The organism is Exiguobacterium sp. s59 (assembly GCF_018617475.1).
Lineage (GTDB): Bacteria > Bacillota > Bacilli > Exiguobacteriales > Exiguobacteriaceae > Exiguobacterium > Exiguobacterium aestuarii.
On sequence record NZ_JACSKG010000005.1, the window covers coordinates 286,849 to 329,945 of the forward strand.

General features: G+C 47.2%; 44 protein-coding genes (1 of these 44 running past the window's edge). 10 read left to right on the plus strand and 34 right to left on the minus strand.

What is annotated here, in order from left to right; translation table 11 throughout:
- Nucleotides 1-55: the end of a hypothetical protein gene (locus KNO91_RS11895; protein ID WP_214818144.1), read on the plus strand. Its footprint begins 104 nt before the window's first position; only the last 55 of its 159 coding nucleotides appear in the window; its start codon lies off the left edge, out of view; it ends in the stop codon at nucleotides 53-55.
- Nucleotides 56-63: 8 nt separating this feature from the next.
- On the opposite strand, the gene KNO91_RS11900 is transcribed toward KNO91_RS11895, so the two are convergent.
- The 24 genes from KNO91_RS11900 to KNO91_RS12015 all read right to left on the minus strand — a co-directional run bounded on the left by KNO91_RS11900 (nucleotide 64) and on the right by KNO91_RS12015 (nucleotide 22,572).
- Complete coding sequence (locus KNO91_RS11900; protein WP_214795809.1) at nucleotides 64-978, minus strand: hypothetical protein; 915 nt, start codon at nucleotides 976-978, stop codon at nucleotides 64-66.
- 21 nt (nucleotides 979-999) lie between these two features.
- Nucleotides 1,000-2,451, minus strand: coding sequence for an MBOAT family O-acyltransferase (locus tag KNO91_RS11905; RefSeq protein ID WP_214795807.1), 1,452 nt, complete (start codon nucleotides 2,449-2,451; stop codon nucleotides 1,000-1,002).
- A gap of 49 nt (nucleotides 2,452-2,500) precedes the next feature.
- The gene (locus KNO91_RS11910) at nucleotides 2,501-3,907 is read right to left on the minus strand and encodes an AMP-binding protein (RefSeq protein ID WP_214818148.1); all 1,407 of its coding nucleotides are present in this window, start codon (nucleotides 3,905-3,907) and stop codon (nucleotides 2,501-2,503) included.
- Entirely contained in the window at nucleotides 3,904-4,149 is a 246-nt protein-coding gene (locus KNO91_RS11915) for an acyl carrier protein (protein WP_214795803.1), read from the minus strand. Before KNO91_RS11915 ends, KNO91_RS11910 begins: the two co-directional genes overlap by 4 nt.
- A gap of 171 nt (nucleotides 4,150-4,320) precedes the next feature.
- Nucleotides 4,321-4,875, minus strand: coding sequence for a GNAT family N-acetyltransferase (locus KNO91_RS11920; protein ID WP_214818150.1), 555 nt, complete (start codon nucleotides 4,873-4,875; stop codon nucleotides 4,321-4,323).
- 84 nt (nucleotides 4,876-4,959) lie between these two features.
- The gene (locus KNO91_RS11925) at nucleotides 4,960-5,721 is read right to left on the minus strand and encodes a hypothetical protein (protein ID WP_214818152.1); all 762 of its coding nucleotides are present in this window, start codon (nucleotides 5,719-5,721) and stop codon (nucleotides 4,960-4,962) included.
- 73 nt (nucleotides 5,722-5,794) lie between these two features.
- Nucleotides 5,795-6,274 carry a 23S rRNA (pseudouridine(1915)-N(3))-methyltransferase RlmH gene (rlmH, locus tag KNO91_RS11930; protein WP_015880244.1) on the minus strand — a complete coding sequence of 160 codons (480 nt, stop codon included), beginning with the start codon at nucleotides 6,272-6,274 and terminating at the stop codon, nucleotides 5,795-5,797.
- Nucleotides 6,275-6,357: 83 nt separating this feature from the next.
- On the minus strand, nucleotides 6,358-6,519 hold the full coding sequence (locus KNO91_RS11935; RefSeq protein WP_214696548.1) for a CxxH/CxxC protein: 162 nt from the start codon (nucleotides 6,517-6,519) through the stop codon (nucleotides 6,358-6,360).
- A 37-nt stretch (nucleotides 6,520-6,556) separates the two neighbouring features.
- Nucleotides 6,557-7,816: a S1C family serine protease gene (locus KNO91_RS11940; RefSeq protein WP_214818153.1), complete on the minus strand. Its 1,260-nt coding sequence runs from the start codon at nucleotides 7,814-7,816 to the stop codon at nucleotides 6,557-6,559.
- Between the two features lie 51 nt (nucleotides 7,817-7,867).
- Nucleotides 7,868-8,659, minus strand: coding sequence for an MBL fold metallo-hydrolase (locus KNO91_RS11945; protein ID WP_214818155.1), 792 nt, complete (start codon nucleotides 8,657-8,659; stop codon nucleotides 7,868-7,870).
- A 13-nt stretch (nucleotides 8,660-8,672) separates the two neighbouring features.
- A complete protein-coding gene (locus KNO91_RS11950) occupies nucleotides 8,673-9,497 on the minus strand; it encodes a two-component system regulatory protein YycI (protein ID WP_214818157.1) in 825 nt (274 codons plus the stop codon).
- Nucleotides 9,484-10,866, minus strand: coding sequence for a two-component system activity regulator YycH (gene yycH / locus KNO91_RS11955; protein ID WP_214818159.1), 1,383 nt, complete (start codon nucleotides 10,864-10,866; stop codon nucleotides 9,484-9,486). Before yycH ends, KNO91_RS11950 begins: the two co-directional genes overlap by 14 nt.
- Nucleotides 10,866-12,707 carry a cell wall metabolism sensor histidine kinase WalK gene (gene walK, locus KNO91_RS11960; RefSeq protein ID WP_074034022.1) on the minus strand — a complete coding sequence of 614 codons (1,842 nt, stop codon included), beginning with the start codon at nucleotides 12,705-12,707 and terminating at the stop codon, nucleotides 10,866-10,868. Before walK ends, yycH begins: the two co-directional genes overlap by 1 nt.
- A 3-nt stretch (nucleotides 12,708-12,710) precedes the next feature.
- Nucleotides 12,711-13,421: a response regulator YycF gene (yycF, locus tag KNO91_RS11965; RefSeq protein WP_214696534.1), complete on the minus strand. Its 711-nt coding sequence runs from the start codon at nucleotides 13,419-13,421 to the stop codon at nucleotides 12,711-12,713.
- 121 nt (nucleotides 13,422-13,542) lie between these two features.
- Nucleotides 13,543-14,832, minus strand: coding sequence for an adenylosuccinate synthase (locus KNO91_RS11970; protein ID WP_214789946.1), 1,290 nt, complete (start codon nucleotides 14,830-14,832; stop codon nucleotides 13,543-13,545).
- 158 nt (nucleotides 14,833-14,990) lie between these two features.
- A complete protein-coding gene (dnaB, locus tag KNO91_RS11975) occupies nucleotides 14,991-16,343 on the minus strand; it encodes a replicative DNA helicase (protein WP_015880235.1) in 1,353 nt (450 codons plus the stop codon).
- A 17-nt stretch (nucleotides 16,344-16,360) separates the two neighbouring features.
- Nucleotides 16,361-16,804 carry a 50S ribosomal protein L9 gene (gene rplI, locus KNO91_RS11980; protein ID WP_214696532.1) on the minus strand — a complete coding sequence of 148 codons (444 nt, stop codon included), beginning with the start codon at nucleotides 16,802-16,804 and terminating at the stop codon, nucleotides 16,361-16,363.
- Entirely contained in the window at nucleotides 16,801-18,792 is a 1,992-nt protein-coding gene (locus KNO91_RS11985; RefSeq protein WP_214789944.1) for a DHH family phosphoesterase, read from the minus strand. The genes rplI and KNO91_RS11985 overlap by 4 nt, the downstream gene beginning before the upstream one ends.
- A gap of 151 nt (nucleotides 18,793-18,943) precedes the next feature.
- On the minus strand, nucleotides 18,944-19,174 hold the full coding sequence (rpsR, locus tag KNO91_RS11990; RefSeq protein ID WP_015880232.1) for a 30S ribosomal protein S18: 231 nt from the start codon (nucleotides 19,172-19,174) through the stop codon (nucleotides 18,944-18,946).
- Between the two features lie 43 nt (nucleotides 19,175-19,217).
- Complete coding sequence (ssb, locus tag KNO91_RS11995; protein ID WP_015880231.1) at nucleotides 19,218-19,727, minus strand: single-stranded DNA-binding protein; 510 nt, start codon at nucleotides 19,725-19,727, stop codon at nucleotides 19,218-19,220.
- Nucleotides 19,728-19,764: 37 nt separating this feature from the next.
- Nucleotides 19,765-20,052: a 30S ribosomal protein S6 gene (rpsF, locus tag KNO91_RS12000; protein WP_074034039.1), complete on the minus strand. Its 288-nt coding sequence runs from the start codon at nucleotides 20,050-20,052 to the stop codon at nucleotides 19,765-19,767.
- A 131-nt stretch (nucleotides 20,053-20,183) separates the two neighbouring features.
- The gene (ychF, locus tag KNO91_RS12005; RefSeq protein WP_214818161.1) at nucleotides 20,184-21,284 is read right to left on the minus strand and encodes a redox-regulated ATPase YchF; all 1,101 of its coding nucleotides are present in this window, start codon (nucleotides 21,282-21,284) and stop codon (nucleotides 20,184-20,186) included.
- Nucleotides 21,285-21,437: 153 nt separating this feature from the next.
- Nucleotides 21,438-21,641 carry a DUF951 domain-containing protein gene (locus KNO91_RS12010; RefSeq protein WP_214696523.1) on the minus strand — a complete coding sequence of 68 codons (204 nt, stop codon included), beginning with the start codon at nucleotides 21,639-21,641 and terminating at the stop codon, nucleotides 21,438-21,440.
- Nucleotides 21,631-22,572, minus strand: a complete 942-nt coding sequence (locus KNO91_RS12015; protein WP_214818163.1) for a mechanosensitive ion channel family protein — start codon at nucleotides 22,570-22,572, stop codon at nucleotides 21,631-21,633. The genes KNO91_RS12010 and KNO91_RS12015 overlap by 11 nt, the downstream gene beginning before the upstream one ends.
- A gap of 170 nt (nucleotides 22,573-22,742) precedes the next feature.
- Here KNO91_RS12015 and yyaC point away from each other — a divergent pair, with 170 nt between their 5' ends.
- On the plus strand, nucleotides 22,743-23,369 hold the full coding sequence (gene yyaC / locus KNO91_RS12020) for a spore protease YyaC (protein WP_214795779.1): 627 nt from the start codon (nucleotides 22,743-22,745) through the stop codon (nucleotides 23,367-23,369).
- Here yyaC and KNO91_RS12025 read toward each other — a convergent pair.
- The 5 genes from KNO91_RS12025 to mnmE form a co-directional block, all read right to left on the minus strand.
- Nucleotides 23,342-24,124 carry a ParB/RepB/Spo0J family partition protein gene (locus KNO91_RS12025; RefSeq protein WP_074034048.1) on the minus strand — a complete coding sequence of 261 codons (783 nt, stop codon included), beginning with the start codon at nucleotides 24,122-24,124 and terminating at the stop codon, nucleotides 23,342-23,344. The two genes, yyaC and KNO91_RS12025, sit on opposite strands and share 28 nt — an antisense overlap.
- A 36-nt stretch (nucleotides 24,125-24,160) precedes the next feature.
- On the minus strand, nucleotides 24,161-25,045 hold the full coding sequence (gene noc, locus KNO91_RS12030) for a nucleoid occlusion protein (protein WP_074034050.1): 885 nt from the start codon (nucleotides 25,043-25,045) through the stop codon (nucleotides 24,161-24,163).
- Between the two features lie 80 nt (nucleotides 25,046-25,125).
- A complete protein-coding gene (gene rsmG, locus KNO91_RS12035) occupies nucleotides 25,126-25,842 on the minus strand; it encodes a 16S rRNA (guanine(527)-N(7))-methyltransferase RsmG (protein ID WP_214795777.1) in 717 nt (238 codons plus the stop codon).
- 4 nt (nucleotides 25,843-25,846) lie between these two features.
- Nucleotides 25,847-27,733, minus strand: a complete 1,887-nt coding sequence (gene mnmG / locus KNO91_RS12040; protein ID WP_214818165.1) for a tRNA uridine-5-carboxymethylaminomethyl(34) synthesis enzyme MnmG — start codon at nucleotides 27,731-27,733, stop codon at nucleotides 25,847-25,849.
- A gap of 15 nt (nucleotides 27,734-27,748) precedes the next feature.
- Nucleotides 27,749-29,128: a tRNA uridine-5-carboxymethylaminomethyl(34) synthesis GTPase MnmE gene (gene mnmE, locus KNO91_RS12045; RefSeq protein WP_214789931.1), complete on the minus strand. Its 1,380-nt coding sequence runs from the start codon at nucleotides 29,126-29,128 to the stop codon at nucleotides 27,749-27,751.
- 171 nt (nucleotides 29,129-29,299) lie between these two features.
- Here mnmE and KNO91_RS12050 point away from each other — a divergent pair, with 171 nt between their 5' ends.
- Entirely contained in the window at nucleotides 29,300-30,052 is a 753-nt protein-coding gene (locus KNO91_RS12050) for a nucleotidyltransferase domain-containing protein (protein ID WP_214818167.1), read from the plus strand.
- Nucleotides 30,053-30,069: 17 nt separating this feature from the next.
- Here KNO91_RS12050 and KNO91_RS12055 read toward each other — a convergent pair whose 3' ends face one another.
- From KNO91_RS12055 to KNO91_RS12075, 5 genes are all read right to left on the minus strand, one after another.
- Nucleotides 30,070-30,615, minus strand: a complete 546-nt coding sequence (locus KNO91_RS12055; protein ID WP_214818168.1) for an HdeD family acid-resistance protein — start codon at nucleotides 30,613-30,615, stop codon at nucleotides 30,070-30,072.
- 101 nt (nucleotides 30,616-30,716) lie between these two features.
- Entirely contained in the window at nucleotides 30,717-31,577 is an 861-nt protein-coding gene (gene yidC, locus KNO91_RS12060; RefSeq protein ID WP_214696490.1) for a membrane protein insertase YidC, read from the minus strand.
- Between the two features lie 105 nt (nucleotides 31,578-31,682).
- Complete coding sequence (gene rnpA, locus KNO91_RS12065) at nucleotides 31,683-32,027, minus strand: ribonuclease P protein component (protein WP_214700767.1); 345 nt, start codon at nucleotides 32,025-32,027, stop codon at nucleotides 31,683-31,685.
- A 154-nt stretch (nucleotides 32,028-32,181) separates the two neighbouring features.
- Nucleotides 32,182-32,316, minus strand: a complete 135-nt coding sequence (gene rpmH, locus KNO91_RS12070; protein WP_015880216.1) for a 50S ribosomal protein L34 — start codon at nucleotides 32,314-32,316, stop codon at nucleotides 32,182-32,184.
- Nucleotides 32,317-32,594: 278 nt separating this feature from the next.
- Nucleotides 32,595-32,774: a hypothetical protein gene (locus KNO91_RS12075; protein WP_214818170.1), complete on the minus strand. Its 180-nt coding sequence runs from the start codon at nucleotides 32,772-32,774 to the stop codon at nucleotides 32,595-32,597.
- Nucleotides 32,775-33,080: 306 nt separating this feature from the next.
- On the opposite strand from KNO91_RS12075, the gene dnaA reads away from it, so the two are divergent.
- From dnaA to KNO91_RS12110, 7 genes are all read left to right on the plus strand, one after another.
- Nucleotides 33,081-34,460: a chromosomal replication initiator protein DnaA gene (gene dnaA / locus KNO91_RS12080; protein WP_214789923.1), complete on the plus strand. Its 1,380-nt coding sequence runs from the start codon at nucleotides 33,081-33,083 to the stop codon at nucleotides 34,458-34,460.
- A 197-nt stretch (nucleotides 34,461-34,657) separates the two neighbouring features.
- Nucleotides 34,658-35,797 carry a DNA polymerase III subunit beta gene (dnaN, locus tag KNO91_RS12085; RefSeq protein ID WP_026824743.1) on the plus strand — a complete coding sequence of 380 codons (1,140 nt, stop codon included), beginning with the start codon at nucleotides 34,658-34,660 and terminating at the stop codon, nucleotides 35,795-35,797.
- 125 nt (nucleotides 35,798-35,922) lie between these two features.
- Entirely contained in the window at nucleotides 35,923-36,138 is a 216-nt protein-coding gene (yaaA, locus tag KNO91_RS12090) for a S4 domain-containing protein YaaA (protein WP_015880213.1), read from the plus strand.
- Between the two features lies 1 nt (nucleotide 36,139).
- On the plus strand, nucleotides 36,140-37,258 hold the full coding sequence (gene recF, locus KNO91_RS12095; RefSeq protein ID WP_074034078.1) for a DNA replication/repair protein RecF: 1,119 nt from the start codon (nucleotides 36,140-36,142) through the stop codon (nucleotides 37,256-37,258).
- A 49-nt stretch (nucleotides 37,259-37,307) separates the two neighbouring features.
- Nucleotides 37,308-39,236 (plus strand): DNA topoisomerase (ATP-hydrolyzing) subunit B, encoded by a 1,929-nt coding sequence (gyrB, locus tag KNO91_RS12100; protein ID WP_214789921.1) that lies wholly within the window; start codon nucleotides 37,308-37,310, stop codon nucleotides 39,234-39,236.
- Nucleotides 39,237-39,258: 22 nt separating this feature from the next.
- Entirely contained in the window at nucleotides 39,259-41,829 is a 2,571-nt protein-coding gene (gene gyrA, locus KNO91_RS12105) for a DNA gyrase subunit A (protein ID WP_214795769.1), read from the plus strand.
- Nucleotides 41,830-41,886: 57 nt separating this feature from the next.
- Nucleotides 41,887-42,876, plus strand: a complete 990-nt coding sequence (locus tag KNO91_RS12110; protein ID WP_214795767.1) for an HD-GYP domain-containing protein — start codon at nucleotides 41,887-41,889, stop codon at nucleotides 42,874-42,876.
- The last annotated feature ends 221 nt before the right edge of the window (nucleotides 42,877-43,097 follow it).

Consider the following 43,097-nt stretch of genomic DNA (forward strand, 5'->3'; position numbering starts at 1 on the left):
GTTTCTGTCGATGCTAGTGATATTATGGACGTTCGCGGGTATCCTTTTTGATTGAATACGAAATCATTTTTCTTGAACATATCCCAATCGCTTCAAATCTTCATAAACGAGCGAAGACAACAGCGTCCGCCCATCACCGTTCAAATGGTCCGGGTTATGGAAGAACGACTGCTCATGAATGAATCGTTCATCCCCCATATAATTGAGGAACGGAACATCTAAATCAAGCTTCTTTAGGTGCTGAAACACGAGACGTTCCATGACTTCTTCATCAAAATACGTATGATATGACGCATGTACCGGCTCCATCGCCAAGACAACGCGATATCCTTTTTGCTCACAATAGTCGATGATGTCTTTTAAATGCGTCATGTTCTTTTCAATCTCATGATTGTTCACAGCATTCTCATATTGGGCAGCCACTTCCTCATACTTACGCTCGGAATAGTTCAGTCCGCCATTCTCCCATGGCTTGTGCGCATCAAATCGAAAATCGCGGATTTCCCGGGAAATAGCGGCATAAGCACTGCCACTATTCAGTGCAGGGAACTCTTCATGCGTATAATATTGAAACAGGCTGACCGGCTCGATGTCTTCACGGTCCAAAACACGATAATAATTTGCCTTCCGACCGACATCTGAGTTGCTGAATGTGATTTGAGATAGGGACACAATCACGACCCCACCTGGTTTCAAGTGTTTATCGTATTCTTTTAACATCTTCAAGTCATATTCAATCGGTTGACTCGGTAACGCCAAGTCGAGATGCGACAATCCGGTCGGTTTAAAATAATACCCATACATCGCATGAGACGTACCCAAATTGATGATATCGACAGGATGAGGGTCTTCTTTAAACGCTAGGACGGCCCGATTGTTATTGTACTCCCACGAGTCTTTCACGAACTCGTTGACGGGAATAAAGATGGCGATAATCACGAGTAACACAACGACGATTTTAATTCCTAAACGCTTCATGCTAATTCCTTTCCTTGCATCTTAAAACCCACCGTATACAAATCCTTGCCCCGACACGCCAAACAAGAAGGCCGAGACAATCAAGAACAAGTTGATGGCCACGCTCGTCACGGCAGACTGACGTGCCATCCAATCCCAAGCCGAACCTTTCGTCCGTTCAATATGTTGGAACAAGTGAACGACGACAAAGACGACGAGGAAGATAATCAAATCGAGTAACGAGAACATTTGAATCGCCTGCATCATGCCTGACAGTGCCCATGAAGTAGGCGTCACGTACAATTTGGCATGCGAGAACGCCTCTGCCATCGAATGCGATTGAAAGAAGACGCGAGAGAAGCAGACGAGCTGGAACGTGATGGCGATTTTCCACCACCGATGCAGTGTCGGCACGCGGTCAAACCCAACCAACGATGCCATTTTTTCACGCTGCTGTTTCGTATGGTCTCCGAACACACGATAGATCCCATGAATGAGTCCCCATAAGACAAAGTTCCATGCAGCACCGTGCCAAATGCCACTCACTAAAAACGTCGCAAGGATGGCACCGTAAATCTGTTCGCGCTTCTTCTTCCCTTTCGCGAGCGGCATGAAAATATAATCCCGTAACCACATCGAGAGTGTGATGTGCCAACGATTCCAGAAGTCGGCAATCGATACAGCGAAGTGTGGCTGCTTGAAGTTTTCTGATAACCGAATCCCGAGCAATCTTGCACAACCGATGGCGATATCACTGCACGCCGAGAAGTCGGCGAATAATTGAATCGAGAACAGCATCGTCGCGAGGACGATCTCTGAACCGGTCGGGTCCGGGCTATTGAACACACTTGCGACAATCGGAGCCAATCGGTCAGCAATCAACGTCTTCTTGAAGAATCCCCAAATGATACGCTGAATCCCATAGCTGATATTGTCGTAATCGAGATGTTGTTCCGTCTTCAGTTGCGGAAGCAGCTTTTTCGCCCGCTCAATCGGCCCCGCCACGAGTTGCGGGAAGAAGGCGAAATAGACCGAGAAATAGCCGTAATGACGCTCTGCTTTTTGCTTCCCTCGCGAGACGTCCACGACATAACTGATGGCTTGGAACGTATAGAACGAGATGGCCAACGGCAAGACGATTTCTTTGTACGGCACATCATAATCAAATCCGCTCCATGCGGCGAACGAACGGAGCGAATCATTGACGAAATTAAAATATTTGAACCATCCGAGGAAGAAGACGAGAACCGAGACACCGACCCACATGAGCCGCTTCTTCTGTTCTTTCTTTTCTTGCTTCTCAATCAGAATCCCAATCACATAAGTGAAGGCGGTACTGATCAACAGAAGCGGAATGAATTGGACGCTCAACGTGGCGTAAAAGACATAGCTCGCCAAGAGGAGGAGCATCCATCGGAAACGATGTGGGACCACGTAGTACGTTCCGACAATGATTGTTAAAAATAAGAGAAATTCAACCGAAATAAAAGTCATATTTACCACCTGATGTTATGAAACTTGACGATGTACCGATTCCTGACAATCAGGTGGTCACAAGTTCTCGCTTCGGCAATGCGGCATAACGAATCTTTCCGAACGAATTGCGTGGAATCTCGTCAATCTGCATTACCCGAACACCTTTCACCTTGATTTGATCTTTGATGATTTTTTTAATTTGCGCCACGTCATCCTGTAACGTATACACGTATAGTTGGTCGTCTTCGCCAGCGCAAACGCAGTCGTGTCCTTGCTCTCGAAGGAGAGCCTCGACTTCGTCTAAGCTGATTCGACTCCCATATAGTTTAATCATGCGCTTGATTCGGCCGACGATGAAGTAGTATCCATCCTCATCGCGATATGCCATGTCACCCGTACGCAAGACACCTTGATGGTCGTCACCTTTCTCAAGATCGGCCAACGAGGTCGCGTATCCGAACGACACGTTGTCGCCTTGATACACCAATTCGCCCGTCACGTTCGCATCTTTGATGTCGTTTCCGGCCTCGTCTCGTAATGAGAGCGCCCCACCTGGGATGGCGATGCCGATACTCCCCGCTTTTTCCGCATGCATCCGATCCGGCAAATACGACATCCGGGCCGTTGCTTCCGTCTGACCGTACATGATGAAAAATTGTATCCCTTTTTCTTCACACACCGTCACGAAGTGCTGTGCGAGCTTCGAATCTAACTTCCCACCAGCTTGCGTCAACTTCTTCAAACTAGGAAGTTCATACGTCTCAAAATTCAACCGTTTCAACATCTCATAATGAAACGGGACCCCACCGAACGTCGTCGCCTGCTCGGTACGACATAACTCCCAAAACTCTTTTTGAACGAGCGAGCGGTCTGTCAGAATAATGGTCGCCCCTTTCAACAGATGACTGTTAATGATGGAGAGCCCATATGAATAGTTCATCGGAAGGGTCGTGATCGGTTTATCCGTTTGATCGATGTCGAGATAGTCGATGATCGATGTGGCGTTCGCTGATAGATTCTTATACGTGAGGCGGACAAATTTCGGACTTCCGGTACTCCCTGAAGTCGTCAACAGAAGGGCCAATTCATCATGAAGTTCATGGTGAACTGGTGCTCCTGTTTCAAACAAGGCGTAGCCGCCGTAACCGTAGTAAGCATTCAACGAGTTCGCCAAATCGTCCCTCGTCTCAGGAGCCCATACGTGCGTTGGTTCATACCGATCCATCAACTTCTGCAATTGCTCAGTCGGGATGTCCGCGTCCAACAAGACAGGTACGACGCGTCCCCGAATGAAACCGATATACCCGAAGAGCGACTCGATTCGGTTGGCACAAAGACAGAAGACGAGCGACCGTTCGCCGACTTCCTGACAAATCGAGTCCCCAACCTCTAACATCTCACCGTATGTGTAAGAACGGTCCGCATAGACCGCCTCACGATCCGTGTACTGCTCGAGTGTTTGAAAAAGTGTCATGATTTAATGTCCACACCGAGGCGCTGCAGCAACGCGATGCCAGACTGATACGAATGGAACTCCGTCATTTCATCCGAGTCGATATAGACGTCAAACGCATCCTCGATTTCTGCGATGAGCGTCATGTGTCCAATCGAATCCCATTCCGTCGATTCTCCGAGCTTCATGTCCTCGAGAACCACATCGTCCTCTAATTCCAATCCGTTTTTAAATGCCATGTTATATGCTTCAAGCGTGCTCATTGTATTCATCCTTTCACGTTCACTCCAACGGTTCGATTTCATCTATTATTATTGACTGATAATGATAATCATTTGCCTTGTGATTCTATCACAATTTTTTGAAATCGGTCAATTCTTCATAGGAGAAAAAACTTGGAGTTGAGCGATTTATGAATGAAAAAGACCACATCGTTACGATGTGGTCTCAGGAGACGATAAGACATATTCAAGTTGCAGATCGAGTGGTTCTGCTTTATAGATTTCTGGCACGATCTCTTTGGCTAATGTGCATCCCATCGCTTCATAGAAATGATACGTATCCACGGCCGGGTTCGCCCCGATGTAGAGTTTCTTCGCACCTCGATCGACCGCTGCCTGACAGACCTGTTCAAATAACACTTTACCAATCCCCTGTCCACGATTAGGACGACTCACATGAATAAATCCCAAATTCAAATACTGGGCTTCCGTTCCGAGCGGTTGTCCGTTCAGTCCAGCAAATCCAAGTAGCGTCTCGCCTTTCTGGATTGCCACAACAACGCCGCCACGGTCGATGTAGTAATTGAGAATATCAATGATCTGTTGTTTTTTCGCATCGTCCCATTCATCGATGTAATGCTCATCTTTTTGATAAAGTTGACCGCTCGGATCTACCGCATAGATGCGATGGGTTTCCTGAAAACGTTCAAAGGTTGCTAAAAAATCGGGAGCGATTTGATGTGTTAGAAGACTGATGGTTTGGTTCATATTTGGCTGCAGCTCCATTTCCTTGATTGAGAATATTACAGTCCGATGCCAAATAAATCGTTTTTATGAATCCTATCGTCCAATCTAGTTTTTATTTAGATTCATCTCATCTATAAGTGCATTGAGGCTCTTCCAAGATAACAAGGTGTAAGGTGGTTCCGTATCACTCGTTACAGGAAAACCTTCAGCAATGAGACTAGCCCGTTTGACGAATGGATCCCTTTTGCCAGACTGATACACGGCAATTTTTCGAGGCATGTCCTCATCGTCATCATAAGGTTCTGTCTTTAATCTCAATGTACTGATTTCATCTAATGAAGGAATTTCTTTTCCCTGCCAATCGTATATCTCAAAAAGTGGGTACCGATCACGTGTCCATTGCTCAATAATATCAATCACTTTTAACAGGATATATTCGGAAGAGTCCATTTGAAAACTGACAATGTCTCCTGATTTAAACGTCGTATTCGCTACAAAGCGCTTAGGAATCTTTTTAGCAAGTGGCTGAGGCTGATTCAATTGATGTTTTAACTTAAGAAGAACGGCCTCTCTTTTCTTCTTTAACTTTAAATCATCGTTCCAATTTTCTAGCTCGATTCCACTGTCAATAATCTCTACAGCATTTTGTTTTACGTGATCTTGTAATCGTCCTAGTTTCCATTGAATAAGTGCAAAGGAAAGCCAAAAAAGTATCATTTCCTCGTCATCTAATTCATCGATATGTTCTTGAATGACCCGTTCACTCGCTTGTTCATTCGAATAGCCGTCCCCTAGTAAATCTTTATAGCTAAACCGAATATCTTCGGCAAGATCATTCGATAAAATCGCCACTCCCCAAACACCCATATGATTCAACTCCTAAAAAAAGTCATCTAGAACAAGTATAAAACAATGTTCTACATGACTCTTTGAAAAATATTTATTTATGATACGGTTCATTCCGATTGATCCGATATGCTCGATAAATCTGTTCACATAATACGAGCTTCATAAGTTGATGCGGGAACGTCATCTTCGAGAACGAAATCGTATCGTCCGCTCGTTTCATCACATCGTCCGACAGACCGAGCGAACCCCCGATGACGAAAGCAATTTTACTCTTTCCATACGTTGCGAGTTGATCGAGTTCACGAGCGAACTCTTCACTCGTCCGCTGCTTCCCTTTGATCGCCAAGGCGATGACGTGCGTGTCCGGGGATATCTTCGCCAAAATTCGCTCGCCTTCCTTTTGTTTTACTAGTAACATATCTGCCTCACTTAAATGCTCGGGTGCTTTTTCGTCTGAGACCTCGATTTCCTGCACTTTTGCGTAGGCAGAGAGCCGTTTTGTATACTCGGCAATTCCTTGCTTTAAATATTTTTCTTTTAGTTTGCCGACCGTGATAATTGAAATATTCATCCAATTCTTCCTTTTTCCACAGTTTTTTTGGAGTTATCCATAGGGTTATCCACAGAGTTATCCACAAATCCACATGTTGATAATTAGTTTTTGCTTGACACAACATATGTCGCATCGGCTTCACAGAACTCACATGTCACTTGTTCACTTGTGGATAATTCCTCTAACAACGGGTACTCACCTGTTTCATCCACAATGATGTCTAAAGCGATTTCAACATGTTCCTTGCATACTTTTTTTTCCACAGTTTTTCCTCCTTAAAAAAGAAGCGTTGCCGCTTCTTTAAGTTGCTTCAGTTAAAGTCGCCTCGGTTTCTCTCGTTTCCCCGCGACGTAAATACTCAATCGTAATCGTATCACCGACCGTCGCATCTCGATAGAGCGCATCGCGTAAATCGACGTATCGTTTAATCTCCCGATCTCCGATTTGCGTGATGATATCACCGACGCGGAGTCCCGCCTCTTCAGCCGGACTACCTGGTGTCACCTCTTCGACGAAGACACCATCTTCTTGATCGAATGAGATGCCGTATTCTTCCCGGACGTTACCGGGTACGGCAATGACTTCTTGAATCGTGACCCCGAGCTGGGCCCGTGTCACTTTGCCGTCACGCTCTAACATGTCAATGACCGGTAGCGCCACGTTCACCGGAATCGAGAAGCCGACCCCTTCCACGCTCGCTTCGGCGATTTTCATCGAATTGATTCCGACGAGCTCCCCACGAACATTGATGAGGGCACCGCCCGAATTTCCTGGGTTGATCGCTGCGTCGGTCTGGATGACTTCTGCGTTGTAATCCATCAAGCCGTCGCTATTCGTATCGACCGGCACCGTCCGCTCGACACCACTGACGATACCACGGGTGACCGAGTTTGAGAAGACACCGAGCGGATTTCCGATGGCCATGACGGTCTCACCGGCCTGTAGCACGGTAGAATCGCCAAGCACGATCGGTTTCGCATCGATATTGTCCGGCAACTCGACTTCCGCGACCGCCAAATCGTTGAGCGGGTCCTCGCCTAAAATGGTCGCTGACGCAATCTGACCGTCGGAGAAGGCGATATTGATTTCATCCGCCTCTTCGATGACGTGGAAGTTCGTGACGATATACGCCGTGTTCCCTTCGACTTTATAAATGACGCCAGAGCCTGCGCCCGCCTCCCACTGCGAGTCTGAGGTGAAGGCACGCTGGATGTTCGTAATGCTGACGACGGACGTCTTCGCCCCGAGGACAGCGGTCGTGACGTCAGATTCGGTGACGGTCACGGCTTGCTCGGTCCGGGTCAGTTCATTCGTCACAAAACGAGAGGTCGGCGAATCCCAGAGCATTACTGTGACAAAAAACAAAGCCGCTCCTAAGAATCCGCCAACCCCTCCGAGTAACAACGGTTTTATATTCGGTCTCGGCTTGTGGCGTACGTGCTCTTCTTGCTTCGGACGCCATTCACTCCGAGACGGATACGTCGGTTTTTCTTCTTTTGCTTCGTGTGCTTCAGGTTCGACGTCTTGAGGTTCATACTCATGGTGTCTCTCTTCGTTCACGACGCGTCCCCCCTTCAAGACAGTGTGATAACTGTCTTTTCCCAAGTTTCCTTATAAAGAAACGAGCGAAGTGGGGATTGTCGGGTCCGTATCGCACAATTTGATGCGACCTAAGTCGACGTCCCGCATGCCGAGTGTTTGCGAGACGCTCATTTGCGCGAGCTCCTTCATATTGTTGTCCTTGCTTAAGTGCGCCAAATAGATCCGTTTCGTCCGGTCACCGATGACCTCGCTCATCGCAATCGCCGCATCCTCATTCGAGACGTGCCCATAATCGCCAAGGATTCGTCGTTTGACGCTCCACGGATAACGCCCCATTTGGAGCATCGAGACGTCATGGTTCGACTCGAAGATGAAGTCATCGGCCCCACGGATGACCCCTTTCATGCGGTCCGAGACGTAACCAGTGTCCGTGATGTGGGCTAAGCGTTTCCCATCGTGGGCAAACTGATAAAACATCGGGTCTGCTGCATCGTGACTCACGTTGAACGTCTCGATTTCAATATCACCGAACTGCTTCACGTCCCCTACCTCGATATGAAACTTCAAAGCCGGGTCAATCTTTCCGATGAGTGATTCCATCGCTTCCCACGTCTTCGCATTCGCATAAATCGGTAAGTTATACTTTCGTGCTAATATCCCTACACCTTTAATATGGTCGGAGTGCTCATGGGTGACGAGCAGTGCATCGATCCCATCAAACGACCGACCGATGGCTTCGATGCGTTGTTGCATCGCTTTCCCGGTCAATCCGGCATCGACGAGCAGCTTCGTCCGTTCCGTCTCGATATAGAGGGCGTTCCCAGTCGATCCGCTCGCTAACACACTATACTGTAAACTCACACCATCACTCCTTTCATTCTTTCGTTTCGAACTCGACGCGCTCTACCGTCCCATCGATGGCATTGACGAAATACACATGATCGTCGATCGCGATCGACCAGAGCGGTGGCATGATAATCAAACCGCCAGAGCTGTCGAGTGGTAAGCTATAAAACCCTGTGTTGATGGCCCGCATCTCTTGGTTCGGTTGGAAATACTTCCGTGACGCGAGTTGAGAGATGGCTTCACTGGCCGTTAACACGAGATCGTCCTGCGGTTTTGATGAGATGTCTTTCAAGTGACGTTGTTTATAATCCGTCACTTCATATTCCTCATTCAATTGAATCAAGATGAGGGATGGTCCGATATACATCTCCGAATCTCCCTCGACTTCGGGTGCCGAGAAAATCTTATTGTCTTCAAACGTTTGGACGAAGGCGATTTGTCTCGTCTTTTCATCATATCGCCAGTATGCATACTCTTCTCCGAACGGGACATATTCTGCCACGAACGTCGAAGCGGTCGTTCTCAAATCTTTTGCATCGAGCGGCACCGGCTGCTTCAGTTCGACTTCGAGTTGCATATTGTCGAGCGTCGTCGCCAGTTGGGCATCACGATTTTTCGTGATCATCGCGGCCGACATCTCTTCAGACGCCCCCGTCAAATATCCGATATCCCGACCCATTCGTGGCAATTTTGCCGGGTCGACATTTCGTTGATCTAAAATTTGTGCAATCGACGTATTGTCATTCGTCACGACTTCAGTCGCCCATGTTTCGGTCACCAATTGGAACAACAGATAGATGTTCAGGGCGAGGAAGGCGAAGATTAAAATCGTTTTCGCTTTACTCCAATCCACGATACATCATCCTTTCTGTCCAATCTTCTGACTGATTGTATGGGACCCAACGTCCGGCTTCACGTACGAACCAATTCGGTGAGAACGTCACATATCGGCTCGTATCTTCGTTATATTCAATCTCATAACCGATTCGAATCTCGGTCACGTTCTCAAACCGTCCAGAATTGATAAGTGTACCGAGTACTTCTTCCGCGTCAGCCAGTTGCGTCGTACCGACCGTAATCAAACGGTCAATCTCTAAGTGGTGACGGGTGATCGATCGGACTTGTGCCCCGTCGTTTTCCACACGCAATGTGGATAAGTCGATGGCGTCATTGTTTATAAACGCCTCACGTTGGCTAAAGACCGGGAATCCTTTCACATGAAAACGGAATACGGTCGTTTCAAATCCTTTGTTCGCCGGTGTGATCGCATCGAAACGAAGCGAGAGTCCTTGATTCTCAGAAGACTCGTCGACCCATCCACCATGGAAATTCACGAATTCGACAATCGAATCCAACCCGAGTGCCGTTTCACGCTCGGTGTCGTTCCGAGACAAGTTCCGATAGCGACTCGCGTTCAGCTTCGCGTCATATTCTGCTACGCTGACACCGTTCGTCAATGCACCGACCGAACTTGCCGGATCGACTTCTTGGACGTTCGGGTCGCCTGGGAAGAACGTGTCCCGCATCCAGTCGAGACGCGCATCGATTTGAATCGACGATACGTCATACGCGAACAACTCATTCATCTCCGGTCCGACGACCGGGATGTAGTTCACGCGTTCATCCGTATACGTCACCCGTTTCATCGTGCGACCCGAGTTTTTCAAGAACAGACTGTTCACGTCGCCGTTTCCAACCTTCGTCAACTTCCCTTCCCAAATCGATTGGTCACTCATGATCGTCCGGATAGTAAACGCATTGTCGTCCATGTAGATGAGCACACGCTGCGGAATCTTCCCAGACAGACTGTACGTGCCCGGCAACATGTAGCTGAGCGTATCCGCATAGTAAGCTTCCGGTAAAATCAACTCGAGCCCTTCGTTGATATCTGTGTAAAAGCTCGGGATATTCTTCGCGGCGAGCGGTTTGAACTCACTCGCTTCAAACGTATCCCGAATGACCCGCATCAACTGCTTCGGGGTGTTCTTCGAAGCGAAGACGGCGTTGTTGTCATGAACGACCGCCTGCACCGGAATGACGACTTGATTCGCCCGGCGTTGTAATGATTCGTCCACCGTCGTCAGCTGTGTCTCCGATTGGACTGACTGATAGGTGGGATGATAATCCCACAAAATGATGGTTTGAACAATCGACGTGACGATTAACGTGAGCAAAAGCAACGACTTCCACAGTTCTGGCTTTGCAATCGTAAACCGTTTCATCAATCATTCACCTCCACAATCGTATCGAACGGAATCGTGAAGTAAATCGTCGTGCCGCGGCCAAATTCACTCTCTGCCCAGATGTCCCCACCGTGAGCGGATACGACTTCTTTGGCAATCGATAGACCGAGTCCGGTTCCACCGATATTACGCGCCCGCGCCTTATCGACACGATAGAAGCGTTCGAAAATTTTCTTCAAGTTCGACTTCGGAATCCCGACCCCTTCATCTTTGATGCCGATGACGAGGCGTTTCGCCCGAAGCATCGTCCGGAACGTGATCGTACCGCCCTCCGGCGAGAACTTGATGGCATTCGTGATGATGTTATCAATCACTTGTGTCATCTTATCCTGGTCGGCATGCACATACACGCGGCGTTTCATCAGTTTCCGGCGGAATTGAATTGCGTCACCTTTCGTCATCTCGTGACGGTCGATGATGTCATTAAAGAACTGCACAAAGTCGAACTTCACTTTCTGCATCTTATATTCTTTACTGTCCATCTTCGAGAGTTGCAACAAGTCGTTGACGAGGCGAATCATCCGCTCCGTCTCGTTTTGTGTCGTCTCTAAGAAGCGTGGGGCCAACTCATCGTCCTGATAGGCACCTTCCGCAAGGACCTCCAAGTAACTACGCATCGTCGTGAGTGGTGTCCGCAACTCGTGACTGACGTTTGCGACGAACTCACGGCGATCTTGTTCGACTTGCTCTTGTTCGGTGACGTCGTGCAAGACGACGATGAGACCTGTGATCGGCCCGCTATGTTTTTGAATCGGTGAGAAATAGGCTCGGACGAGGAACAGTTCCTCATCCGTACTGAGGTCAATCAGTTTCGCCGGCATCGTCCCATCCTCCGGGATGACAATCTCTTCTTCGAACGCGAGGAGGCTTTGTAAATTCATTCCCATCGCCTCTTCTTCGTCGACCCCGATCATATCGCGTGCCTGGTCGTTCATTAAAATGACCCGTAACGAACGGTCGGTCGCGACCACACCGTCCGACATGTTCTCGAGGACACTCGTCAATCGGCGACGCTCGGCTTCCGTCGTTGCGTTCGCCTCCATCAACTCGTCTGTCAATTCGTTGAACGCATATGCGAGTTGACCGACCTCGTCATCCGAGTACACTTTAACTTTCCGCGAGAAGTTCCCTTTTCGCATCTCGACGGCTTGCCGACGCATATCGGCAATCGGTCGTGTGATCGTTCGAGATAACAGGATACCGAGGAAGGACGTGATGATCAGTGCGATGACCGTTCCGGTTGCGAGGATGCGGATGACTTGTTCCATCTGGTTATAGATGGATTGCATCGATGCCTCGATATAGATCATGCCGATTGTGGTCCCGTCTACTTCCGATTTGACTGGAACGGCGACGACACGCATCCGATCATTCGAATCTTCATAGACGAGCGTCTCTTGTGCGCCGCCTGTCGCGAATGATTTTTGAATAAACGTACTCGCCGTCCGTTGTCCGACGAGACTTTGATTGTTCTGGTTCGAGGTCGCCCGTACGACACTGTTCGTGTCGATGATTTGGACTTCTCGAATGTCGTCAGCTAGCGTCGTGCTCTCGGTAAAGTCAGACAGCAGCTGATCCAGTAACTGGTTCAACTGCTGGTCCGTGGTCGAGTCACTCTCGTTCGCGGCGATCCCCTCACTGACGTTATAGCTCAGTAGGTTCGCCCGGTCGACGAGTGACTGCGAGAAGTTGTTGATGTATTGCCGTTCCAAAGAACGCACAAAGTACACGCCGATGACTTGCATCGCAACGAGAATGAGCAGCGCATAGATGACGACGAGCTTCCACTGGATTGATTTAAAGAAGTTCGTCCGTTTCATCGTTTAATCTTCTTCTCCTGCCTTCAAATAATACCCGACTCCGCGACGTGTGATGATATACGTCGGTGTCGATGGGTTGTCTTCTACTTTTTCGCGAAGACGGCGTACGGTGACATCCACGGTACGAACGTCCCCGAAGTAATCATAGCCCCATACGGTTTGGAGCAAATGCTCACGCGTCATCACTTGACCGATATTTTGCGCGAGGTAATGAATCAATTCGAACTCGCGATGCGTCAGCTCGATCTTCTCTTCCCGTTTCGTCACCATGTACGAGTCCGGGTGAATCGTCAAGTCGCCGATCACGATATCGTTCGCGTTCGCACCTTTTGCTTCAGGCGCCGGCGCTGTCGCATGACGTCGCATGTTCGCTTTGACGCGAGCCAACAACTCACGTGAGCTGAACGGTTTCGTGACGTAATCATCCGCACCAAGCTCTAGCCCGAGCACTTTATCGATTTCTGAGTCTTTTGCCGTCAACATGATGATTGGCATGTCATACTTCTTGCGTACCTCACGGCATACTTCCATACCGTCTTTGAGCGGAAGCATGATATCGAGTAAGATGAGATCCGGTTGAATCTCTTCCACTTTCACGAGCGCTTCTTCGCCGTCATAGGCGACATGCACCTGATAACCTTCTTTTTCAAGTTTAAACTTCAATATATCTGCGATTGGTTGTTCGTCATCTACCACTAAAATCGTACGATCCATTCAGTGAGTCCTCCTCTTATCATTAAACGTACATGCCTACATTGTAACTCTTTTTATACAGCTTAGAAAGCGTGGTCCATTTCCGTGGAAATGAAAAAGAGAGCCGCAATGGCTCCCTTTCTTATGCTTCGTAAATGTCACGCAAGATGACCGTCTGCTCACGAGCCGGTCCGACCGAGAAGGTCAATAACTCAATACCCGTCAATTCTTCGATGCGACGCACGTAACGCTTCGCATTCTCTGGAAGATCGTCGAAGTTACGGACGCCCGTAATATCTTCTGTCCAGCCAGGAAGTTCTTCGTACACTGGTACACACTTCTCAAGGACACGGAAGTTCGGTGGGTATTCGTCAAGATGCTTTCCTTCGTACTCATACGATGTACAAATCTTGAGCGTCTCAAGACCTGTCAATACATCGATTGAGTTGAGGCAAAGATCTGTGATCCCGCTGACACGACGTGAGTGACGGACGACGACCGAGTCGAACCAGCCGACACGACGTGGACGGCCTGTTGTCGTTCCGTATTCTTTCCCGACTTCACGGATTGTATGACCAATCTCATCATCGAGTTGTGTCGGGAACGGACCGTCACCGACGCGTGACGTGTATGCCTTACAGACGCCGACAACGTGATGAATTTTCGATGGGCCGATTCCGGCACCACTTGATACACCACCAGACGCTGCGTTCGACGATGTGACGAACGGGTACGTTCCGTGGTCGATATCGAGAAGGACACCTTGTGCTCCCTCAAAGAGAACCTTCTTCTCTTCGTCGAGCGCATCGTTCAAGACGACAGATGTATCACACACGTATTTCGCGAACTGTTGGCCATACGCGTAGTACTCTTCAAAGATATCATCAAATTCGACTGGGTCGACCTCATACATTTTCACGAACATGCGGTTTTTCAATTCGAGAACGGTCTTTAATTTCTCCGCAAACACTTCTTTGTCGAGAAGGTCCGCGATACGAATCCCGATGCGTGCCGCTTTGTCCATGTATGCTGGACCGATTCCTTTAAGTGTCGTCCCGACTTTCGCATCACCTTTTGCATCTTCCTCTAAACGGTCTTGAAGTTGGTGATACGGCAAGATGATATGCGCCCGGTTCGAGATACGGAGGTTGTCCGTGCTCACACCGCGTTCATGTAAGTAAGCAAGTTCCGTCACGAGTGATTTCGGGTTGACGACCATTCCGTTCCCGATGACACACGTCTTATCCGAATAGAAGATACCCGACGGAATGAGGTGAAGTTTATATTTCGTATCATTGAAGACGATCGTGTGACCAGCGTTGTCTCCCCCTTGATAACGCGCGACGACTTCGGCTTGTTTCGATAAGAAATCGGTGATTTTCCCTTTCCCTTCATCGCCCCACTGCGTTCCCACTACGACTACTGATGACATAATGAATCCTCCTTATTAATCAACGTTCTGTTCAAACCATCCGTAAGTGTACACTTGAAAAGCAAGAAAGTCAATCCAATACCGAACGTTTTATACAACATGTAACTATTCGTTCGTTATTTTACGACTTACCTATACAAAAAAAGACACCACCGACGTTACATCGGTGGCGCGAAGGCTTGTGTCTCCATATTGACGAACTTGTTGTACTCTTTCCGGAAGGAGAGCTTGACCGTACCGGTCGGACCGTTACGTTGTTTCGCAATAATGATTTCAATCGTATTGGCGTCTTCACTCTCTTTATCGTAATAGTCATCACGATAGAGGAAGGCAACGATATCGGCATCCTGCTCAATCGCTCCTGATTCACGGATATCCGACATCATCGGGCGCTTGTCTTGACGGCTCTCTACTCCACGTGAGAGCTGCGACAAGGCGATGACCGGCACTTGCAGTTCCCGTGCAATCGCTTTGAGCGTACGCGAGATTTCGGAAACTTCCTGTTGGCGGTTCTCGCCCGGCTTCCCGTTCCCGACGATGAGCTGCAAGTAGTCAATCATGATCATCCCGAGACCATGTTCTTGCTTCAAGCGACGACATTTCGCCCGAATCTCGTTGACACGAAGACCTGGCGTATCGTCGATATAGATGCCCGCTTGGGAGAGCGATGACATCGCAAGTGACAAGCGACCCCAGTCTTCCGCTTCAAGACGACCGGTCCGGAGGCGTTGGGCATCGATATTCCCTTCCGCACACAACATACGCATGACGAGCTGTTCCGCACCCATCTCTAAACTGAAGATGGCGACGTTCTCGCCCGTACGGACAGCAACGTTTTGCGAGATGTTCAAGGCGAATGCGGTCTTCCCGACAGATGGACGAGCGGCCACGATAATCAAATCGTTTCGTTGGAAACCGGCCGTCATCTTATCCAAATCGGTAAACCCTGTCGCAATACCGGTGATTTCACCGCTCGACTGATGCAGCTTTTCAATCGTCGAATAGGCATCCGATAGGACGGAACCAATCGGATGGAAACTCGATTGCCCCTTACGTTGCGATACTTTTAAAATGTTCCGTTCTGCATCTGAGAGGACAGAATCGACCTCATCTTGGCGCTCATAACCATCTGAAACGATATTTGTCGCCGTTCGAATCAGGCGACGAAGTGCTGCTTTTTGGTCGACGACATTCAAATAATAGCCGATGTTCCCGATGGCCGGGACCGATTCCGCGACCTCGGCCAAATAGTTGAGGCCGCCGATTTCGTCTAAAATGCCCTGCGCCTGAAGCTCTGAACTGAGCGTGACCAAGTCGACAAGTTCACCCCGGTCATTGATCTTTAACATCGCTTCAAAGATGCGTTGGTGGCTGACGCGATAAAAGTCGTCCGGGTCGACCCGCTCTGAGGCCGTGATCAGCCGGTCCGAATCGAGGATGATCGCCCCTAAGACGGCTTGCTCCGCTTCCACGCTATGTGGTGGTGTATTGACTTGAATCGCATCACTCATCCGTCTCTACCTCACCTTCAGGCTTCTTGTACATGTACGTTCAACGTCGCGACGACGTCATGGTGCAACTTCACTGGCACTTTTGTGAAACCGAGCGCCTTGATCGGGTGCTCGAGCTCGATTTTACGCTTATCGATTTTGTAGCCCATCGATTTGAGGGCATCTGCGATTTGTTTGCTCGTGACCGATCCGAACACGCGTCCACCTTCACCGGCTTTCGTCGTAACGGCAATCGTCTCTTTTTCAAGTTTCGCTTTGAGTTGTTGCGCTTCTTTCAACTCTTCTTCTGCCGCTTCTTCGGCACGACGCTCTTTCGCTGCGAACGCTTTTAAGTTTCCAGGTGTCGCTTCAACCGCCAAGTTTTTCTTGAACAAGACGTTTTTCGCGTAAGCATCGGCTACGTTCTTCACTTCTCCAGCTTTCCCTTGCCCTTTTACATCTACTTTCAAAATGACTTTCATTCTAATTCCTCTCCTTCAGTATCATCTGTCAAATAATGATCAATCGCCTCTTTTAACAAGACGTTTGCTTGTTCGCGACTCATCTCGAGTTGTGTCGCCGCATTCGTCAAATGTCCGCCCCCATCAAGCATTTCCATGATGACTTGGACGTTGACGTCACCAAGCGACCTAGCGCTGATGCCCGTTCGCCCATCTGGTAAAATCGCGATGACGAACGAGGCTTTGACACCTTCCATATTGAGCAATTGGTCTGCCGACTGGGCAATCAATACTTGATGATGAGCCTCGTCGTCAGAAGCGACCGCAATCGCCATACCATCTGCGTAAATCTCGGTGTTTTTCAAAATCTGTGACTGCTCGATATAGGCATCGAGGTCTTGACGCATGAAGTGCTGCACGAGCACCGTGTCAGCTCCCTGAATGCGTAAGTAGGACGCCGCATCGAACGTACGTGAACCTGTGCGGAGCGTAAAGCCTTTCGTATCGACCATGATTCCTGCAAGAAGTGACGTCGCCTCGAGAATCGAGAGCTTGCGACTTCCCGCCTGATACTCGATCAACTCCGTGACGAGCTCACATGTCGATGAGGCGTAAGGCTCCATGTACACCAGGACCGGGTCCTCGATGAATTCTTCCCCGCGACGATGGTGGTCGATTACGACGACGCGCTCCGCCCGATACAAGATATCCTTTGAAATGACGAGTGAAGGACGATGCGTGTCGACGACGACAAGGAGTGTCTGTTCGTCGATGAGCGGCTGTGCTTCATATTCGGTCAAGAACTGACTATATAAGGAGTCATCGTTCTCCACTTCTTGAACGAGCCGTTGAATACCGATGCTCGTCTCACCTGACGGCATCACTACGTACGCCTCACGTCCGACAAACTCAGCCAATTTCATGATCCCGATGGAAGCTCCGAGCGAGTCCATATCTGGATTTTTATGTCCCATGATGAGGACGCGGCTCGACTCCCGAATCAAATCACGCATCGAGTTCGAGATGACACGTGCCCGGACGCGCGTCCGTTTCTCCGTCGGATTTGTCTTTCCTCCAAAGAAGCGGACTTTTCCGTTATGACGTTTGACGACGGCCTGGTCACCACCGCGACCTAGTCCGAGATCGAGGCTCGATTGCGATAAATTACCGAGCTCCGTCAATGTCGTCTCTCCACATCCAATTCCAATCGATAACGTCAACGGAATTTTTTGTTCCTTCGTCGCATCGCGCACTTCATCCAAAATCGAAAAACGATTGTTTTCAAGTTCGGATAACGTCCGCTCGTTCATGACGAGGAAAAAGCGGTCTGCTGCCGTACGGCGCATGTAGACATGATGTCGCTGCGCCCATTGGTTGAGAAGCACCGTCACACGACGATTCACGTCACTGCGCACTTGCTCATCCACCGCAGTCGACATCTCGTCATAGTTATCTAAATACAAAATACCAATGACCGTTTGTGTTTGAACATACTTTTGCTCAATCTCCGCTTCTTCGGTCATGTCAAACAAATAGAGTGTTTGATGTGTTTGATTGTAATAGACACGGTAGACGCGGTCACCCACTTCAATCGTGGCTTCATCCTCTTCTTCTTCAATCAATTCATCGAATGCGGAATGGAGCGCATCGAGCGGTACACCAATCGCCATATCGAGTTCGAAGATCAATCGCGATTGTTCGTTAAACCAACTGATGCGTCGGTCTTGATCAAAGACTAAAATCCCGATCGGCATCGTCGTCAACGCTTCTTTCCCGACCTCCTCGATTTGATGAGAGAGTGAGAGGACATACTGTTCCCAATTTTTACGTTCCCGTCGCATCGTCACTTGCTGATAGATATAAAAGATCAGCGTGCCCATAAACAGGGTGATTGCTGCCACAATGCTGTAGAACGCCAATCCAAACGAGACAAAAAATCCAATCACATATGGAATCATGTGCCGCGCGTATTGGTTCTTCACGGATGTTATTGCTTCACCACTGTGCATGTATGCCTCCTAAAATGAGTAATGTTCACCCATGGAATCGTAAAGGTTTCTGCTCTATCATACCATATTCGTCGGTTTCACTTACACACTTACAAACGAGGTAAAATACAAAAAAACGACTTATCCAAAAGGATAAGCCGTTCGTCAAACATTACTCTGCAACGTATGGAAGCAAAGCCATTTGACGTGAGCGCTTGATAGCGACAGTAAGTGGACGTTGGTATTTCGCTGAAGTACCAGTCACACGACGTGGAAGAATTTTACCACGCTCCGAAACGAAGCGTTTGAGCAATTCTACGTCTTTATAATCGATATGAGTGATGTTGTTCGACGTAAAGAAACATACTTTACGACGACGACGACCTCCTGGACGACGTGCCATGTGAAGACCTCCTTTATAAGTTAGTTTTGGTTGTCAATGATGATTAGAATGGCAGATCATCATCTGACAAGTCGATTTTGCCGCCACCCGAGAACGGATCTGCGTCAAAACCTTTATTCGAATTCGAGGACTGAGATGAAGTCGAAGCAGCTCCTGCGCCCCATCCTGATCCACTTGATTCACCACCACCGAAGACATCTCCAGATGGTGCTTGCTCACGTTGCCCTGAGGCTCCGCGTGGTTCAAGGAAGCGTACGCTGTCGGCGACTACTTCTGCCCGGTAACGACGTTGGCCATCTTGTCCTTCGTAACTACTGATTTGAAGGCGACCGTCAACGCCGGCCATGCTGCCCTTTTTCAAGTATTGTGCTACGTTCTCTGCTTGTTTGCGCCAAACGACGCAATCAATAAAGTCCGTCTCGCGCTTCCCATCTTGTCCAGCGAATGGACGATCGCAAGCGAGAGTAAGGCGTGTTACGGCGATTCCGCTCTGCGTATAACGCATTTCCGGATCGCGAGTCAATCGACCAACTAACACAACTCGGTTAATCATCTCCAAGCTCCCCTTTCACGATACGAGACGTTAAGGATTAACGCTCGTCTTTTGTTGTCATTTGACGGACAACGTCGTCAGAGATCTTCATGAGACGCTCTGTTTCTTGGATCGCTTTAGGTTCAGCAACGATGTTAAGAAGAACGTAGTGTCCTTCGCGCATCTTGTTGATTTCATAAGCGAAACGACGTTTACCCATGTCTGTTGTTTTTTCAACAGTACCACCGTTTTCAGTGATGACGTTGTTGAAGCGCTCGATTAAAGCTTTCTTCGCTTCCTCATCAACTGATGGACGGATAATGTAAAGAAGTTCGTATTTACGCATTATCTTTCACCTCCTCTTGGACTAACGGCTCCTACCGGTTTGTAGGAGCAAGGAGCAAACAATTGTTTTACTCACGTCATAATATACTATCAAACTTCCTTGGTTTTTACAACACGTTTCCGTAAATCAACTTATACGTTGAATCGGAATGTGACAACGTCGCCATCTTGGAAAACATATTCTTTACCTTCCGAACGAAGTTTCCCTTGTTCTTTCACCGTCGCCATGTTGCCAGCTGCAGAAAGATCTTCATACGCCACGACTTCGGCACGAATGAAGCCACGTTCGAAGTCAGAGTGAATGACACCGGCACATTGTGGTGCTTTCATTCCTTGTTTGAACGTCCAAGCGCGAACTTCTTTCTCACCTGCCGTGAAGTACGTCGCAAGACCAAGTGTCGAATACGCCGCACGAATCAATTGATCGAGCCCTGACTCTTCAATACCGAGATCTTGTAAGAATTCGAGACGTTCTTCCGGTTCGAGCTCTGAAATTTCTTCTTCGATACGCGCACAGATGACGATGACTTTCGCACCTTCTGTTGCCGCATGGTCACGAACTGCTTGAACGTATTCATTTGAGTCCGCGTCTGCCACTTCGTCTTCACTCACGTTCGCCACATAGAGCATTGGCTTCATCGTCAACAATTGGAAGTGTTTCACGATTGCTAACTGGTCATCCGTGAGTTCTGCGACACGGGCAGGACGTTCTGCTTCTAAGACAGCTTGCACGATTTCGAGTGCCTCAAGTTCTTGCGCGGCACCTTTATCTTTTGATTTGACCATTTTTTGAACACGTGTGATACGTTTTTCAACTAACTCTAGGTCAGCTAAAATCAATTCAAGGTTGATCGTCGTGATGTCGTCAATCGGTGAGACGCGTCCCGCGACGTGCGTGATGTTCTCATCTTCAAAACAACGAACGACTTGGCAAATCGCATCGACTTCGCGAATGTTCGCCAAGAATTTGTTTCCGAGCCCTTCACCTTTTGATGCTCCTTTAACGATTCCAGCGATATCTGTAAATTCGAACGCTGTCGGCACCGTCTTTTTCGGTTTGACGAGTTCCGTCAAACGATCAAGGCGCGCATCTGGTACTTCTACGACTCCGACGTTCGGGTCGATTGTCGCGAACGGATAGTTAGCCGCTTCGACTCCTGCTTGTGTAATCGCATTAAACAAAGTCGATTTCCCGACGTTTGGTAATCCAACAATTCCTGCTGTTAATCCCACTAGTAGTTCCTCCTCATCCGGTGTTTCCCGGGAAATGTTAAACCGTCTGTGGAGTGGGTACCTTCAGTACACCACACCGTCACATCCTTCACAATTATAGTTAGTCCACGATTAAACCGCAACTCACGTTCATAACCTAAAGAAAAACGCCGCTTATTCTGCGGCGTTCCCTTGCTCAAGCACTTTCTTGAATCTCTTATCAAAGTCTCGGCGTTGCATGAGTACACTTGCTCCGCAGCCTTGACACTTGATGCGAATGTCCATCCCTACACGTGTGATTTGCCAGCGATTCGTCTTGCAGGCATGTGGCTTTTTCATTTCCACAACATCGTTCAACGCATAAGTTTTACTGTGCATTTTCTGCTTCTCCTCCTTTAGGAGTTGGGTTCGGCGGTAACATGACCGTCCGTGGGTACGGAATTTCAATGCCTCGTTGGTCGAATCCTGCCTTCAATTCTTTATGCAAAATCCGTCCAGCTGCGAAGTGTTGAGTCGGTGGTACTTCTGCCATCAAGCGATAGACGACTTCTGAGGCTCCAAGTGATTGTACACCGGCGAGTGTGATCGGTTCGATGAAGAGGTCGTGATATTTCGCCTCAACTTCTTTTGCGATCTCTTTAATCGCCGACTCGACACGCTCCATATCCTCTTCATAGGCAACACCGACATCGACAACCGCGACGCTATTTTCAAGCGAGTAGTTCGTCACTTGCATGATCTGCCCGTTCGGAATGATAGAAACTTGTCCGTTCAACCCTTTTAGTTTCGTCGTTCGAATGCCGACCTCGATGACGACTCCTTCGACCTGTTGATTCAAACTGACATAATCCCCATTTTTATATTGGTTTTCAAAGATGATGAATGCGCCCGTAATGACGTCCTTCACCAAACTTTGTGCACCAAATGAAATCGCAAGACCTGCGACCCCGGCCGATGCGATCAAACCGGCGATATTTACGCCGAACTGTCCGAGCACCGTCAGGACCATGATCAACCCAATCACGTAACGAATCGTGTTTTGTGCGAGTTTTAATAATGTTTCATTTTGACGTTGAGCGACAATGTCATGCTCTTTTATTTTCCGAAGCGTAAACACGCGTTCGACCATCGTCGTCAAGATTCTTGTCGCAATGTATAAACCAAGAATGATGAGCGCTACCCCAGCGAGCTTAATCCCCAAGCCAATCCACATGTCTGTATCTTTAAAGTACTCCACGAATTGGTTCACGCTATCCATCGTTTCGTCTGCCACCGTGCTTAAATCTTTTTCTGTATTTTGCGAAGCCATCTTTTCACCTCAAAGTCGTAGATTCTAAATCATCAAAACATATTTCACGACTTTTCTCAAACGCCGCATTCGGAAGTTTAGAAGTTTTCCACTTTTGGGAATGGGTTAATACGAGATCAATCCCCTAACTGCAACTAGGAATAGGCAGCTCAGAAGAGAGGATGAGATTCATGCCGTTTCGCCTAAAACCTCATAAACCATACTCTTTCTTCATTGAACACACTGAGCGGAGTGGATCCAGATTACTTGCGGACCAGCTTCATGAACAGTTGGTCAATGAAACCCATCGCCCCATCGTCCTTGTTTGCATCGGTTCAGATCGTTCGACCGGTGATTCACTTGGTCCACTCGTCGGAACGTTTTTAGAAGAACGTCGCATTCGTAATTTACACGTATACGGTACATTGACGAAACCCGTACACGCACTAAATTTAGTAGAAACGTTACATGAGATTCAAACGCGCTTCCACCAACCACTCATCATCGCCATCGATGCCTGCCTCGGACGACTGTCGAGTGTCGGCTACATTTTCTTCTCCGAAGGACCTCTTGCCCCAGGTGCAGGTGTCCAAAAAGAACTCCCTGCAGTCGGCGCTTATAATATCAAAGCCGTCGTGAATGTCAGTGGGTTCATGGAAATGATGATTCTACAAAACACACGTCTCCATCTCGTATACGAACTCGCACGCTTCATCACGGAAGGTTTTGTCGATTTTGATTCACGCATTGGACGTCTTCATCAGGAAGAAGCCGCGATTACAAGGCTTCGTCAGTCACGGGACGAGTCAAAGTCTTGAGGAGACAACAGCGTAAGTAGTTGTTCTAAATCGTCTTGTGAAAAGTACTTTAATTCTAAGACCCCGCCCTTTCGGCGAGGACGAATCGACACATCCATTTGAAGACGCTCTGCAAGCACCGCTTCGACCGCTTCGATATCTGCGTTCGATTGCTTCAGCGTCTTTTTTGCTGTGCGCTCTTTTTGTAAGTAACGTTCGAGCCGACGTACCGTCCAGTGCTCAGCAATCACCCGTTTTGCAATCTGTTCCATCGCCTGTTCCGATTTCATGCCTGTAATCGCCCGTGCATGACCCATCGTCAAATCCCCGACCATGACCGCGTGCTGGACCGCGCTCGGTAAACGAAGCAAGCGCAAGCTGTTCGTCACATGACTTCTGCTTTTTCCGACCCGATCTGCCAGTTGCTGTTGCGTCAGTCCGAGCGTCTGCATCAATTGCTCGTAGGCGACTGCTTCTTCGATGGCGTTCAAGTCGGCCCGCTGAATGTTTTCAATCAATGCCAACTCCATGACGCGATCCGAGTCCGCCGTGACGACTAAAGCGGGAATATCTTCTTTACCGGCGAGTTTTGCCGCTTGGAATCGTCTTTCACCGGCGATGATCTCATAGTACCCGGTCGCTTTTCGAACAACGATCGGCTGCAACACACCATACCGTTCAATCGACTGACGCAATTCTTCTAGCTTTTCCACCTCAAATTGTTTACGTGGTTGGTTCGGGTTTGGGCGAATGAATTTTAAAGCTAATCGTTCCATCTACAAACCTCCTTCATCGTATGAAAAAGCACGGACTCATTTTTGAGGCCGCGCTTTCGGGATGCGAATTCGAATTTCAACAAATTCCTCTTCGTCTACTTCTTCAGTTTGGACATCAATCCCTGTTTTCCCAATCAAATCGATCGAGTCACGAATCGTATTGATGGCGATTCGTGTATCACGCGCAAAACTTTTCGTTCGACGACGTTGCTTTTTCGGCTTCCGTTTTTCTTCTTCGATTGGTGTTGTCAAAAAGGCGACTCGTTCCTCAGTCTCTTTGACGTTGTAATCTTGTTCCAACACTTCCACGAGCACTTGGAGCTGTAACCCCTCTTCTTTTAATGGCAAGAGTGCACGGGCGTGTCGCTCGTTGATGCGACGATCGCGAAGCGACTGCTTCACGTCCTCAGGCAACTTCAACAGTCGCAACTTGTTCGCAATTGTAGACTGGCTCTTCCCTAAACTCTTCGCTAACGCATCTTGCGTCAATCCGTTCAAGGCGAGCAACCGGTCATACGCCTCCGCCTCTTCAATCGGACTCAACTGCTCACGTTGTAAGTTTTCAATCAATGCGAGCGCAGCCGTCGTATCATCATCCATATCGCGAACAATTGCCGGAATCGCCGACCAGCCAAGCGATTTCACGGCTCGGAAACGGCGCTCCCCTGCGATGATTTCATAGCAGTCCCCGTCTGCCTTTCGAACCACGATCGGTTGAAGCAGTCCATGTTCCGAAATCGTCGTTGCTAACTCTTCAATTTTTGCCGGTTCGAATACTTTACGCGGTTGATATCGGTTCGGACGCAATCGTGACAACGAGAGCTCCTGCACCGTGTCGTCCGCTCGAACTTCCGCAATCTGCGTCACGGCAACTTCATCTTTTCGATTCACACCGAACAATTTCGCAAATCTATTCTTCAACGTCGGGCACCCCTTTTATGTAAAAAAATAAGCAGACTCCACCACTGGAATCTGCTTTTGTTTCACGTGAAACGACATCATCAGATAAGTGGCTCTTTCGCCGGCGTCCCCGCTTTACGCGGATATTTCCCGGGCGTTTTTCGTAGTTTATCTACAACTACGATATTACGCTCACTCATCTCTCCTGGCAATAGGAACTGGTGTGTCGCTTTTTCTTTCCCACCTAGAACAGCCAACGCATTTTTAGCGTCTTTCATCTCATCAGAAACTTTAGCCGCCTTAAGCGCGACAAAGCTTCCACCCACTTTCGTGAGCGGCAGGCAATACTCAGCCAACACTGTCATGCGGGCAACGGCTCGCGCTGTAACGACATCAAACTGTTCGCGGAATTTTTTATTTTTCCCAAACTCTTCGGCACGACCATGATGGAAAGCGACACCTTCAAGTCCGAGGGCAAGAGCCAACTCATTCAAGAACGTGATGCGCTTATTCAATGAATCAATGATCGTGACATGTAAGTGAGGGAATAAAATCTTAAGGGGAAGACTCGGGAATCCAGCTCCCGCCCCTACATCACATACCGTTTCGACTTGCGTGAAGTCGAAGTGAAACGCTGCGCTGAGCGAATCGTAAAAGTGTTTCAAATACACTTCTTCCTGGTCCGTGATGGCCGTCAAATTCATTTTTTCATTCCATTCAACGAGCATCTCGAAGTAGCGCTTGAACTGAGCGAGTTGTGTCTCGTTCAGTTCAAATCCTTTAGCCCGTAACGCTTCAATAAATTGAGATTCGTTCATCGTTTCACTCCACCGTCGCATATTGTCCTTGTTCGATATAGACGAGCAAGATTGACACGTCTGCAGGGTTTACGCCCGAGATCCGTGACGCTTGTCCGATCGAAAGTGGACGAACTTGTTTTAATTTTTGTTTCGCTTCTGTCGCAAGACCGCCGATTGCATCGTAATCCAAGTTTTCTGGGATTCGTTTTGCTTCCATGCGACGCATTTTCTCGACTTGTTCGAGTTGTTTTGAGATATAGCCTTCGTACTTCACTTGAATCTCAACTTGCTCTTTTACTTCGAACGACAGCTCGTCCATGGATGGGACGACCGTCATGAGCGCCTCATACGTCACTTCTGGACGTTTCAACAAGATGTTGGCATGCGTCGCTTCTTTCAACGGATGTGCACCGACCGATTCAAGCATCGCGTTCACTTCAGGTGTCGGTTTGACGACAAGTGAGGCGAGTCGCTTTACTTCTTTTTCAATCGCTTCACGCTTCTCATTGAGATGTGCATGGCGTTCCTCTGAAAGTAAGCCGATCTCGTGTCCGATGTCACTGAGGCGTAAGTCCGCGTTGTCGTGACGTAACAAGAGGCGATACTCGGCACGTGATGTGAGGAGACGATATGGTTCGTTCGTTCCTTTCGTCACCAGATCATCGATCAAGACACCGATATATGCTTGGGAACGATCAAGGATGACAGGATCTTTACCGAGCACTTTGCATGCAGCGTTGATCCCTGCCATGATTCCTTGTCCTGCCGCTTCTTCGTAGCCACTCGTTCCGTTGATTTGTCCCGCTGTAAAGAGTCCAGGGACTGCTTTTGTTTCGAGAGTCGGCCAAAGTTGCGTCGGTACGACCGCATCGTACTCAATCGCATAACCTGGACGCATCATTTCTGAATTTTCAAGACCCGGGATCGTCCGAAGCATCTGATGTTGAACGTCTTCTGGCATACTCGTCGAGAAACCTTGAACGTATACTTCTTCCGTATCGCGACCTTCTGGTTCTAAGAAGATTTGGTGACGTGGTTTGTCATTGAAACGGACGACTTTATCTTCAATCGATGGACAGTAACGTGGTCCTGTTCCTTTGATTGCACCCGAATACATCGGTGAACGGTGTAAGTTCTCATCAATCAATTGATGCGTACGTTCACTCGTATACGTAAGCCAGCATGGGATTTGTTCAATTGGATTCAAGTCAGTCGACGTGTACGAGAAGAATGATGGGTTTTCATCTCCCGGCTGAATCTCTGTCTTCGAGTAATCAATCGTTTTCCCATCGATTCGTGGTGGCGTCCCTGTTTTGAATCGAACCAAATCGAGGCCGAGTTCTTCTAAATGTTTTGAAAGCTCGACTGATGGCATTTGGTTGTTTGGACCACTTTCGTATGCCAATTCACCGATGATAATTTGACCACGCATGAACGTTCCTGTCGTGACGATGACTGCTTTCGCGCGATATTCTGAACCTGTGTTCGTTACCACGCCACGCACTTCTCCGTCTTCGATGAGCAATCGTTCAACAAGTGCCTGACGGAGCAATAGATTCGGCTCGTCTTCTAGCACTTTCTTCATATGATTTTGATATTGGAATTTGTCCGCCTGTGCACGTAGCGCACGTACCGCTGGACCTTTCGACGTGTTGAGCATCTTCATTTGGATGTACGTCGCATCAATCGCACGACCCATCTCTCCGCCGAGTGCGTCGATTTCACGTACGACAATCCCTTTCGCCGGTCCGCCGATTGACGGGTTGCAATACATGAACCCGACCATATCAGGGTTCATTGTCAGCATCGCTGTTTTGGCACCCATCCGAGCCGATGCGAGTGCCGCTTCAATCCCTGCGTGTCCGGCCCCGATGACGATTACGTCATATTCGCCTGCCGTATAAGCCATATTTGTTCCTCCTTATTATTTCCCAAGACAAAACTGTGAAAAGAGCTGATCAATCAAGCTCTCTTGTACGGTATCTCCATTGATTTCACCGAGCGTATCCCATGCCCGACGTAAATCGATTTGGACCATATCGATTGGCATATTCATGACAGCACTACCGAGCGCCTCATCAATTTGACCAATCGTTCGTTTGATCAACTGAATGTGTCGAGCGTTTGAGATATATGTCATATCTTGTGACTCGACGCCTTTTGCAAAGAAGAGGTTCGCGATTGCCGCTTCAAGCGCATCGATTCCCTCATCTAGTAAGAGCGACGTCGCCACGATCGGACGTCCTGCCGCTAGTTTCTCTAGCTTAGAAGAATCCATGTTTTGTGGCAAGTCTGTCTTGTTGATGATGATGATCGCATTCATCCCTTTGACCGCCTCAAACAACGCCTCATCTTCGACCGTCAATCCTTCATGCCCGTTCAAGACGAGAAGGACCAAGTCCGCCGCTTCCAACGCCTTCCTTGATTTTTCTACACCGATGCGTTCAACGATATCTTCCGTCTCACGAATACCGGCAGTGTCCACCAATTTGAGTGGGACTCCTTTCACGTTGACATATTCTTCAATCGTGTCACGTGTCGTTCCGGCAATTTCAGTGACAATCGCTTTCGTCTCCTGCACGAGCGTATTCATGAGCGAGGACTTCCCGACGTTCGGTCGTCCGATAATCGCCGTAGCCAAGCCTTCACGCAAGATTTTCCCTTGTCGCGCCGTTTCGAGCAACTCCTCGAGGATACGTTTGACTTCGCCCGCTTTCTCTTCGACGATCGCTTGCGTCATCTCTTCCGCGTCATACTCTGGATAATCAATATTGACCTCAACTGCCGCAATCGTCTCGAGCAATTGTTGACGGAGTTCGCGGACGAGTCGTGACAGCCGACCTTCCATTTGAGACATCGCGACGTTCATCGCCCGATCGGTTTTCGCCCGAATCAAGTCCATGACCGCCTCTGCTTGTGACAAATCGATTCGACCGTTTAAAAAGGCGCGTTTCGTGAACTCGCCCGGTTCTGCCAAGCGGATGTCGGGTTGGTCGAGAATGAGTTCAAGGACACGATTGACCGCAACGACGCCTCCGTGACAATTGATTTCGACGACATCTTCTCGTGTAAACGTCTTCGGCGCCCGCATGATACTGACCATGACTTCATCGACGACTTCGCCCGTGTCAGGACGCTTTAACGTACCGTAATGAATTGTATGTGAATCGACCGTTGTTAAGTCTTTTCCAGAAAACACATTGTTCACCGTTTCGACCGCCAAATCGCCTGATAATCGGACGATGCCAATGGCACCTTCACCCATCGGCGTCGAAATCGCTGTAATCGTGTCAAACTCTAGCATCTTTCTCCCTCCAAACCTAAACCATCTTCTTCTATCATATGCATAACGAACCTACTATACACGATATTCGACTTGAACGAAAGAGTTCACCCGTCGATGAAGTCATTGCAGTTCCTATCATTATTTTCGTACAATAAAGGAATATATTGACAGAGAAGAGAGGATATACACATGAAGCAACTAGAAGCGATTCAAATCATCACGGAACGATTAGAACGGGATGAAGCGGTTCAAGCGATTTTTATGAAAGGCTCATTCGGTCGTGGAGAAGCCGATGAGCATTCAGATATCGACCTTTACGTGATGGTGCACGCAGATCAGGAAGAATTGTTTTTATCGAGACGACTTGATCATCTCCGTGCATATCGGCCAATTCTGTTAAAAGACGATATTTACATCGTCGCCCCACAACTCATCGCTGTATTCGATGATTTTCTTCACCTCGACTTATTCACTGTCACAAAAGAGACGTTGAATCATCAAGACTCGATCCATATCCTCTATGATCCGCACCAGCTCCTCACTGCGCATGAAAGTTCATTACAGATTGAGGAAGAGTCGACAAGTGATCATGCCTTCGACACCGTTTGGTTCTTTTTCCAATATACGAAATCACGAAGTCGTGGCAATGACATCTGGGCAACCGAGATGCTGCGACAAGGGATGGTTCATTTCGCGTACGTATTGGCCGCGCACCATACGCCCGATCGAGCCTCACTTGGTTTAAAAGACGTATCACAACGAAACGAAATCGACTTACGCTTCTTTTATGAACAATTGACCCCAATGAATCATGAAAACGCCGCTCGAGTCTATATCGAGCGACTCAAAGAAGAACAACCTTTCTTCCAATCATTATCAGGCTACAACGTGTTCGGACCGTTTATGGAACAGTTGCTTCAACGAGAAACAAACCGCCCTTAAAAAGGACGGTTTGTTTTTTAGTAACGTGCTTGTCGTTTCGTCGAACGAATCGTGAAGTAGAGGAATAGTTCTAGAATTGCAATGGCGATGAGGATTCCACCGAACAGTTGGAATAAGACAAGTAGGCTACTGAACGGATTCGTGAGCATAAGAATCCCGACGCCAATCCATAATATACTTCCAATTAAAAACCAGAGCCATCGTCCTGCCATCGATTGGCGGTAACCGAGTGCCTGAATGAGGCGAATGATTCCTCCAAATAAGAACAGTGCTCCGATTAAAATCGGGAGAAGACTAGCTAGCGTCTCAGCGAAGAAAAAGACGACCGCTGCCAAAATCAAATAGATGAGACCCATAAAGAAAGCCGGTGGTAACCCACCCTGTCGTCTACGAACCCCTTGAAACATCATCCATACGCCCATGATTGCCAAGTATCCCGCAATCACGTACACCATGACGTCAAAGAAAAATCGAGGGTACAGTAGAATAAGAACACCGAGCACAAAGTAAATGATTGCTTGCCATAACGTCGAACGTTCTACACGATGAATAAATCCCTCCATGTTTCTACACCTCCATTTACCCGTTTCTTTCATTATTCCCGTCTCCTCGACATACAATCCTATAAAAAAAGCTGAGTGTCAGATGACACCCAGCTTAACGATTATTTACGTTTTTTCTTTTTGTTTTTCTTCTCTTCTTCAGCAAGTGCTGCACGCTCTGCTTCTTTCGCAGCAATTTTTGCTTCTGCTGCTACCTTCATCTTCTCACGCATCGGGAGCATGATTGCCATCGTGACGATGATCGAGATGATATAACCGACTACCCAGTACAATGAAAGGGCGGCTGGAAGGTTGATCGACATGATGAAGATCATGACCGGGAAGATATAGAGCATCATCTTCAATTGTGGGTTTTGTTCTTGACCCGCCATTGAGATTTTCTGTTGAACGAACGTCAAGATTGCCGCTAAAATCGGCAAGATAAACGTCGGGTCCGGAGCTCCAAGGTCGAACCATAAGAAGTCCGCTTCGAAAATCTCAGGTGTACGACGAATCGCATCATAGAATGCGAAGAGAATCGGCATTTGAATCAAGATTGGCAAACACCCTGCGAGCGGGTTGATTTGGTATTCTTGATAAAGTTTCATCATCTCTTCTTGGAGTTTACGCTGTGTTTCTTGGTCTTTTGAGCTGTACTTCTCACGAAGCTTCAACATTTCCGGTTGCAAGACTTGCATGGCACCCATACTCTTCGTCTGTTTGATCATGAGCGGGAGAATCAATAAACGAACGATAATCGTTGCGATAATGATTGAAATCCCATATTGCCAAGGGCCACCGACTAAATAAGCAACTTCCTTCAAAAGCCATGCGAGCGGCCATACAAAGTACTTCGCCCAGAAACCTTCTGTGTCAGCCGTAATTGGTTCGGCTTGGATGGTAGACGGATCCACACAGCCTGCCATCAGCATAATGACCGCAGTCATGGCAGCGAGTAATCCTAATTTTAGCTTTTTGCTCATAGTTCCTCCTACGCTTTCTTTATCAATTCTTTTTTAACGCACACGTCGATCGGGCAATCTTATAAGACTCTAATTATATGAGAGAACAAATTCAGATTGTCATGGTCACCGGCCTTGCTTTTGCCAAACTTTTGACCGTTTGAATACGTGTTTCAAACTCTCGGTCACTTCCGACTGCGTCAGTGCAGTCGCAGGCTTCCGAGCGATGATGACATAATCATTCGGCGCAACGTTCGGTTCGAGCAAGCGAAGCGACTCACGCATCAATCGTTTCATGCGGTTTCGTTCCACAGCATTTCCAAGCTTTTTGCTGACAGAAAGACCCACTCTGAAATGCGCTTGATCCGCTTTGAGCGTGTAGACGACAAACTGACGATTGGCCACGGAGCGTCCTTCGCGAAACACCGCTTGGAACTCTTCATTCTTTTGCAGGCGGTATTCTTTTTTCAAAATTCTCACTCCATCCTTCGCTTCAAAAATCGTCAACTAACATCATATCATATCCACATCATTTGAACGAGGGAGAATCCATGAAATGCTACGTTTCTGTGACAAACTAAAAAATTGCCCGAGGAAAGGATCCCCGGGCAATTTTAACTCGAAATTATACAGTCAAGGCTTTACGGCCTTTACGACGACGAGCAGCAAGAATGTTGCGACCGTTTTTAGTCGCCATGCGTGCACGGAATCCGTGGACTTTCTTACGCTTACGGTTGTTAGGGTTGAAAGTTGGTTTCATGGTTACAGCACCTCCTCAAGATTAACGCTCTATTAGCAAGTTATAGTTTCATTTAAGGCAGTCTTTAAGATTATATAAATCGAATCAACAATTGTCAATGTATTTTCGAACGGTTTTCGAATCAGATAGATTACGTGATCGAGAGGCATCATTTGGGATGGTTCAACTTTGTCTAGAACGGCTTATATGAATCCAGATTGATACGAAACCTTTACGTATTTCTTAAACGGTCTTTATAAATAGCGATGTTGAGCCATTTTATCCACATATTCACGAAGTTATCCACATTTATATGTGAATAACTCTTCTTTTTTCACATCCGAATTCTTCATTTTTTCATTTTCTTCTTTTACAAAAACTTTTCTTCCCTTCACTTCCTCCTCTTTTGTGTATAACTTTTTCACTCTCTTATCTCTCATAATGTCTTTATCCACAACATATCCACAGGTTATCCACAAAACACACAGCATGTGGATAAGTGGGTGTGGATACTTTTCTTTATCTGTGGATAAATACCAAAAAGCATTGCCACGTCTATTTTATTTTGCTAAACTGAATGTGCACAAACTTGTGGATGAACAATTCGTGATTCCAAGATATACACAGGCTGTGGATAAGTGTTATCCCCATAATGAACACCATGTGGATAACTTTATCCACAGTTTTTATTCTCTGGGGATAACCCTAGTTTCTACTATAAAATAGTGTATGTGTATATCGTGTGAATAAGTTTTACCAAACATGTGAGTAAAGGAGGTCTTTCATTGAAGAATGCTCGCGAGATTTGGAGAAACGTCTTATCTGTAATTGAAGAAGAGGAACGAACTCCAAAAGCTAGTTTTGACATGTGGTTGAAATCAACCGAAGGGATATCATTGATGGGAACGACACTCGTTGTGTCCGCACCTGCCAGTTTTATCGTTACATGGTTAGAGCGACAGTACTTGTCACTTTTACAAGATACGGTCGAAGAAATTACGAACAACAAGCTCGAAATTCATTTTATTGAAGAATCTCAAGCACACAAGTATGCTCCAGCTGATGGATCGTCACACGAATCCATTGCCGTGACGGAAACAAGAGAACAGCCCTTACCATTACCTTCAAAAGAGGAAGGGGATCTCGGACAGCTGAATGACAAATACATCTTTGAGACGTTTGTCATCGGATCGGGGAACCGATTTGCCCACGCCGCATCACTAGCTGTCGCTGAAGCGCCGGCACGTGCATATAACCCACTATTCATTTATGGGGGAGTCGGACTCGGCAAAACGCATTTGATGCATGCAATCGGTCATTATGTAAAAGCTCAAAAACCAGGAGCGCGCATTGCATATGTCTCGTCTGAAAAATTTACGAATGAATTCATTAACTCAATTCGAGACAACAAAACTGGGGAATTCCGCAATCGCTATCGGAATATCGATGTATTGCTCATTGATGACATTCAGTTCTTAGCCGGGAAAGAACAAACGCAGGAAGAGTTTTTCCACACGTTCAATGCGCTACACAATGATCAGAAACAAATCGTCATTTCAAGTGATCGACCACCTAAAGAAATCCCGACGTTAGAAGATCGTCTGCGTTCACGTTTCGAGTGGGGGCTCATTACGGACATCACACCACCTGACCTTGAAACTCGGATTGCGATTCTCCGTAAAAAGGCGACTGCTGAAGGTCTCGATATTTCAAACGAGGTCATGCTTTATATCGCTAATCAAATCGATACGAACATCCGTGAGCTAGAAGGGGCATTGACACGCGTTGTCGCTTACGCAAAACTAGTTGGGCGACCAATCGACCCAGACGTAGCAGCAGAAGCGCTTCATAATATCATGCCAGTCCAAGAAGCGAAGAAGATTGTCATTCGTGACATTCAAGAAGTTGTCGGTCAACATTTCAACATTCAAGTAGAAGAATTGAACTCGAAGAAACGCACAAAAACGTTAGCATTCCCACGTCAAATCGCAATGTACCTGTCTCGAGAAATGACAGAGAGTTCATTGCCGAAAATTGGGGAAGAGTTCGGAGGGCGTGATCATACGACTGTTATTCATGCGCATGAGAAAATTAGTACGCTTCTGAAAAATGATGTGGAAATGCAAGAGACGATTCAAACGCTGAAAAAGGCGCTTTCAAACTAATAACGGATTCTCTGTGGATATCCTGTGGATAAACCACCTTAGTTATCCACAAGTTATTCACAGGCTAAATGGCTTTGTACGTATGCTTAAGGGGACTTATCCCCAGTATCCACAGCCCTTATTACTATTATGACTTAATTAATACTATTATTATCATTAGTAAAATGACTCATTTCACCTTAGGAGGAATTATCCACATGCATTTAACGATTCAACGAGATGTATTCATGCAAGCCGTACAAGACGTATCAAAAGCTGTGGCTTCACGAACGACTATTCCAATTTTGACAGGGTTAAAGCTTGAAGCACATGCAGATGGTTTAACACTGACAGGAAGTGATACCGAAATTTCGATTGAACGTTTGATCCCAATCGAAGAAGGTGGAATCGAACTCATTCAGATTCAACGCGCTGGGAGTGTCGTGTTAAACGCACGCTTCTTAGGAGAAATCGTGAAAAAGTTGCCGACGAACGAAGTTACACTCGAAGTGTCACCGAACTTTATGACACGAATTGAGTCTGGCCAAGCAGAATTCCACTTAAACGGTCTCGACCCGGACGAATATCCTCGTCTCCCAGAACTTGCGAGTGACCGTCGTTTCTATCTACCAGCTGATCTCTTGAAGACGATCATCCGTCAGACAAGCTTCGCTGTTTCATCGCAAGAAACGCGCCCAGTTCTAACGGGAGTCAACTTCTCTGCTGAGAAAGGCTTCCTCACATGTGTGGCAACAGACAGCCACCGCTTGGCACTTCGTCGTGCCCGCTTTGAGACAGATAACGACTTAACGTTCCAAAACGTCGTCGTCCCAGGTCGTTCACTCAACGAATTGGCTAAATTACTCGACCGTGAAGAGTTGCCGATTGAAATCGTACTGACGGATCAGCAGATTTTGTTCCGAATGAAAAATATCTCCTTCTTCTCTCGTTTGTTAGATGGTGCGTACCCAGACACGTCACGTCTCATTCCGGAAGAATATCGTACAGCGGTCCGCATGAATGCAAAAGAATTCTTGCAAGCCATCGACCGTGCGTCACTCTTGGCACGTGCCGATCGAAACAACGTCATTAAATTTGTGGCGGAAGATACAACAGCAGTAGAAGTATCTTCACATTCACCTGAAGTCGGTAAAGTGTCTGAGCGTGTCAGCATTTTATCGCTTGAAGGGGAAGAATTGAAAATCTCCTTCAACTCTAAATTTGTAATGGATGCGCTTCGTGCGCTCGATGCATCTGAAATCGAAATCCAATTCACGGGTTCGATGCGACCGTTCATTTTACGACCGGTTGAACAAGATAGCGTTCTTCAACTGATTTTGCCAGTCCGCACATCGTAAGCAGCGGATAGGGATGATGAGGTGTCTGACCTTGTCATCCCTTTTTTGCCTTATTCGACGATTTTCGATAAACTAATATGTATGGCGATTTTTTCAGATCAGCATGTGAGAAAGGAAGTGACGACATGGAAAAAGTGTCGATTACAACCGAGTATGTGACACTCGGACAATTTTTAAAATTAGCAGATATCATCTCAAGTGGGGGACAAGCAAAGTTCTTTTTAGAAGATGTCATGATCAAAGTGAACGGTGAACAGGATCAACGCCGTGGCCGTAAATTGAGAGATGGAGATACGATCGAAGTCGAAGGCTTCGGTGAATATCAAATCGAGGGAAACTGACGTGCATTTAAAGTCGATCCGATTGCAAAATTATCGCAACTACGAAACCCTCGAGCTAGATTTCTCAGAACAGACGAATGTTCTAATTGGTGAGAATGCCCAAGGAAAAACGAATCTTCTCGAATCGATTTACGTACTTGCGCTCGCAAAATCGCATCGGACGACACAAGACCGAGAATTGATCGGTTGGGAAGCTGATGCCGCAAGTATCGAAGGACGGATTCATAAGCGTACCGGCGAATCGGTGCAGAGTCTCTCATTTTCTCCTAAAGGAAAAAAAGCAAAGCTCAATCATTTAGAACAACGTCGTCTCAGTGACTATGTCGGCGCATTTAACGTCGTCTTGTTCGCCCCTGAAGACTTAGCCATCGTCAAAGGCAGTCCACAAGGGAGACGGCGATTTTTAGATATGGAAATCGGTCAGGTCAGTCCCGTGTACTTACACGAGCTCAATCAATATTTGAAAACGTTAAAACAACGAAACGCCTTATTAAAGCAGTTATCCACAAAGGGTGGGGATGAGACGTTACTTGAAGTGTTGACGGACCAATTGATTGAACTCGCCGTGAAAATTGTGATGAGGCGCTATCATTTCATTGATCAACTCGAAAAATGGGCCAATCCGATTCATTCAGGGATTACACGAGAGTTAGAAACACTGACGATTCAATACGTTTCTGACACGTTCCAAAAAGAACGTTTCTCAAAAGAACAGATGTTTGAAACGTATCGTCAAAAGTTTGATAAAATAAGAGAGAACGAACGACGAAGAGGTGTGACCTTATTTGGTCCGCACCGTGACGATTTTGAATTGTACGTAAACGATCGAAACGTTCAAACGTTCGGTTCACAAGGTCAGCAACGAACGGCTGCCTTGTCATTGAAGCTAGCTGAAATTGAATTGATTCATGAAGAAGTGGGCGAATATCCTCTTTTGTTATTAGACGATGTGTTATCTGAACTTGACGATCATCGCCAAACCCATCTACTCGATACGATGGGACGAAAAGTACAAACGATTTTGACGACAACAAATATTGATGGAATCGCACACGAAACCATTCAACAAGCCAAAGTGTTTCACGTGAAACAAGGCGAAGTCGAAACAGAATCCGTGTAATCGTGGTAAGAAGGAACACCAAATCATGTATAGTAGGTGAAAATAACCGATGAGTAATGAAAACGAAAAAGAATTGCAAGCGTACGGCGCCGATCAGATTCAAGTTCTTGAAGGCTTAGAGGCTGTCCGTAAACGTCCAGGTATGTATATCGGTTCCACAAGCTCTCGCGGTCTCCACCATTTGGTATGGGAGATTGTCGATAACTCGATTGATGAGGCGCTTGCGGGTTATTGTGACACGATCACAGTAACGGTCGAGCCAGGAAACTCAATCGTTGTCGAAGATAACGGACGCGGGATTCCAGTCGATGTCCAAAAGAAAACAGGTCGACCTGCCGTTGAAGTTATTTTCACGGTATTGCACGCTGGCGGTAAATTCGGCGGCGGTGGATACAAAGTTTCAGGTGGTCTACACGGTGTAGGGGCGTCGGTTGTTAACGCACTATCGACGAAACTTGAAGTGTTCGTTCGTCGCGACGGAAACGTGTACTATCAATCGTTCAAACGTGGCGTTCCGCAAGGCGAACTCGAAATCGTCGGGACGACAGATACGACAGGAACGACTGTCCGCTTCTTCCCGGACGGCGATATCTTCCAAGAAACGCTCGAGTATGACTTCGATTTGTTGGCAACACGTCTTCGTGAGCTTGCCTTCTTAAACAAAGGGCTACGGATTGTCGCAAAAGATGATCGTAGCGATGAGACGATTGAACGCAATTATCACTACGAAGGTGGAATCAAGTCCTACGTAGAGCATTTGAACCGTTCAAAAGCATCGATTCATGAAGAGCCTGTGTATGTACATGGTACAAAAGACGGGATTGAAGTAGAGATTGCCCTTCAGTACAACGAAGGTTTCGCAAGTAACATCTACTCATTCACGAACAACATCCCGACACATGAAGGTGGAACGCACGAGACTGGATTTAAAACAGCGCTCACACGTTCAATCAATGATTATGCGAAGCGGTTCGGATTGATGAAAGAGGCCGACGGCAGTCTTTCAGGAGATGATGTCCGTGAAGGATTGACGGCGATTGTCTCCGTCAAACACCCGTCTCCTCAATTTGAAGGACAGACGAAGACGAAACTGGGAAATGCCGATGCTCGTACGGCGACAGATACGTTATTCAGTGACACGTTCGAACAATTCTTGCTCGAGAACCCATCAGTCGGTCGTCTTATTGTCGACAAAGGATTGATGGCAGCACGCGCACGTCTTGCAGCGAAACGCGCACGTGAGATGACACGTCGTAAAGGTATTCTCGAAGTCAGTTCATTACCAGGGAAATTGGCTGACTGTTCGTCGAAAGACGCTTCGAAATCTGAACTATACATCGTTGAGGGTGACTCAGCGGGTGGTTCGGCGAAATCTGGTCGTGATCGTCACTTCCAAGCAATCTTGCCGATTCGAGGAAAAATCATCAACGTCGAGAAAGCACGTCTTGATAAGATTTTGGCTAACCAAGAAGTTCGGACGATCATCACGGCTCTCGGAACAGGGATTGCAGATGAGTTCGATTTATCAAAAGCGCGTTACCATAAACTGATCATCATGACCGATGCCGATGTCGACGGAGCGCACATTCGTACGCTGTTGTTGACGTTCTTCTATCGCTATATGCGTCCACTTGTGGAAAGTGGATACGTCTATATCGCTCAACCACCGCTCTATGGTGTGAAGCACGGTAAAGAAACGATCTATGTTCAAAACGAGCGAGAGTTGCAAGCGACACTCGCACAACTTCCTGAAAATGCACGTTATAGCGTTCAACGTTACAAGGGTCTTGGAGAGATGGATCCTGAACAGTTATGGAATACGACGATGAACCCAGAAACGCGTTCGATGCTTCGCGTCGATCTTCAAGATGCGATTGAGGCAGATGAGATTTTTGAAACGCTCATGGGTGACAACGTCGAACCACGCCGTGACTTTATTCAATCTCACGCCCATTACGTGAAGAACCTCGATATTTAATAAGAAGGGTAGGCAATAACGAATGGCAGAACAAGAAAATATCAAGGATATAAATATTAGCCAAGAGATGCGAACGTCGTTCATGGACTATGCGATGAGCGTCATCGTATCACGTGCCCTTCCGGACGTGCGAGATGGTTTGAAGCCGGTTCACCGTCGTATTTTGTATGCGATGAACGAGCTCGGGATTCGCGCGGACAAGCCACATAAGAAGTCGGCGCGTGTCGTCGGGGACGTTATCGGTAAGTACCATCCACACGGTGACTCAGCCGTTTACGAAACAATGGTTCGTATGGCTCAAGACTTCAGTTATCGTTATGAATTAGTCGACGGTCACGGGAACTTCGGTTCAGTCGATGGCGACTCGGCCGCTGCGATGCGTTATACCGAGGCACGTATGTCTAAAATTGCAATGGAACTCGTACGAGACATCGGCAAAAACACAATCGATTACCAACCGAACTTCGATGGTGAAGAAAAAGAGCCGGTCGTTCTTCCGGCTCGCTTCCCGAACTTCCTTGTCAATGGGACGAGCGGGATTGCAGTCGGGATGGCAACGAACGTGCCTCCACATAACTTGAATGAAGTCATCGATGGAGTGTTGGCTCTTTCTCATAACCCGGACATCACCATCGCCGAATTGATGCAGCACATCCCAGGTCCTGACTTCCCGACAGCGGGAGAGATTTTGGGACGTAGTGGAATTCGTCGTGCGTATGAGACTGGACGTGGATCGATTACGATGCGTGCGAAAGCCGAAATCGAAACGTTGAAAAACGGCCGTGAACGAATCCTCGTTCATGAAATCCCATATCAAGTCAACAAGGCACGTCTCGTTGAGAAAATTGCGGATTTGGTACGTGATAAAAAAATCGAAGGAATCACAGACTTACGTGATGAATCCGATCGTAACGGAATGCGTGTCGTTATCGAAGTTCGTCGAGATGCGAATGCGAGTGTGATTTTAAACAACTTGTATAAGCAAACACCGATGCAGACGACGTTCGGAGTGAACATGCTTGCCCTTGTAGGCGGTCGCCCGAAAACGTTGAACATCAAACAAGCAATCTATTACTACATCGAACACCAAAAAGAAGTCGTCCGTCGTCGTACGCAATTCGATTTGGATAAAGCGGAAGCACGTGCCCACATCTTAGAGGGACTTCGTGTCGCCCTCGATCACTTGGATGAAGTTATCGCTATCATCCGTAGTACACGTACTGGTGACGAGGCGCGTGAGAAGTTGATTGCCCGCTTCGGACTTTCTACTGAGCAAACGCAAGCGATTTTAGATATGCGTCTTCAACGATTGACTGGTTTGGAACGCGAAAAAATCGAAGGCGAGTATCGCGAAGTGAAAGCATTGATTGAGGAACTCCGTGCGATTCTTGGTGATGAGGAATTACTCCTTGATATCATTCGTAACGAGTTGCTTGAAATCAAAGAGCGATATGGTGATGCACGTCGTACCGTGATTCGTACGGATATCATTGAACTTGAGGATGAGGATTTGATCCCAGTTCGCGACATGATGATCACGCTTACGAGTGAAGGATACATTAAATCAATTCCATCCGATTCATATCGCGCACAGCGTCGTGGTGGACGTGGAAAACAAGGGATGGGGACGAACGATGAAGACTTCGTACTTCGTTTGCTGTCCGCGTCAACACATGACACGATTCTCTTCTTTACGAACTTTGGACGTGTCTTCCGCCTCAAAGGATACGAAATTCCTGAGATGAGTCGTACCGCAAAAGGAATGCCAATCATCAACTTGCTTCAAATTGATAAAGGTGAAAAAGTCGAAACGATGATTCCTGTCGATTTCAACAGTTACCTGGCAAACCAAACGGTAGCAGAAGATGCGCAGAACGAATCGGAAGAAGAAGTGGCAGACGAACAATTGTCTCTCGTCTTCATTACGAAAGAAGGTTTGATTAAGCGTTCGCCACTCTCGGCATACGCCCGAATCAACAAAAATGGTCTTCGTGCCATCAGCTTGAATGAAACAGATGAGCTCGTTACCGTCCGCTTGGCGAAGAGCGATGATGAAATGTTGATTGTCACACGCCAAGGAATGTCAATCCGTTTCCCTCTCGAAGGAGAAGTTCGATCGATGGGACGTACGGCACGTGGTGTGCGCGCGATTCGTTTGAAGAAAGACGATGATTTGGTCGTCTCAATGGAAATCGTTCGTACGACGCAAGACGTCTTGATCATCACGGAAAAAGGATTTGGAAAACGTACAGCCATGGAGCAGTTCCGTACACAAGGTCGTGGTGGTTCCGGAATCATCGGAATTAAAACAGATCGCGGAACGGTCGTGGGAATGCGTGTCGTTGATGAAGATGATGACATCATGTTGATGACTGAACATGGCGTTGCCATTCGTATCGATTCGCAAACCATCTCTCAGATGGGCCGTAGCACACGTGGTGTGAAAGTGATGAACATTGAAGATGGCGATCGTTTAGCGACAATCGCAAAATTGAAAAAAGATGAGTTAGAAGAGGAATCAGCAGTCGATTTGGAGAATGGGTTTGAGGATGAAGCACCTGAAACCGACGAATCGTCTGATGTGAATGAGTAAGACGAAAGGTCGAACGGTGTTTCCGTTCGACCTTTTTCATATATAGGAGGGATTCGCGTGCGTTTGAACTTATCCGCTGTACATGTTGGCATGACGTTATTGTCACCCGTTTCTTCCTTAGAGGCAGGAATTCATTTAACAAATGAACATTTGCGTTTACTCCGTTTCTTAAAGATTGAAGCCATTGATGTCGCACCAGTTGAACAAACAATCTTTACTTCTATAGAGGAAAGGCGTCTTTGTGAACAGGTTCTTCAATATGAGAAACATTATAATCAGTGGGAAGAGCGAATCGCCCCGAACCCATATGAAGGTCTAGAGTTCGTTCATCAACTATTTCGTCAAGAACTGCCGCTTTCGGCAGTCGTACATTTTTTTACGCATCAACCATTGCGAAAAAACCATGTCATCTACCATGCGATCTATCGAGCACTCGTTGCTCGCACATTATCAAAGTACCGAGGCGATGAACATCAACTTCAATTTGATTATGGAATTGCTTCTTATTTTGCAGATGCGAGTTACGCTAAAATTAGAAAATGGTCTCATATGCGTTATTTCACGAAAATGGAACGCGAACTACTATACCAACATCCACTCGTCTCAGCTGCCATGCTTCCGAGTAATCAAACATTACGGGGACGTGTCTATCAATTGATCACCGAGCATCACGAACGTTTAGATGGGTCTGGGTTCCCAAACCGTCTAACCGAGCGTGAGTTGAATCCCGCGTCGCCTTTATTTATTGTCGCGGACCGTTTTTGTCAGTTAACGGCACCCCGAACGTTTCGGAAACCACTTTCACCAGAAGAGGCGTACTTCTATATGTGGCAAAACAAAGCCTATGATGAAGAAGCTTTGACGCTTCTCGCTACATTGCTCGGGTTTTATGAAATCGGTCGACCCGTTTTATTAAGTAGTGGAGTGCGGGGGAAAATTCACGCCTACACGAATCGTATTGAGCGACCTGTCATTATAGAAGATACAGACAGGATAGAATATGATTTATCACGGTTGGCCGAAGTAAAAATTATATCGTTTCAATAAGAGATAACTGGCGATTCCTTGCATCGAAAATAATAGGAATCGTCTTTATTTATTCTTTTTTAAAAAACTTTATTTTTATAGTTGACGGATATAAAGTCAGGTGCTATTATAAATGAGTCGCTAAGAGCGGCAGACGAACTTTGAAAACTGAACGATGAGGCAAAAATAAGTTTTACAATTTTTGAATGAAGCGCAAGCTTCGTCAATTTAAGAGCTATATC

Coding starts and splice junctions, on each gene's coding strand:
- yycH (WP_214818159.1), bottom strand. CDS start 10,866: ATGAAACGGTTTACGATTGCAAAGCCAGAACTGTGGAAGTCGTTGCTT.
- yycF (WP_214696534.1), bottom strand. CDS start 13,421: ATGGATCGTACGATTTTAGTGGTAGATGACGAACAACCAATCGCAGAT.
- KNO91_RS12010 (WP_214696523.1), bottom strand. CDS start 21,641: ATGCACAGTAAAACTTATGCGTTGAACGATGTTGTGGAAATGAAAAAG.
- KNO91_RS11900 (WP_214795809.1), bottom strand. CDS start 978: ATGAAGCGTTTAGGAATTAAAATCGTCGTTGTGTTACTCGTGATTATC.
- dnaN (WP_026824743.1), top strand. CDS start 34,658: ATGCATTTAACGATTCAACGAGATGTATTCATGCAAGCCGTACAAGAC.
- KNO91_RS12055 (WP_214818168.1), bottom strand. CDS start 30,615: ATGGAGGGATTTATTCATCGTGTAGAACGTTCGACGTTATGGCAAGCA.
- ssb (WP_015880231.1), bottom strand. CDS start 19,727: ATGATTAACCGAGTTGTGTTAGTTGGTCGATTGACTCGCGATCCGGAA.
- gyrB (WP_214789921.1), top strand. CDS start 37,308: ATGAGTAATGAAAACGAAAAAGAATTGCAAGCGTACGGCGCCGATCAG.
- KNO91_RS11915 (WP_214795803.1), bottom strand. CDS start 4,149: ATGAGCACGCTTGAAGCATATAACATGGCATTTAAAAACGGATTGGAA.
- rpsF (WP_074034039.1), bottom strand. CDS start 20,052: ATGCGTAAATACGAACTTCTTTACATTATCCGTCCATCAGTTGATGAG.
- walK (WP_074034022.1), bottom strand. CDS start 12,707: ATGAAACGGACGAACTTCTTTAAATCAATCCAGTGGAAGCTCGTCGTC.
- KNO91_RS11905 (WP_214795807.1), bottom strand. CDS start 2,451: ATGACTTTTATTTCGGTTGAATTTCTCTTATTTTTAACAATCATTGTC.
- yyaC (WP_214795779.1), top strand. CDS start 22,743: ATGCCGTTTCGCCTAAAACCTCATAAACCATACTCTTTCTTCATTGAA.
- dnaB (WP_015880235.1), bottom strand. CDS start 16,343: ATGAGTGATGCGATTCAAGTCAATACACCACCACATAGCGTGGAAGCG.
- mnmG (WP_214818165.1), bottom strand. CDS start 27,733: ATGGCTTATACGGCAGGCGAATATGACGTAATCGTCATCGGGGCCGGA.
- rlmH (WP_015880244.1), bottom strand. CDS start 6,274: ATGAATATTTCAATTATCACGGTCGGCAAACTAAAAGAAAAATATTTA.
- mnmE (WP_214789931.1), bottom strand. CDS start 29,128: ATGCTAGAGTTTGACACGATTACAGCGATTTCGACGCCGATGGGTGAA.
- KNO91_RS11910 (WP_214818148.1), bottom strand. CDS start 3,907: ATGACACTTTTTCAAACACTCGAGCAGTACACGGATCGTGAGGCGGTC.
- rplI (WP_214696532.1), bottom strand. CDS start 16,804: ATGAAAGTCATTTTGAAAGTAGATGTAAAAGGGCAAGGGAAAGCTGGA.
- KNO91_RS11925 (WP_214818152.1), bottom strand. CDS start 5,721: ATGGGTGTTTGGGGAGTGGCGATTTTATCGAATGATCTTGCCGAAGAT.
- KNO91_RS11970 (WP_214789946.1), bottom strand. CDS start 14,832: ATGTCATCAGTAGTCGTAGTGGGAACGCAGTGGGGCGATGAAGGGAAA.
- gyrA (WP_214795769.1), top strand. CDS start 39,259: ATGGCAGAACAAGAAAATATCAAGGATATAAATATTAGCCAAGAGATG.
- KNO91_RS11985 (WP_214789944.1), bottom strand. CDS start 18,792: ATGCACAGTGGTGAAGCAATAACATCCGTGAAGAACCAATACGCGCGG.
- rpmH (WP_015880216.1), bottom strand. CDS start 32,316: ATGAAACCAACTTTCAACCCTAACAACCGTAAGCGTAAGAAAGTCCAC.
- rpsR (WP_015880232.1), bottom strand. CDS start 19,174: ATGGCACGTCGTCCAGGAGGTCGTCGTCGTCGTAAAGTATGTTTCTTT.
- KNO91_RS12015 (WP_214818163.1), bottom strand. CDS start 22,572: ATGGCTTCGCAAAATACAGAAAAAGATTTAAGCACGGTGGCAGACGAA.
- rsmG (WP_214795777.1), bottom strand. CDS start 25,842: ATGAACGAATCTCAATTTATTGAAGCGTTACGGGCTAAAGGATTTGAA.
- yaaA (WP_015880213.1), top strand. CDS start 35,923: ATGGAAAAAGTGTCGATTACAACCGAGTATGTGACACTCGGACAATTT.
- yidC (WP_214696490.1), bottom strand. CDS start 31,577: ATGAGCAAAAAGCTAAAATTAGGATTACTCGCTGCCATGACTGCGGTC.
- KNO91_RS12025 (WP_074034048.1), bottom strand. CDS start 24,124: ATGGAACGATTAGCTTTAAAATTCATTCGCCCAAACCCGAACCAACCA.
- KNO91_RS11920 (WP_214818150.1), bottom strand. CDS start 4,875: ATGAACCAAACCATCAGTCTTCTAACACATCAAATCGCTCCCGATTTT.
- KNO91_RS12050 (WP_214818167.1), top strand. CDS start 29,300: ATGAAGCAACTAGAAGCGATTCAAATCATCACGGAACGATTAGAACGG.